Consider the following 57,671-nt stretch of genomic DNA (forward strand, 5'->3'; position numbering starts at 1 on the left):
AACATGTGTAAGGAAGGGGGTTGATGCATCTATACGTAATTTACCTGAAGGAATAGCTTGCCGTATTGATAGCATATCTTCAGCTTCTTGAGCTAGTTCAACTATTTTTCGCGATTTCTGCAAAAATGCAGCACCTTCATCACTGAGTTTAATCGAACGAGTTGTTCGGTAGATTAACGTCGTATTTATTTTTTCTTCAAGCCTGAGTAATAAACGACTTACTGTCGATATCGTCATGTTTAATTGTTCTGCAGCTGCGGTGATAGAACCACAATCTACAACGCTAATAAAGGCTTGAAGCTCTTCAAAAGTTATTTTCATTATTGCATATCCGGCAAAAGTTATTTTCACCTTAACGCCTTTTTCATTGAGTATCAATGTGAAAAAATTCTGCTCATTAATAAAAATGTTAATAAATTATTTCAATAAGGTTTTTATATGAGAATTAACACGGCATTACTAGCATTAGCAATAGGGGCTTTTGCTATTGGAGCAACAGAGTTTTCGCCAATGGGAATGCTTCCTTATATTGCTGATAATATACAAGAAAGTATTCCATCTGTGGGTGTGATAGTGGTTATTTATGCCCTTGGCGTTATGGTTGGCGCTCCTATTATGACACTATTATTGGTAAAAAAGCGGCCTAAAGTAGCACTAGTATTTTTGATGTCGATCTTCACTGTTGGGAATGTATTATCGGCAATGTCACCTGATTTAGTGACACTGTCACTTTCACGATTCGTGACGAGTTTGAATCATGGCGCATTTTTTGGATTAGGTGCAATTGTTGCGGCAAGTGTGGTTCCTCCGGGGAAACAAGCAAGTGCAATAGCGGCTATGTTTATGGGGCTAACAATAGCCAATATCGGAGGAGTACCTCTGATGACGAAATTAACACAAGTTGTGGGATGGAGGCAGGCATTTTATTTAATTTCAATTTTAGGCATTCTGACGATTATTAGTTTAATTTGGGCTTTACCAAGTAACCTAATGGGGACAAAAGTAAATGTAAAAAGTGAATTGCGTATTTTACGTCGCCCTCAAGTCCTGTTAGGCATGTTATCTACTGTCTTAGGTGCAAGTGCAATGTTTACGCTGTATACCTATATTACACCAATGTTAATGAGTTTTATTCAGGCTTCAGACCAAATGATCACGATGATGTTAGTGATTATTGGTGTAGGTTTTACTATTGGTAACTATATTGGTGGATTATTTGCAGATAAGTCGCTCTTTGGCACTTTAATAATATTTTTCATTATGTTGGCATTAAGTATGGCTATATTCCCATTTATTGCGATAAATGCTTTTGGTGCGGGTGTCGGCCTAATGATATGGAGTATTTTTAGTTTTGGTATTGTACCACCAATTCAAATGTTAGTTATGAATGCAGCTACAGGGGCTCAAGCCTTAGCTTCTTCCGTTAATATTGGGGCATTTAATTTAGGAAATGCTATAGGTGCAGCAATTGGAGGGGTAGTTTTATCCTACGGGTATAGCTATTCAATGATTAGTTTTATGGGAGCACTCGTTGCTGTTTTAGGTATTTTGGTTATTCTGGTTTCTTTTCGCAAAAAATCCGATATTAAAGTAGAAACTGAAATTGCATATGACTAATTTAATTACATTTATTCAACTGATGATTATCATAAAGTTACAGTTCAATAAATTAAAAGGATTATCGCACTGGATAAATACAATCTGAATTAAAAAGCAATGTTCGGAGTTTTTTGGTACTGAAATTTGCCATAATTAATGTAATTATCTAGCGGAGGGTGGCATGATGACAGCTAAAAATTTGTGGAAAACACCGGAACAGAGATGGCAAGCGGTAATTGAACGAAATAAAGCCGCAGATGGTCATTTTATTTACGGTGTAAAAACATCAGCTATTTATTGCCATCCTTCTGCGGCTGGGCGTTTACCAAATAGAAATAACGTTGAATTTTTCGATAGTGAACAGCAAGCGATTAAACAAGGCTATCGTGCTGGAAAACGTTTTCGAGCAGAAAATTCACGATTAGCCCAATTTTACCAAGAACAAATTGAAAAAGCTTGCCGTTATATTGAACTGCAGGAGCAAGCGGTGAGTCTGGCAAGTTTAGCTGATTATATTGGTATGAGCCGTTACCATTTACATCGTTTATTTAAAGCACAAACCGGGTTAACCCCAAAGGCATACGGGGATGCTTTTCGCCACAAAGCATTGCAACGACAGCTCCAAGAAAAAAAACGAATATCTGACGCTATTTATGATGCGGGTTATCAATCAAATAGTCGCTTTTATGAAGCTTCATCTAAACGATTAGGTATGACACCAAGTGAATGGAAATCAGGTGGCGGTGGTAATAAAATTTATTTTGCTCTTGCAGTTTGCTCATTGGGGACACTACTCGTTGCACAAAGTCCGATAGGTGTTTGTGCTATTTTATTAGGGGATGACCCTGAGCAGTTATTGAATAATTTACAGGATAAATTCCCAAAAGCAGAGCTGATTGGAGGAGATGACGGTTTTGAACAACTGGTAGCTCAGATAGTGGGTTTTATCGAGGCACCTGAAATTGGTTTAAATTTACCATTAGACATTCAAGGTACTGCATTTCAACAGCGCGTCTGGCAAGCTTTACGAAATATTCCATTAGGAGAAACGGTAAGCTACAGAGATATTGCAGAGAAAATTGGCAAGCCTAGTGCAGTCAGAGCGGTAGCTAATGCCTGTGGTGCAAATATGTTAGCTGTCGCTATTCCGTGTCATCGAGTGGTTAGAAGTAATGGTGATCTTTCAGGCTATCGTTGGGGCATTGATCGAAAACAAGCGCTATTGCTAAAAGAAGCCCAGTATAAGGCAGATAATAGTTAATGATAGCTAAGAAAATCATGGGTGGCCATAGTTTTCATATCATTATGTCTAATAAATTACTTTAGCTAGAATATTTAAGATTAACAGCACCTATATTAATATATAATGGGTGCTGTATTAGTAAATACAATATGATATCTAAAACTAAAATATTATTTTTAGAAGTAGCTATTTTCATTTATTGATATGTGAAAAACCCATTACAAACCCATTAAAAACTATCCAGGTAATATGTTTTTTTATACGGTTGATAATAATGCTATATTTTTTGTCCTTTATATTTTTCACGTCTTTTTTCTCGAATAAAAGTATTTGCTTTCTTAAATATCCAAACAATAGGTTGTAATAAGATGAATTTAGGGTATGGCTTTCCTCTTGTGTTTTTTTCATATTCCATAAATATTCCTAATAAAGTACGAATTTATATTTAGAATTGCATGGCGAACATTTTTAAAAAAGTGACAGATTTGTTTTTTTGCAAAATACAGATCAAATTCAGTCATTTTTGTATTACATTATCCTTATGGGAAAATGAGAAGGGTTTATAATGTGTTACTGTACAAACAAATAGCACAAGAACTACAGGAAAAAATTAAACAAGGTGAGTTTCTTAGCGGTGAAAAGATGCCGTCAGTGAGGGATATTGGGCGCACTCATCAAGTCAGCATCACTACTGCACAACTCGCGTACCGTGAGCTGGAACGTTTACAACTGATTTATGCAGTACCTAAATCAGGGTATTTTGTGATACCAGAAAAAACAGAAGCTCTTTTGCCTAAAGTGGCAAATTATATTCAAAAACCTGTCCAAGTTGCTCAATGGAATCCAACAATGGATTTTCTGCGTGTATCTGAGCGGCATGGTGTGACATCATTATCTTGTGCCGTCCCTAATATAGAAGATAAAAGTTTAGAGCCACTATGGCAAGAAATGACCATGGTTGCACGTCGTAAACTTTCCCTAACTCTGGAATATGATAGCTTGCAAGGGCTAGCGTCCTTAAGAGAACAAATTCATTTAATTTCCGATGATAGTCATCTGTTTACGCCTGATGATATTGTGACCACGACGAGTGGTCATCAATCATTATCAATCGCTTTGCAAGCGTGTACACAAGGTAATGATGTTATTGCAGTTGAATCGCCAACATTTCCAGGATTGTTACAAACGTTGTATGGCTTAGGTCGGAAAATTATTGAAATTCCTATTGACCCTGAAACTGGAATAGACCTCGATAGGCTAGAGGAAGCATTCGAACGCTGGGAAGTAAAAGCAGTTGTTGTGACGCCGAGTTGCAATAACCCAATGGGCTGTATCATGCCTGATAATAACAAACAACGTTTATTGAATATTGTTGAAAAATATCATGGAACAGTAATTGAAAATGATTGCCTCGCAGGGTTGGCGTATCAGTATCCAAGGCCTTCGACAATACAATCGCTAGATAACAATGGACATGTAATTTTATGTAGTTCTTTTTCAAAAACGGTTGCACCAGGTACTCGTACGGGGTGGATAATCCCCGGGAGATATAAAGAGAAAGTTCTGCATTTAAAATATTTATCTCACTGCTCTGGTGAGATTTTTATGCAGCAAGTTATGGCGAACTTCTTAAAGGAAGGGCATTATTTTTTGCATTTGCGCCGAATGAGACAGCATTATAGTGAACTACAATGCCAATATAAAGAGTTAGTTGAAACCCATTTTCCTGTTAATACTCGTATTTCGCGGCCACAAGGAGGATTTTCATTGTGGGTTGAACATCTACCGGTTGATAATCGTAAATTACTCGATATTCTACATCGTAATAAAGTCACTGTTCTAACCGGGGAACATTTCTCGACTGGTGGATGTTTCCTTAATCATTTACGAATAAATTATGCGCTTCCATTAATCGCAAGGCGACGCAATGCAATTAAAATATTAGGGGAAGCATTAAAAGTCACAAGTTTAAAATAATATAAAGCCCCTTATTCTGTAAATATGTCTAATGAATAAGGGGGCTATCAGTTGTTAAATAGTCGTTTTTGGTTGGCTATTTTTAGAATAAAACAAGTAAACCAAATAAATAAGAGTGAAGCTAGCCGTGTACCCCGTAAAAATCATCCAGAAAGTTTTCCAATCCACCACGCCATTGACCGTATTTAATTCGATAACCCAACCACATAATACAGCACCTAAAAAAGTACCAAAACCGTTAACTAATGTGGTGAATACTCCTTGAGCTGTTGATCTAAATTCGGGAGCAATTTCTTTTTCCAAAAATAGCGAGCCAGCGATATTAAAGAAATCAAATGCGCAGCCGTATACAACCATGGACAAAAATAAAGCGATGGTACCAATTACAGTGAAATCACCATAGGCAAATAAACCTAATCGTAAAATCCACGCAATCATACTCATGAATAAGATGGTTTCAATTTTGAACTTTTTGAGTAGCAGAGGTAAAAGCAAAATGAAGATGATTTCAGAAAATTGCGATATTGATAAAAAGATAGTGGGATATTCAGAAAAAATAGAGCCTCTAGCTTCGGGCATTAATGCCATATCTTGTAAGAAGGGGACGCCAAAGGTATTGGTAATTTGTAAGACAGATCCCAATAGCATGGCAAAAAATAAGAATACCGCTACTCTTCCTTTTTTAAATAGTAAAATAATATTTTGGCAACTAAAGCTGGATTTTTCTCCTTTTTTCTCAATTTTACAGCTCTGCGTTGAAATAAAGAATACAGAAAAAATACTGAGCACAACCGATGCAATTGCGCCGACATATAATTGATAAAAACTCATTTCCAATTTTAATAAGCTAATTGTCCACATAGCGACAATAAAGCCTACAGTACCGTAAACTCGTATTTTGGGGAAATAGACATCAGAATCGAGTTTCTTGGCACTCAACATTTCAAAAACAATGCTATTACAAACAGAAATAGTTGGCATATAAAACATTAGATGAACTAATGTCATAATAAATAGCAGGGTTATTGAATGACTATGAGCCATAGCGATTAAAAATACAGCAGAAATAATATGTGATGCAACGTAAACAAGCTTTCGGTTATTAATTTTATCTGCAATAAATCCGATGATAATTGGCGAACATAAAGCTGAAATGCCTAATGTACTAAAAATCAGACCAATTTCACCGCCTTTGAAGTGCAATGTATTGAAGAGATAAGACGCGAAAGTAACTAGCCATGATCCCCAGATAAAAAATTGTAGAAATGAAACAAATTTTAACCGAGTCGTGATATTCATGTTTATACACCTTCCGTTAGCTTAAACATGCTTTAATTTAATTATTAAATAAACTGTTCTTTTCAATTCATTTAATAACCAAGTATGGAAGCATCTATCTTGTTATTGTTTGTGCATTATAAAATAGCTAGTGAGAGTTTTTTTTGATATGGAGGCGGATAATCATCGATTAATAGCTGGAGTTAGCCTATTTATATAGGAGATATTACGTATTCAAACACATAGAAATAATAAAATTAGCTATTAATTCTTGTTTCTGTATTCAAAATATCTGAACAATAGATAATATTTATTTAACTTTTTCATAAGTTAGTTGAATTTAATTAACGTTTAAGGTTTAATGGCTGTCTCTTCACGTTTGTCTTCCAGTTTACTGTCTCAACTAATTATCTCAATATTTCCAGTCGTTAAACATCACTTGCTCCCTAGCAACTCATTACCAAAAAACTCTCTCATTTTCTTAAAAAAACGCTATAACCTCAATCATAGCGATGATTGGGAAATTTAATGTATGTCAAAACGAGAATATTATGACCTCCACTCATTACTTACTGCTTTTATCTGCAGTAGCGGTATACCTTGTTGGCACCGCAGAATTCATGTTGTCGGCTATTATATCGCCGTTAGCAATTGTGTTTCATGTTCAGCCCGAACAGATTACTTGGCTGATATCGGCTTATGCTTTGGCCTATACCTTGGCTGCTCCTATTATTGGTTTCTTATCAGATAGAATTGACAGGCGTAAAATTGTGCTCATGGCACTCTTGTTATTATCGCTCGACAGTTTAGCTATCATTTTTGCGCCTAATTTATTGATTGCTCTAGTTTTAAGGGGGCTCGGTGGATTGGCTTCTGCCGCACTTGTTCCCGTTATCTTTGCCCTTGTTGCTGATGTAATTAGTGAAAGTCAACAGGCTATAGCAATGGGGAGTATTATGATGGGAATGACAGTCGGTATTATTACAGGGCCTATCATTGCAGGGGTATTAGTTCAATATTTTGCTTGGTATGCTCCATTTGTATATACCGCAATAGGATGCTTATTGGTATTTATCATAGCGTTATTTACGCTACCGCACTCTCAAAAAACGATCGGAAGAAAATTATCTTTTAAAGCGATTAAGCACGTAGGTATTGTCAGATTCATATTAGCTAAAAGCATATGGAATGGCGTGTCGGTCTGTATGTTTTTGCTTGCAGGTGAAATATTAAGGCAACGATCCTACTTAGAAAGTGTGGAGGTCGGTAGCTTAATGGGATTATTTGGAATTGGGCTATTATGTGGTAATGGCTTAGTTACAAAAATTGAAAAAATTAAAGCATCAAATAATGCAAAACTCGTGGTTATTATTTTAATAATTATGGTTACGATTACCTTATTTCTCAGTGGGTGGCTTTCGTTAATTGGTTATGGATTATGCTTAACTGTTTTAGGGGGGATGTTGGGTCTAGCATCACCGATAAGTACAGCAATGTTAGCAAGAAAAAGCGCAGAGAATAAAGGTTTTATTTTGTCTATATCCGAAAGTGTTAACAACTTGATTTTATTATCTGCATTACCAATCTTTTCTTTACTCTTTGCAAAAAATTATCTTAACGTTTCTATAATCTTGACTATTGTATTATTGAGCGCGGCTATTGTTTTAGTTTTTCCTTCTGGAGAAAGGGCAAAGAAACTATAGATAGGGTATTTTCTCCACTGACAATAGTTTTTCGGTGGAGAAAATGCGAGGGGTCAGACAACTAATAATTGTTTTTTTCTTAGACGCATTCCATTTAACATGGATAGCCAGGCTAAAAATGTAATAAACATAAGAATAATGAAAATAAAATAGGGTGGAAGTTCAGTTAGTACAACTCCTGTTAACATCGGATTAAATGCACCACCAAGTAGCCCTAGAGATTGAGCCGAAAAATAACTGGCCTTCATTCCGTCAGGGGCAATACTATCAATTAACATATATTCTCCAGGGGCATAGATTAACTCACCTAGAGTGAAAATAAAGGCGCCAAGAGCCCAAAGGTATAAATTTTCATGAGAATACATAAAGGTTGCCAATCCTAAAATGAAAAATAGGCTACCTAATGTCATTAATTTTCTTAAATTATCTGGAGTGATCCGTTTGCCGACCGTATATTGCAAAGTTACAACGACAATTGCATTCACAGGTAAAATAACGCCAATAACCACTTGGGCAAAGTCGCTGTTAGCAACGGTAATGGCATACTGCGATATCCAAGTCGTAAAAGTACCGAAAACTAATGAGCCTAAGAAGGTGGATAAAATAAACCATGCTAGGACTTGATCTCTTAGCATAGCGACAGGGTTCCATTTACGGATCTGGCCTTCTTCTAAAGGTATTGGTTTTATGCTTTGCACAAACCTCTGTATAAAGAATATAGGGAAAGCGGCAGAAATTGCAGCTAAATAGAATGGTAAGTTAATGCTATACATTAATAACCAAGTACCAATAGGTGGCCCAACGGTCCAACCTATATTAATGAATGTATAATTTAAGGAAAATATTTTTGCTTTTAATGCAACGGTAAGAGTATCTGCAAAATAGGCTTTTAGTACCGTTGAGAACACGGAATAAGAGCAATTTATTAGCGAAAAGAAAATAATGACGAGAATTGCATTATTAACGATAGGTATTGCAACAAACCCACAAATAAAGGCGATAACTGCAGATAACATGCAGCGTTTTTTGTCAACGCGGTCAGCTAGCATACCAAAGCCCATGCTAAATAAAACACCGACCACCATAGCCATTGACATTGCGACACCGACAATATCAATAGCCATTTTATATTCGCGGGTTAAGTAAATAGCCATAAAGGGCAATGTTGCACCACGCCCAATAGTTAAGAGCAGTGACGATGCAAGTAATGCACTGTTTGATATATTAAATTTAGATAACATGGCTCACAACCTAACTTATTAATTGTTGTTATATATTTGTTTCAAACTATCTGTAAGCTATAAAATACCTAAATTTACAGTGGTGAGATATGGTGATTAATGCTCAAAATTGAAAACGATATTTTGCTGATGCTAATGTACCATTTTCAATTAAATATCTGGAAATATGAAACACCGACAACCTAATTGAATGTTATATGCTAGTGAGTAATTCTACACAATAAAGGAAAAACTTTATTACTCAATTAGGTCAAAAAAGACTCTATCCTTAAAAAATAGCTTTAAAGTTTTTGCTTTTTGGGCATATAAACTAGAAGCCGATTTCCTTTGTCTATATCAAAAGTCAACGAAGTATAGTCATAGTGCTGAGTGCAGTTTTGGTAACTTATTTCACGAATTCCCGTACAAGGTTGATAAATTTCATGTTTATTCCATAAGGTATTAAAGTAATCTGATTTTGAGCTTAAGGTATTAACCAGTTTTTGAATGTGAGGGTTGTTTTTCGTCCGAGCATAGTCGCGTCGGAAACTGGCTAACAATTGTTGTGTGACAAGAGGCCAATTAGGAAAACGAGTTTGGTAGCGTTCATCCATAAACAGCAAATAGAGAAAATTACAATAGTAGGGCTCTGCGCTTGAAAAATGGAAGTATTTATCAGCCAATGCGTTAAAAGCAAGTACATCCCAGTGTAAGTTGAGAACATAACAAAGATAGTCTGAAGGAAAGTCATTTATCATTCGAGTTATTGCGGCAGGAACATGATGTTCAGTCTGGCCAGTCGCTGTGGGTTCTCTATTTTGTGTAAGTAAATAAAGGTGCTGTCGTTCAGCGCTATTTAATAGTAGAGCCTTCGAAAGGTTATCCAAAAATTGGTTAGAAACGCCAATATCTCTACCTTGTTCTAGCCATGTATACCAAGTTAGGCCAACTCCAGCAAGAGCGGCGACTTCTTCACGCCGTAACCCCGAGGTTCTACGCCGAGTGCTTCTAGGTAAGCCGAGTTGTTCAGGTGAAACACTTTCACGTTTATTTTTAAGAAAATCAGCAAGTTCTGGACGAGTTCTTTGTCTATCTTTCATAGTCTATTGCTTTTAGTAATAGTATAAATGGTTAAATTGTATCAGGATAATTAAGCAATTATAGTCCTCGTTTCCTATATTGTCGAAATGAGAAACAGATGAACAAGCATCAAATTATTGCATTGGTGGTCTTATTACTAGCTGGTTTTGTGACAATTTTTGACTTATTTGTTGTTAATGTTGCAATTGTCAGTATTGAAAAATCATTAAATGCAAACTTAACGGAATTAACACTAATTATTGTTGGTTATGAACTAGCATTTGGTTTGTTATTGATAACAGGAGGGAGATTAGGAGACATATATGGCAAAAGAACATTGTATCGACTAGGTATGGTATTTTTTGTTATTTCATCTGCATTATGTGCGGTCGCTCCTACTGCGGGAATTCTAGTGCTCGCGCGTTGTATTCAAGGGTTATCTGCTGCTTTATTATTTCCACAAGTTTATTCCAGTATTCATGTGAATTTTGAAGGAGCACAAGCTAAAAAAGCGTTTGGTTATCTAGGTATGACATTAGGTCTTGCTGCCATCGCTGGGCAGGCTTTAGGGGGCTGGCTGATTACTATGAATGTTCTAGAATTGGGCTGGCGAATGATATTTTTAATTAATATCCCGATTGGTGCTGTAGCTATAGGGCTGTCCCATTACTTATATGAGGGGAAAAAACTGAGTGTTAATTTAGATTGGTATGGCGTTGTACTATCCAGTATAGGAATTGCTATTGTTCTGTTTCCTTTACTGATGTTGCCAATTTGGGGATGGACATGGCTCTGTAGTGGTTTATTACTCATGGGCAGTTTAATTCTGTTACTGTTTATTGTTTGGGAACGAAAGCTGGAACGCGCAAATAAAGTGCCATTATTGAGTATCCAGCTACTTTTTAATAAAGCTTATGTGATTGGTCTATTTACCGTGTTATGTGTTTATGCGACATCATCTGCCTTTCCTTTATTAACATCCATACTATTACAACGTGGGTTTGGCTTAACGCCGTTAGACTCTGGATTGATCTTTGTGCCCGCAAGTATCGGCTTTGTACTATCTTCATTATTAACGCCCAAATGGACTAATTGTTTAGGGGATAAGGTTATTGTGGGCGGGGCAATTGGCTATGGTTTGAGCTATTTGCTATTCATTGGATTACTGTTCATTGTTACTCCAACAACCAATCTAAATATTATTACGCCGGCATTATTTCTTATTGGGTTTACCCAAGGAATGATTATGACCCCTATGTTGAACTTAATTTTATCACGGGTTAATTCAACATTTTCAGGAATGGCATCAGGCGTTATGGCGACATTACAACAAGTCGGGGCTGCTTTAGGGGCAACAGTGGCTTCTGTTATTATGCAATATAGCTTATTGGCTTCTTCATACGAAAATGCTTTTCTGCAGTTAAAAGCATCGGTGATTAATAGTCTGTATTTCAATATGGTTATGGCATCATGTGCAGGATTATTATTATGGTGCTTAGTTAACAATAACAAAAAATTAAAAGTGTAGGGGAAAGGAGCAGTATCAATTGCTCCTTTAATATCAGATTACAGTGTAGCCGTATATACACGACGGCTAACCTCTAAGTCAATATCTTGGTGCTCGCCTAATTTCACCATATCATGTGCAGCCAAGCTATTGATTAATGGTTCAATAACATCTTGAGTCAGCTGGTAGTCACTAAAACGTGTGCCTACTTGCATTTTTTCAAAGAATGCTCGAGTTAACTCGATAGATTTTAATGCTTTCTCTTGCTCTGAACCAGATGTAATTCCCCAAACTCGTTCAGCATATTGTGCTAACTTAGCTTGTTTCTGTGGTAATCTTTCGGCCAACATAGATGGCAGAACAATAGCGAGTGTTTGTGCATGATCCAAACCATACAGCACAGTGATTTCATGGCCTAACATATGTGTAGACCAGTCTTGTGGAACACCAACACCGATTAAACCATTTAAAGCCAACGTAGCCGTCCACATTAAATTGGCACGAATATCATAATCTTTTGGTGTCTCAAGAGCTTTAGGGCCAATTTCTATTAATGTTTTTAATAAACCTTCTGCAAATGCATCTTGAACGTAGGCATTCACTGGATAAGTTAAATATTGTTCAATAACATGAACGAAAGCGTCAACAACGCCATTACTGATTTGGCGAGTCGGTAAAGTATAGGTTTTTACTGGGTCAAGAATAGAGAATTGAGGAAATACATGGTCGCTCATAAAAGCAAGTTTAGAATGCAGTTCTTCACGAGTGATCACAGAACCTTTGTTCATTTCAGAACCTGTAGCAGGTAATGTTAATACTGTACCAAAAGGCAGCGCAGTTTTTATGGTCGCACCTCTGTTTGTGACTACTTCCCATTTATCGCCTGGATAATTTACCGCAGCAGCGACAAATTTAACGCCATCAATGACGGAACCGCCACCCACAGCTAGTAAAAAATCAAAGCCTTCTTTTTCAATTTTATCGACAGCTTTGATCAAGGTTTCATAGCGAGGATTAGCCTCAATCCCACCAAAATGGTCGAATGTTCGAGACCCTAAAGCTTGCTCAACTTCGCTTAAGGTTCCTGTTTTTCTTGCACTTTCACCGCCAAATAAAATAAGAACCTTAGCATTTTTAGGGACAACTCGGTCAAGTTCGCTGATTTTACCTTCACCAAAAATGATACGAGTGGGGTTATAAAATTCGAAATTGTTCATATATGGCCCTCGTAGAAAGTAGAAGTGAATCTAAATAATTACATGCATATAATTACAAGTAAACATAATACAACCTAAATGATTGCACATCATATCGATTTAATGGTTTATATTTCAATAGAGAAATTATCTTGATCATTGTTAATTGTAGTTAATCTTAATTGTTTTTTTTTATATTTTACTGATGTGGCAATCTTGTTAAGTTGAAGGTGGGCTTTAATTTGACATGGACAGAAAATTCAGATGATAAATATAAATGATAAGAAAATTAATTATAAAATAATTAATAAAGATTTGATATTTTTAACGGAACATATAGATGGTAGGCCATTAGTAGGGGAACAATCTTCTGAACTTAACAATATATCTAATTGGTTTAATCCTATAGATGAATTTACAAGGCTTAAAATTGCTCATCATTCAATGAGTAAGCCAACAAATGACTCTACACATGATTATCACGTTTTGATTCAAATAGGAGGTGATGACACTGCGGCTAAATCAACGGGTCGATTATTAGCGAAATTTCCTAATAATTCACTTGTAATACAGTTTGATATTGCAAATGAACAATGGAAGGTACTACATGGTGACTTAGAAACTAAAATTAAAGGGAAAATACGTTGGGCGGTTATTGGCCATGGGCAGTATAAAGGACGTAACCAGCAAAGTTATTTTGAAGGGTACCAAGCATACCAACTTATTGCAGGGCTGAAGTATCTTAAAAGTCATGTGTTAAAAGCATACCCACCGAGTAAGATTGTTTTAGCCGGCTGCCAATTAGGCCGTGGGGGCGTAAATGAAAATTTTGTTTTTAGGGCAAGTGTTGAATTAGCTAAACAGGGAATATACCTTCCAGTCGTGGGGTATAATAGGCCTATCGGTGTCACGAGTGGCAGTAAAAAAATAACGTGGCCATATGATTTAACTGGAGAAAAGCAATCTACTAAAAATTGGCGGTTAGAAATTAATTTTAACCAAACTGACCAACAAGCCTATATTAATGGCAAGCATGCTAGTTTATATTTTATCGATGAGTTAAGAAGTGGTGAGCTAGACGTTTGGCAGTTAATAAAAGATTACCACTCTACTGCAATGGATATTTTTAGGGATCCAAACAATGAGTATAAAATCGACATTGATTTGATTAAGAAAGTGGCTTTTAACCATGATGCATACGCTATTTTTAAAAATAAATTAAACACGAAAGGCATTCTATTTAATAGTGATTTTAGACGTGAAATACTTCGTGAATATGAGAATGTTGGAATATTAGAAGCACCATTATGGTTAATGATCAATAAAGACAATGTGAATGTTAACTCGCAAAAAAATAACGATAATATCAAAATCATTATTCGAACAGGAAGGGGGATTGTAGGGAAAAAATATACGGAAGATCTACTGAAGGATTTCCCGAATAGCACACTGTTGTTTCAGTTAAATCCGAATACAATGGAGTTTTTCTTAGAGCATGGTGACATAGAGCAGTTACTCAAGGCACCCAAACAACAGTGGATATTAATAGATAATCTTCATCCTGAACCTGGTTATGTACAAAACTATGCTAACTCGTTAAATGTATTAAGATTAAGATATGGTTTTAAAATGCCAGAAAGCATTTCACTGTATTTAACCGATAAAAAATCATTATTAACTAAAGATGAGAAAATAAGTTTTTTTGATGATTTAAAAAGTAAACTAAAAACAAATGGAATATATTCAAAAGTCTTTTTAGAGAATAATTTTGAAACAAGACATAAAATAAGAGCATTACTTGAGGATATTAGCATAGGTAATTTGCTAATAGAAAACATTGATATAAGTAAAAACCTTTATTTAAAAGGACACTTTACATTCCAAGATGGGAGTATTGATAAAGATAAATTAAAAGTTGCAGCATATGACCCGATCATCAGCAAAAGAATTAACAAAATATGTGATGCTGAGAATGAAAACTATTTTTCCCAGATGTGGGATTCAATTTTTTCTGATGATGGCACTACTGGGATTAAGCAACAGGTTATTGAAGTAAAGGAAATTTTGGCATTTTTAAGTCACCAGCCTGAAAAAATAAATTACCTAAGTAAGCAGTCTGTAAGCCGTTTGTCTGAGTTATTCCCAAGTGGACAAGGTTATAATCATGCAGAAGTTTTGAAATTAGTTCAAGACCCAATAAAGTTAAAAGAATATAATCAACATATTGAAGACTTTTTAATTATCTATATAGATATTGAAATGCCATTTGCAGATAAAAAATCATTAAGAAAAGAGTTTGAATTAATTATTGATTTAAATGAAAAAATAAAATCCAATTATGCAGCACTCTCTCAGTTATCATTTAAAGACGGGTTCGACATTACACTCAACAAATTACCAGTTGAGATACATTATTTTGAAGGACTCTATTTTTTACATCTTTTAAAATATAGTAATTTAACTAATGAACAACGTTTACAATTTAATGATAAATTAGAGGTTTTAACGAAACTAACACGTAAAAAAGAATTGGATAATATTACCAGTAATGAGCTGAAATTACTCAATCGGTTTGATGAGATATATCAATTTAATTCTGATTTATTAGGCGCTGTTTCTAATGAAATAAACGAGCAATCTCACATAGTCTTATTTGAAAATATAGGGAACAATCAAATCATCACGTTTCAAAGTGATGAAGAAATATATACAATTACAAGCTACTCGTGCGATGATAAGTACTTTCTGACTTTATCCGATACGACAGGTGTCGAGCTGATTATTAGTCATTCAGAATTTAGCCAAGCAAAGCAACACTTATTTAATATTTTCAATGAATATATTAACCAAGAAATAATCAAAGAGGATGGTACAGCGTCCACAAGAGGAAGTATTGCAGGATTTAAACATGAAGTAGGCGAAGCCCTGTTTGGCGAAGTGAAATCTATAAATACAAAGAGTGAAGCATACCAAAGTATGCAGAAAAATATAATGAGTGAGCTAGATGTCGTTTTCAGGTTATCAGAAATATCAGTGACTGATAACTCGGAAATTATTTTTGGCGAGCAGGTCACCTCATTGAAAACGCTTAGAGATATTGGGGCTACGATAGATAACGAGCCATTAGATTTTAAACATACTAAGCTCGCAAACTGGGAGGATAATGTTAAATTTAATCCTGATAAATTAGTATTTCAGTTAGCCTTTTTAACTGGCAATGAAAAGGATATTAATTTAATTAAAATGCTAAATAAGAGCTTACAAGATGATCAAATAGCAAGACGAATTGATGGTAATTCAATGCTCCAACCAAGGGCCGTACTACAAGAACAATTCCAGATTATTCAGAAATTACAATTTGATGATTGGGCGAATATGGAGACAGCCATGGAAGATTTACGGCGTGTCGGTGCTAAATTACCAGTCTATGCCAGAATGGCTAATCATTTCGGACAAGGAGTTGGTTCTACAGGAATATTTTTGACGATCAATTCTGTCTATCAGTTGATAGATGAATTAGATAATCCTAATTTATCAGAGAAAGAAAAGCGAGAAATACAGAGAAATCTTGATCTAGCCTGTGCAAATGCATTTTTTAATTATGGAGATATGGTCTTACAACCTATTTTACTTAAGCTAGCTTATAAACAAGCTGGCTCATTTAATGTGTCATCGAAAATTACGGCTCGTATTACAATTATATTTAACTTAATTGGAATGGGTCTAGATGTATATCAAGCTTGTGAAGCATTCGAACAGCTAGATAAAGTTACAAATGATAAAGATCGGCAAGATTTAATTGTGAATGGTTCATTGTCAATTGCCAACATCGCTGTGGGTGGTGTAACTATGATTGGTATAATCATTGGTTCATCTGCAATACCCGTTGTTGGTTTAATTGTTGCGGGTTCCTTATTAATTGGAGGGATGGTATATACAGGTATTCGCGCAGTAGAAAAAATTGAAGAGGAACTCGGTGAGTCTCTAGACTGGGATGAAAAAGCTAGAGAAGGTATTCGTGCCGCACTTGGTTTTCCCCCTTCAGACAATATATTAAATCGATTTAGTTATAAACAGCATTTAACTTACTTTAAAAATATAAATTGGCAACAAGATTTAGATACTTTCAAGTCATCATTTTTATATCAGGGTTTTGATGAACACTTGCAATTGGTTGGTAAACCGATCCTTGAGGAACACATAAAGCATTATATTTATTATAGAGATAATTCAAGAATAATTAATAGTATAGAATTTTCTGATTCGGATCACAGTGTATTTCTTCGTCATATATATAGTGATGAAATTGGGCCTTACTATACTATCGAGCAAATTAATTTTATTCGGGAAAATTATCATTATGATCCTCAAGATAATCGCTGGATAAAAAGCACTCAACCTCAAAGCATTAATGAACTGAATTTTAATTATCGTTTTAGGCTTGTGAATAAAAAGGCTCCTATCGATTATAAAGACATTGGTGAGGAGGTTGCCAACGATATTATTGTGCTTAACCCTGAATATGATAGTTCATTATTAAAAGAGTTCTTACATAAAAATAACTTGGGTACGTCTTATAGGCTAAAAAAAAGGCAGTCAGTTGCTACACAATTAAGTTCTTTATCGGCATCAGAATTACGATTATTTCAAGCCAGAAATAATTACACCAATATTACTCATCCAGATATTAATAGCAATATTGCAGTACATAGGCTAGGGAGTGAATTTTTAAATCAACCTATTGATATTGCAAGGGAGTTGTTGAGTGAGAGCCCTAGGGTTATTTATGAAGGTATGCAAAATATTGGTTATCGATATGAAAAAGAAGCAAAGCAAAAAAACATTAGTTTTAACCCAGGAAATGGGACAGATATTATCGTTGGGAAAAAAAATTCAAGGAATTTGTTTAACATCAATACAGGGCATAAATTTCTAGTCGGAGGAGAAATGGATGACATTACAAACTTGTCCTTGTTATTTAAGTATGATGTTCAAGAAAACAAAGATATTTATTTTGATGGTAACGGCGGCAGTAATGGCATAATTATTAAAGATATTCCATCTAAGTGTAAAATTGATATCAATTTGAGCAATGAGACATCAGAAGTAGCGTTAATAAATCATGGCGTTAAGCGGATACATCTACGTAATGTTCATGATGTGATGCTAATTGGGGATAGAACTACGAAAGCAGAACTATTAGGCAATAAAGAACCCAACACATTGGATGCTGGGGCAACAATTGCCTTTATTCAAGGTCTGGAGGGAGATGACCAGTTAATATTTGAATCTGGAATAGTTAATGGTGGCGAAGGGGATGATAGTTATTTTCTACGTCGTGTTGATTGGTACAATGAGCAAGATGAATTAAATAATAACTTATTAGAGCTATCTGCTGTAATTATTGAAAATACTCAAAGCCAAAGCAGAGTAAACTTAGGGTATACATTAAACGAAATCAAGGGGGTGTGTATCTCTGGTAATGACCTCATCTTAGCTATTGAAATGAAATTAGCGGAGTCAGAAACCAAAAAATTAATATTGAATGTTACTTTAAAAAACATGTATAAACGCCATAGTAATGGTAGAGAGATTGTTCATCGCTATCAATTACATACACGGGACGGGTTTGTATTAAATACTAAATTAAATGATTTAGACTCAAGTGCTTCACATATTATCAGTGAAAATATTTTCAACATTACTTATCAAAAGGGCGTTGCTACTACAATGAGTATTGATGAGAGTGAAAAAACGATTTCAGTTGATAATAAAATACACCATCAACCCCTATGGGGAGATTTTAAATTTCATGGGTTAGTAAGTAAGCTAGAATATGAGGGAAGCAGTAGTGGTGACTATCTATTAATGGTAAGTAGAAACAGCCATGTTATGATTACTAAAGGGAAAGATATTTATCAGGTTAGCCCAGATCAAATTTTTAAAGGTAAAATAACGTTTGATTTTTTAAATATTAAACCAGAAATGAAAGATGATTTTGATGTGCTAATTTTGTTACCTTATGAGAATGGGTTTAATATTAAGGCATTAGGGACATCAATATTTTTATATGATAAGTTCAGTAATGAAAAACTTGAAATTAATCTTATTAATTTATCATTTCCAATGAGTAAAGACATTTACATTAAAGATGGTCATGGAAGTCTATTTAAAATAAAAGTGGGGCAAGAGTTTCATGATGTAGAGGCCGTTGAATGTTTGGAGTTACCCACGGAAAGGGATGATTATATGAAAATCCCTAAGGGATATAATTCCCGCTATCCTATTTTAGATACAAACAATGGTGATGACCTCATTGAAGATAATAGCATGACAGGAAATATCATAAATTCAGGTGATGGTAATGATATTGTAATTGCCAATGGAGGGGCGAATGTTTTGTATGGGGGAAACGGTAATGATTATGTATATGGTGGTGAAAAGAGCGATCTGATTCTATCTGATTTAGGTAATGATAAACTTGATGGACAAGGAGGTGGGGATCATTATTTAATCGATGGAAGTAAAGGCCTCGGTAATACAGAGATAGTAGACCAAGTTGGATTTAATCGTATTCATTTATTTAACTTTAGAACAGAGTATAAGGTCATAAATCAACGAGAAGAGACTTACCATCTTTATACATCGGAATCTAATTTGCGGACAGTCAAAGTAAAAATCCCCCAAGATAATAAAAATAACAATAATCAAGTTTATCACCACCAGCGATTACCCTCACATATGCCAATCCATATTCATAATGATGGTATGGCTCATTTAGTTCGCTACCTTGCTGAACAGCGCCAATATAAAACAGAATTAGCGCCCGAGCAGATTTGGCACCCTATGGATGAATTTAAACATTTTTCTAACGAGCTAAGTTTTTCATCAATTATTGATACAGAGGCAAAGAATATACATATTAGTGAGAATGCACCATTTAGGCGTTTGTTTATTCGGACAAGTGGTTCAGAGCAAAAAATTTGGGATAGAAGTGGAGTTGGACGAGTATTTAAAGGGCAAGCAGTCACAGGAGCTATTTCAATACCAGATGGTATTGAGGGGAATAATGTTCTTTATGCGTCAACAAGTGATACCAATTTATATGGTGGTGAAGGAAATGATGTTTTCATCTCCAATGGTTCAAATGGGTTGTTAACAGATGCCAGTGGGAAAAATAGCTTTATTATTAATGGTGAAATTGTCGGTTGGAATTCGCTGTATAGCCTTGGCGGTGAAAACACGATTTACCTCATTAATTTTAATAAGGACGTCACTCGAGAAGAACCTGATCACCGGAGTAATGCAACTCGATATATTTATACTTCAGAGCAGGGACGCAGCGTGAAAATATTTCAGTATCCGAATACGATAGCGCCTACTGTTGTTCATGTGCAATCTTTAGAGGGGTTAGATGCGCATTCAACCCAACAAAAATTGGATCATCTAGTGGAGTCGTTAGCTGCATTGCGTTTACAAGATGAAGAAAACGGTATTGGTATGCAGGATATTGAACATTTACAGGTGGATTGGGCCCCTGTTAACCTTGTGGATAATTACATGAAAAAAGTAAGTTAGAGAGGCGAGGTAAACCACAAAACTTAAAAATATAGGGAGTTTTGTGGTTTTTAAGTCATTATTTAGCCCAAATCATCTTTATCTACAAAGTGTTGTACTAAAATAGTTTTAAAATTGATGCTAGAATTTAACGATTAAATGTAGCAAGTTATTTAAAATATATTATTTTTTGTTGTAACGGGAGAGTATATAGCAATGAGACGTTTTATTAGTTTAGAGCTGCCTCCTGAACCCATAATTAATGGTCAGTGCGTAAGGAAACGCCTGAAAAATAGCATCTGTGATAATTGTGCCACCAGTTGTCCCGTCGGTGCGGTATCGTTTAGCCATATGAATGCAGAAATTAATAATGAACTGTGTTTCCAATGCGGTAATTGTTTATTTGCTTGCCCTGTAGATGCTATTGAAAATATCAACCCTCATGAACGTAGTTATCAAGGGGAGTTTCTGATAGTAAACCATGACGAGCCTATTGCGAATGCGGATGAACTGATTGTTTGGCACCGGCAATATGGTATTCGTGGGATGCAAATTGCTGAACCGTGGGTTGATAAATGGTTGCCAACGATAGCGGCATTAAACTTAAAACTCAAAGCGTTACAAGAACCTATTTGGCAATTGCGTATTGTTCAGCCGGAACAAGTTGATAGTGGCCGCCGTATGATGCTATTTCGTCAAAAATTAGATTCGAAACCTTTGGATAAGGGGCAGGTAAAAACTGGGCTTAATGCGAGAAAGCAATTTTACCCTGAAGATAGCTGGTTTAAAGTCGAGCTAGACACGGAAAAATGCATTCTTTGTGGTGCTTGTGCCAAAATGTGTGATGAACATGCGATAGAAATTGAAAATAACCAATTTTTAATAGATGAAAAACGCTGTACGGGTTGCATGAGCTGCCAAGTCGTTTGTTTTCCTAAATCTATTCATGTACAAACCTATACAGCTAAAAATAACGTGCCAAAAATTTTCCATTATTATGATGCGCAGTGCCATACTTGCCACTTACCCTTTTCTTCTTGGGAAGAAAATACCCATATTTGCCCAATTTGTGCACAGCATAAGAAACAAGGGTGGCTATAATGGTGACTAAGGCTCATTTTTAGAGCCTTATCATGCTAACCTATTAATTTAAATGATTAATTACCAGTTTTGCGATTAGTGGATTAATCATTGGTGGCGTTTCGTGGCCCATACCTTCAATAACTTCCAATTTTGCGTTAGGAATATTGTCAGCAATATCTTGCCCTGCGGCTAAAGGGAAGAGCGGGTCGATTGAACCATGAATAACCAACGTTGGTACGTTAATTTGCTGAATATAAGGACGCAGATCTCCGGTAACGGCAACCGCAACAATTTGGCGTTTAGTGCCTTCGGGTGAATGATTACGTGCGAGCGATTGCAGTATATATTCACGGTAATAACTTTCATCAAATGGGCCGAATGTTGAGCTGATCCGGCAATAAAATGCGAGTTGTCCTGATAAATATCCTTCTAAATCCTCTTTTGGGTTAGCACTTGGGCTCATCAACATTTGCATTACATCGGGAGCACTTTGTGGCAGCGCTGGGTTCCCTGTTGATGACATGATTGTGCAAAGAGAGAGTGTACGTTCAGGGAATTTCGCTGCTACTATTTGCGCTATCATTCCGCCCATAGAACGTCCAATAAAGTGAGCTTTATCAATAGATAATGTATCCAATAGATGGATAATATCCTCAGCCATCTCGAATAAAGTATAAGGAATAGTGAAAGGCTCACCTTTTTGCATTTTTTCAACCAATTCCCCTAAATTAATAGATGGAAACTCATTGATATGATGAGATAAACCCGCATCACGGTTATCTATACGTAAGAGATAAAAACCGGCATCTGCAATCTCCTGACAAAAATCGGAGGTCCAGCTAATGTTATGGCCACCTAAACCAGGAATAAGGACAATTGCAGGGTTATCTGGTGTTCCAAATGAGTCATAAAAAAGTGGAGCTGAATTAGTTTTGGTCATTTTTCTTCCGGGATCGTTATTAATGAATAGTGCTATTTATATGCCGTAGTTTCGTTGTAATTGCGAGCCATAAAAATTGGCAATGATTACCTTTGATATAATTGAAATATACCATGGCAACGCAATATAAGTCTGTTTTTCAGCCAATTCCGTAAAGCAATTAAAAATCATTGAGATATGATAAGTAGTAAGCAAATCGTTTGCTTGAGTAGAATAATTATTAATATATTTTTAGGTTTTATATGATTTACTTTATTTCAGATACCCATTTTTGTCATTCGAACATTATTAACCTATGTGATCGCCCATTTAAAAGCACCAGTCACATGAATGATACATTAATTCATAACTGGAATGCGTATGTTACTGATCATGATGAGATTTACATACTCGGTGATTTTTTATACAAGGGCAATGGTGCGGATGCCAATAAAATATTACGCCGTTTAGCAGGGAAAAAATATTTGATCCGCGGCAACCATGATAAATTTTTAGACGACCCCGAATTTGACCAATCGTTATTTGAATGGGTTAAAAGCTATCATGAGTTGGAATATCAAAAACAAAAATTAGTGTTATTCCATTACCCAATACTAGAATGGCAAGGTTTCTTCCGTGACGCGATTCACTTATATGGACATGTTCATAATTCAGGTAAAGACCCCGAGCAGTTTAAGCGTTTAGCGGTATTAGGGCCCCGGGCTATTAATGTTGGTGTGGATGTGAATAATTTTTTCCCTATTAGTATTAAACAGATATTAAAAAAGGCAAATAGTTAACTTTCTTTTTTTGCATACAAATAAACTGAAGCTCTTGATACGCCTAAGTGTTGTGCCACTGTTTCCATAGATTTTTTGATATCTAACAGGCCTTCATTGCGCAGCACTTCAATTAAGTTTTTTCTTTCGTCTGCTTTCAATGTCCGAGGTGTCGCTGCTAAGGTTGCTGCATATTGGTCGATACGCATGCGAATGGCTTCCGCACCATTAGGCTCAATATGCTCTTTTATTGGGCTATTTCCCACATCTATAAACTGCGACAGCATACTTTGCATGCCTCTAAACAACGTCATATCCAGATTTAAACACAATGCTGCGATATATTGCCCTGACTCATCTTTAATGCCAATCGACGTACTTTTTACAGGGCGCCCATCAGAAAATTGGTTGGTATAATTGGCGATGATGTTCGGAAAATCTGCAGATTCAATTCTTGCATGACCGAGTTCAGTAGTCGGTTCACCAACTTGGCGACCAGATAAGTTATTATGAATCGAAAGGATTGAGTGTTCTGGGTTTTTAAGGTCGTGTACAACGACTTCACAAAAAGGCGCAAATGTTTCACTAAGGCCTTTTGCAATAATTTCAACTTGAGCCAGTAATGAATTATCTTTTTGATCTGACATGTCATTTCCCTTCATCTATCAAGCGATAATAGTTAATTTTAACCTATTTTCAGTGTTGCTAATAGATGAAGGGCGGTGAACATTATGAAACCCATTCTCTATGATACTAATTGTGCAAAGTGCTGAATATCGACATTGCCTCCACTGACAATGATCCCCACACGCTTACCTTGAAACAACTCTTTGTGGGCAAGGGCGGCAGCATAGGACAAGCAACCTGTTGGCTCCACGATAATTTTCATTCGTTCAGCATAAAACTTCATGCGGTCAATAAGTTGTTCATCAGTTACAGTGAAAATATCATCAACCTTATTTTTGATAACTGCAAAGGTGTAGTTACCTAGATGTTGGGTTTGCGCACCGTCTGCGATGGTTTTCGGCGTATCAATGTGCACAATTTCCCCTCGACGAAATGATTGTTGTGCATCATTGCCCGCTAAAGGTTCTACCCCATAAATTTGGCAATTAGGGGATAACTCTCTGGTTGCAATGGCACACCCAGAAAGTAAGCCTCCGCCACCTAAGCATACAAACAGGGCATCTAATTCACCCACTTCTTCAATCAGCTCTTTTGCTGCTGTCCCTTGGCCAGCGATGATATCAGGGTGGTCATAAGGAGGAATAATCGTTAACCCTTGTTCCGTTGCGAGTTGTTGGCAAAGTACTTCTCTGTCTTCTTTGTAGCGATCAAAACGGATAACGGTAGCACCGTAACCTTGCGTAGCGGCAACTTTCACGGCAGGTGCATCATTAGGCATTAGAATGGTGGCTGGAATGTGCAGAAGTTGTGCTGCTAAAGCGATGCCTTGCGCATGGTTACCAGAAGAAAATGCAATAACACCGGCTTTTTTCTGCTCAGGGCTTAATAAACTTAACGCATTAAAGGCCCCACGAAATTTAAAAGCCCCCATGCGTTGGAAGTTTTCGCATTTAAAAAACAGCTCACCACCAAATTCTTTATTTGCGGTTGTTGAAGTAAGAACAGGGGTTTTATGCGCAAAACCCGCAATACGTTGTGCTGCTGCTTTCACATCTTGATAAGTCGGTAGTATTAATTCTGACATGATATAACCCCAATGAATAATAAGTCGTTAAACAGAAACTGCAATCGCTTCAATTTCTAAGGCTGCGCCAAAATGAAGTTCAGAAACGCCTGCAACAGCACGGGCTGGGCGGTGCTCTCCTATCCACTTAGCATATATCTGGTTGAATAACGGCCAGTTTTCCATATTTGCTATATAAACTCGGACTTGAACCAAATGCGTTTTATCGCAATTAACGGAACTTAAGCATGCTTGTAAATTAGCAAGTACAAGGGAGGCTTGTTCTTGGAATGACACGTTCGTAATGGCATTACCGAGTTTATCAACGGGCAATTGCCCTGAGATAAAAACCAGTCCATTTGCAGTAACGCAGTGTGAATAATGCCCTTTTGGGGCAATGAGTGTTGGTGCATTGACACATTCAATATTCACACTCTCAATAAGTTGACTCATATCGACCTCTCGATAAAAAACCATTAACTGGATTTTTAGTCTAATCCTAGACTATCTGTTTAGTCAATGCTTTTTTAGAGAATAAATTTGGTGTAAATAGCAACAAATTGTTATTGGAGTGTCCATCAACATGGCAAAAAGAAAAATATAAATATAAGCGAGTTAATCAAATGATTTATTGGGGAAAAGGTAATTATTAAGCGTAAATTCATCACTATATTCCTATAGGCAGAATTTAAAGTGGCAAGGCGGACTAGGTGATATATCCTAATTGAAAATGATTAAGAATAATCAAATTGTGACGATATCATTAAAATGATAAGAAGTTGTTATATAAATACTTTTAGGGATATCAGATGGCAAAGTTCACATTTAATCTTCTTTCAATTTTTGGGAAAAAAGAATTACCCGTTGCAGAACAATATTTACAAGAAGCGCTTTTGCCTTTGTCAGTACTAGATGAAGCATTGCCTAAAACTGTTTTAGAGTATGTGTTAGATGGAAAATCGCCAGAAGTATTGGTTCAATTAAGCCAATTGGATAACGAAAAAGCCGTTATTTTACTCGATAAACCCGGTACCGTAGATTGGTGGTGGGGAGGAAATAGCTTTAACTCGAGTCAATATAATAAATTAATTCGCCAAGGGGCAAATGCAAGACATAAGTTATATTCAAAAGTGGGTGATGGGATTACTTCGTCGCAAATCGCTCGTTTTGCAAAAGTTTTAGCTGCAGCATGTCAAGATATTAATATCAAAGTATTAACGCCTGAATTACCGTCATGGGTGAGTTATTTAATGGGCGATGCCTTTGCAAAAACCTATGATAATTCGCGGGATACCAAGTTAGAACATCGAAAACATTGGCATTTTGACTTACTAACGGAAATTATCGAACAAGAGACAGATAAACCGGCTAACACCATTTTATATGTCATTTTCGATCGGCACCATTTATCCGATTACCATTATGATAACTTAAGTCGGCTCTTTGCTATCCCTGGTTTCAAAGCGTATTTAACTGCAGAGCAAGCGTTTATTAAGCAGACATTAGTGAATCATTTATCTGCTGCTGGGCAAATTCAATTAGTCAATACGTTGAAGAAAGATGTTGACCTTTATACGCTTTTTGCTGACGTATTAGTTTCTTTTGCCACCAGCTCGTTAAAGACTGTGCGTGCAGCTGCGGAACCTACAATGGCAATTTTACCTGCACAATCGGTCACGCAACATTTAACCCAAATTTTAACAGAAGGGACGCCCAAACAGCGTACTCAAGCCGCAGATTTATTTGCTCGAATAGGTGAACATCGAGAGATATTAGAAGCTGCATTAACAACAGAAACGAATAAAACCGTCCTGAAAAGTATTGAAAGTGCGATTTCGAGATTTTCAGTGATGGATACAGCTAGCCAGGTTGAAGAAGCCGAGTTACCTGAATTCGTTGAATTAGAAGATACACCGCTGCCTGAAAGTGCAAAAGATATTTTAGTTAATAATTTCAATGAAATGCTGCAAAAAGCAAAAGAAAATGCAGAAAATGAAATTGAAGAAAATAAACAACAGAAGCACAGCTACAATTGGGCACAACGCCATTACAAAGAATTCCAAAAGCTTAATGCACAAGCTTGTTGCAAAGTGATTGATAAACTAAATTCAGGTAAGGAAATTATTACTGACCATGAATATAGCGTGGTGAAATTTAAAGAACGTATTACTAACTTGCCTGAATTTACGTTATTCCATGCATTACGTCTGATCAGCCATAACCGCACAAATGAAGAGCATCTATCCCATTACCATCTTACTCGAGAAGTTCCACCAAGAATTCTTGGGCAAATTGAATTGCGCCAATTAGAAAAAACGTTAACACAATGCCATTTTAATAATGCAACACGGTTAATTGCAGACCTTTGCTTACGCTCATATGCCAATGGGTTAGCCATTTTTAACCAGCCAGCACAAGTTTGGCCGTTTTTTATTCAACACCCAGATTTTATTGCAGAAGCATTGGGTTTAATTCCTCAACAAGAAAAGCAACGTCATTACCAAGAATATGATGCGGCGAGTGGAATTGATGTACTTGCCATGCTGCCGACCATTCCCGCGCGATTCATTCCGCGTATTATGGAGTTGGCTCTTGGGGAAAATAAAACTCATCGTCTGAGTGCGCAGAAACTACTAGAGACATTACCGAATATTCACCTTAATGCGGCTGAGGGGTTAGATTCAGGTAAGCAAGAAATTCGTGTTACCGCAATTGAATGGTTGGCACGATTAAAAAGCCCTGATTCATTGAAACCACTTTATGCATTGTTAAAGAAAGAAAAACGCGAAGTGGTGCGGGCTGCCTTATTAACCGCTCTGGAACAATTTGGGGAAGATATTTCCGGTTACCTTGCGCCTAAAGTGTTATTAACAGAAGCGCAAAAAGGGCTAAAAGCGAAAGCGCCTGCCAGTATGGCGTGGTTTAACTTAGATACGTTGCCTGCATTAACTTGGCAAAATAATAAACCCGTAGAAGCCGATATTATTCGCTGGTGGGTGATCTTGGCCGTTAAATTAAAAATGCCAGCAGGTAATGGGTTATTGCAACGTTATATTGGCTTACTTTCAGTCGATAGCCAAAAGAAACTCGGCAGTTTTATTTTAAATAGTTTTATCGGGCAGGACATTGCTGGGCCGTCATTAGAAATGGCAATGGCGGAAGCAGAACGCGATGCGCCAAAGCGCTTAGCTAATTATCAAGATTGGGTGAAACGTTGGCCTGAATATTATAGCCAATATGAAAACTACACGTTAGAGCAGACGTTTAATGAGATAAAAAATGAAGTACTGCGCCGTTATTTAGGTTCCGCTATTAGTGATAAAGGGATGTTAGCACTGATTTGTGGTATTGAAGGGCACCTTGCCGTGACTACATTGCGTAATTATATGCGTGACCACTACCAACGGCGTGCACAAATTGAAGCTATGATTGATGCGGTGGCGACAAGCAATGACCCACTCATCATTCAATTATTATTGTCACTTTCTCGCCGTTATCGTACCGCGTCAGTTCAAGAAAAAGCGCGCGGATTGGTTGCTCAGATTGCCGAGCGTAATGGTTGGAGCGCAGATGAACTTGCGGATAGAACAATACCAACAGCGGGAATGGGTGAAACCGGTATTTTGGCACTTGAATACGGTGACCGCACGTTTACTGCGAAACTGGATGCACAGCAAAAATTAGTTTTGTTTAATCCAGAAGGTAAAGAAATCAAAGCATTACCTGCTGCACGCAAAACAGACAATGAAGAGTTGGCTAAAGAGTCTAAAAAGTTATTCACTGCGAGTAAAAAAGAGCTCAAACAAGTGATTGAACTACAAACCGCACGTTTGTATGAAGCGATGTGTGCAGAGCGCCTTTGGACAACCGCAGACTGGCAGGAATATATTCAAGCACACCCGGTGATGCGTGGCCTTATTGAAAAACTAGTTTGGATAGAAACCAAAGACAACAATATTCTGAATGTATTTCGTCCATCGGACGATGGCAGTTTATTAAATTTAGATGATGATGAAGTCACTCTATCTACTGATTCTTATATCAAATTAGCCCATGCAGCATTGGTCAGTGAAGATGAACGGAAAGCCTGGATAGCACACTTTAAAGATTACAAAGTGAAATTTTTATTTTCGCAAATGGAGCATAAAATCCCTGATTTGGATCTGAAATTAACCGAAATTGAAGACCGCAAAGGGTGGCTAACCGATACCTACACCTTGCGTGGCGTCTTGACAAAAATGGGTTACCAGCGCGGGCAGGCGGAAGATGGTGGGAGCTTTACCCACTATGCAAAACATTTCGCCAGTTTAGGTTTTTATGTCTATATCGAATTTAGTGGCAGTTATGTGCCAGAGGAAAATATCCCAGCCGTTTTGTATTCATTAAGCTTTGAGAAATCACAACAAAGCTCATGGAACCGCAGCTATATCGAGTTAAAAGATATCCCGCCTATTTTGTTAGCTGAAAGCTATGCGGATTATTTAAAAGTTGCGGATGCGTGTGCAGGTTTTGATCCTGAGTGGGAAAAGAAAACACCTTGGTAAGCGGGTTTAACGTAGGATTTTGGAATGACTAAAAATAAAACAACACAAGGGAATGTTCTGCGTGAAAGCGCAGAAGTTCGTTTTGCCGATGAATTGGCACGTTTAACCGAAGCAGATAAACAGAACCCGAAACCACAAGGGTGGTTGCGATCGCCTCGTGCCGTTAGGCAATTTATCTTAGGTGATGGATCACTCAATATTTCTGCAAAATTTTTCGGTGATGATGCTTTAGTTGACCGCGCAATTGTGACGTTATTAGGAAAACAAGGACTAATGTTAGTGGGGGAACCCGGAACAGCGAAATCCATGTTATCGGAGTTATTAGCTGCTGCAATTAGTGGTGACTCAGGTTTAACCATTCAAGGAACCGCAGGTACAACTGAAGATCATATTAAATATTCGTGGAACTATGCTTTGCTACTAGCAGAAGGCCCGACGGAAAAGGCTCTGGTGAGTTCACCGTTATACCAAGGCATGCAAGAAGGTAAAATCGTTCGTTTTGAAGAGATAACCCGCTGCCCACCTGAAATTCAAGATGTGCTGGTCAGTTTAATGTCAGAAAAGCAAATGATGATCCCGGAAATGAAAGACAATGCACGGATCAGCGCGAAGCAAGGTTTTAATTTGATTGGTACAGCGAACTTGCGTGATCGCGGTGTTCATGAAATGTCATCAGCACTAAAACGCCGATTTAATTTTGAAACTGTGCGGCCAATCCAAGACCCCGCCTTTGAAATTGAACTGATTAATAAGCAATTAACCACAGAGTTAGCCGACCTCAACGGCCTAGTGACTATCCCTAGCAACGTTATTGAACTGTTAGTCACCACCTTTCAAGAGTTGCGTTCAGGGAATACCAAAGATGGGGGCAATATTAAAACCCCAGATGCGGTGATGTCGACAGCTGAGGCCGTGAATATTGCTTATGCATGTGCGCTTGAAGCCCATTACTTAGGCGATGGTACGCTCAATGCAGGGGCCGTTGCACGGCAGCTTATTGGTGTGGTGTTAAAAGATAACCCTGATGATATCAAACGGATGCGTTATTACATTGATAATGTCGCGAGAGAAAGGGCAAAACACAGCCAAGAGTGGAAAGCCTTTTTTGATGCATCAAGGGCATTTTGGCAATAAATTTTTTATCACAATGGCAGAGCCGTGAGGGCTCTGCTAATTCGTCTTCATGATAACTAAATCAGCAAAAGGCCATTTAAGGCGAATAACCCTTAGGGAAACAGCGGTGAGCTTGCTATCGATACCTTTACCAGAACGCATTGAAAAAGCATTACAAGATAGGCGACAACTTGAGTCAGTGGGTATTTATTTTGCGCCAATTCGTCATCATAGCCCTGCGTGTGCATACAGCACACTGTCTTTGATTGAGCACATAAAACCCGATTACGTTTTAATTGAAGGGCCTGATAGTTTTAATGGGCTACTGACCAGTTTGCTACATCATGATACTCAGCCACCTGTCGCTATTATGGCGCAAACAGAGTTAAAAACCACACAGGAGGATGATAAAAGTGACGCCGTCACTCGCTCTGCCTATTTTCCTTTTTGTGAATATTCCCCGGAATGGCAAGCTTTGCACATAGGCCAGCAATACCAAGCCCAATTACGTTTTATTGATTTACCATGGTCAGCACAAGTTAATGAAGATGAAGCCAATGATCTGCAATCTCAAAGTTTGCAGAAAGAGCGCTACTTAGCACATAGCTTGTTTATTAGCCAGCTTGCGAAAAAAAGTGGTTGCCGTGACCATGATGAATTATGGGAACAGATTTTTGAATTACGAGCAATTGAACAGCTCGCAGATTGGCCAGCCTTTTTTATGGATAGCTTTATTTGGTGTGCTCTGGCACGACTTGATTATGAACCCCAAGTCCTTGAGTCAGAAGGTTCCATACAGCGTGAGCAATATATGCAGTCGCATATCCAAACCATTAAAGCCCAACATCCGGAAGCTAAAATTGTCGTGGTAACGGGGGGATTCCATACCCTTGCGCTACTTGAAGGGTTGGAAGAAGTGCGCAAACAGCAGTTTAAGCTTTCTGCGGCACAACAAAAAGCGTTTATCCAACAGCAAAAACTGGGCGAACAAGACAAGGCTTGGTTTATTCGCTATAGCTATGACAAACTCGATGCATTGAATGGCTATGCATCAGGGATGCCTTCCCCCGCATTTTACCAGCAGTCGTGGTTGTCATTATTAGAGCAACGCCAAGCCCAGATGGCAGGCGACAATCAACCTACACAAGCTTATCGAAATCGTTTAGGTGTTGCCTATCTGTCTAAAGTTGCGCATGTCTTACGTGAAAAGCAATTTGAAGCCGCTCCTGGCTTTCTATCGGTTAAATTGGCCGCAGAGCAAAGCATTCGTCTTGCCGCCTTTCGTGGGCATGCAGGCCCTGGGCGCTATGATCTGTTAGATGGGTTACAAAGTGTTTTTATCAAAGGTAGCTTAGATGAAAGCCAAATTGAGCTTTGGCAGGAAATAAAAACCTGTTTCTCTGGCTTTTTACTCGGGAAAATCCCCAAAGGGACAGCAACGCCTCCGCTGGTCACTGAAACTTATGAAATCGCAAAAAGTTTTCGTTTCAAACTTGATGACACCTTAAGTAAGGTGAGTCGCTTAGATGTCTATCGTAATCAACAACATCGTGCGCGTAGCCGATTCCTGCATTTATTAGCATTTCTCGATATCCATTTTGCTAAGCATCTATCTGGGCCAAACTTTTTTTCTGGTAACCAAATGGATTTATTGTTTGAAGAATGGCAATACGCGTGGACGCCCAATGTTGAAGGGGAATTAATTGCCTTATCAGAACAAGGAACGCAATTAAAAGCTATTGCCCTAAACCGTTTGTTTGAAATGGAGAAAAACCTAGAACAGCAAGGTGTTAGTCGTTCAAGCCAAAGTGCGGTCGGGTTACTCATGCAAGCAGCATTGATTGGGTTGCATCAACGGATGCCGGCATTATTTTCCTTGTTAGATGGTTATATTCAACAGGATACAAAGTTTGCGTCATTGATTGCGTGTGGTCATAAACTTGTTCATCTGTGGCGGGGTCGCCAATTCTTTGATATTGACGATGGTTTTGCTATCGAAGCACGTTTAGATGCCTTGTTGCAACAAGCGTTTTATTGCTTTGCACAAATTACGCAGGGGGATGAACAGCAGCAAGAATCCCATTTTTCAGCCTTGCTTTCTTGTCGTGAATTAATCACTTTCATGCCTGAAATCAATAAAAATCATGATTATGCCATTGATTTTTATCAGGAATTAGATCGCTGTCAAGGTCAATTAAACCATACGCCACTTTTAAAAGGTGCGGTGGATGCTTTGCGCTATCTCGGGGCAAAAATAGATGAATCCGTTCTAACAGAAGAGATTAAGCGTGCGTTCAGCTCCGGTAGTGATCCTGAAATGGCCATTGGCTATTTTATTGGTGTGATGCGAACCGCACCCGAGTTAGTCTTACGCATACCATTACTCATTGATATGTTAAATCAGTTACTTAGTGAATGGGATGAAGGGCGTTTTATTCAAGTATTACCCGATTTACGGTTTGCATTTAGCCAATTAACGCCTAAACAAAATGCACAAATGGCACAATATGTGGCACAAGACTTAGCGATTGAGGCAAAAGAACTCACACTGCACCAAACAGAGTTTAATGAGCAACAAATGATGCAAGTTATTCAACTCGAACAACAATTACAAAGCCAGCTCACTGAATTAGGGTTACAAAGTTGGTTTGCTCGCGCTCAGGAAGGTAAATAATGAGTCAAAAAAATGTCACATTAACCCCTGAACAACTTCTACTGGCTAAGCGCTGGCGTTTAATACTCGGGCAATATGCCGATAACGCACTTGGCCAAGCTACCTTCAGTGCTGAAGAGTTGAAAATAGAACGTTCTTTGGACTTTTTGTATCGAAGATAATACCAACGTCGAGGCTTAAAGCAAGAAACTGGACGTCATGGTTCTTTAGATGCTTCCCAATTGACCGCGGTTAATTGGTTAAACCAAGCCCGTAAATTGTTTCCTAATAGTACCTTTGAGCGGATGCAATCTCAGGCTTTAGAACGTTATGAGATCAGTAGTTTGTTAAAGGACCCACAAGCGCTAAATGCCATGGAGCCGACAAAGTCCCTCGCAAAAGCGTTGTTAAGCCTACGCGGGAAGATGAATGAAGAAACCCGTGATGCCGTTAAAAATATTATACGCAAAGTCGTGGATGATATTCTAAGTCAAATACGTAACCAATTTCGCCACGCACTAACAGGACGACGTAACCGCTTTCAACGTTCACTGGTCCCAAACAGCCGTAATTTTGATTGGCGAGGGACGATTGCCGCTAATTTGAAAAACTACGATAAACAAAATCAACGGTTAGTGATAAAAACACCTCATTTTAATTCTCGTCAACAACAACATTTACCGTGGGATGTGATCCTGTGTGTTGACCAAAGTGGCTCGATGGCGAGTTCTATTATGTATGCGGCCGTGTGCGCGAGTATCTTAGCGGCATTACCGACTGTACGCGTGTCTTTGGTCGTTTTTGATACTCAAGTTGTTGATTTAAGCCACCTTGCACAAGATCCTGTTGAAGTGTTAATGACCGTGCAATTGGGTGGCGGAACGGATATCGCTAAAGCGATGCAATATTGTGAAAGTTTGATACGTAACCCAAAACGCACTGTGATTAGCTTAATCAGCGATTTTGAAGAGGGTGGCGCGCTGAATCATTTGCTCAATTGCACACAACGTTTGCATAGCCAACAAGTGAAGTTGTTAGGTTTAGCCGCGTTGGATGATGAAGCACTTCCCGTTTATGATCCTGAAATTGCCCAAAAACTCGCTGATAGAGGGATGCATGTTGCTGCATTAACCCCGGAACATTTTGCTCAATGGTTAGCGGAGGTCATGCAATGAGTTGGAAAAACAGTTATTTACAGTATGACGACGATGCATTAGCCGTATTTGCGAATGTGGGGTTACTGAGACGTGCCCGCAAAGATGTTGAAAACCAAAAGGTTAACCCAACAGACTTAGACGCTGGCACATTCACGAGTGATGGCCAAAACGTTTCTTTAGATGCGCAAGGGATCCAAAAAGCCACTTGTGATTGCCCCGCAACAGAGTGTTGTAAACACATTTTGGCGGCAGTTTTGTGGGTACAGTCGAATGCAATCACAGAAATTGATCCAGCGGAGCCGATAGCCAGTGAAACGGTGTTAAGTGAATTATTAGCATTGTTACCAGAAAGCTTGATCAAACAAGCAACTAAGCCTGATATGCGTTTAGCGTTTAGATTTATACAGGAGTGGCAAGAAAAAGAATTGGTTTGTGAAGCGCAATCCAACCAGTTAAAAATTAGTCTGCCAGAATATGATGAGCCAATTATTTATATGCGTAATAGTGGCTTACAGGGCATGATTTCATCTCTACCCGAAAAACAAAAAAATGCGGTTCATCTCGCTATTATTGCAAAATTGAAGCTTCAGCATGGCCAAGATTGGCATTGGCCAGAAGAGCTAACCGCAGGTCAAGTGCATCAACAGGGACTTAGCCAAGACGATAAAGTGGTGATGGGTTCCATCGAACAATTTATTCAGGATATGTTACGGCAAGGACTGTCACATATTAGCCAAAGCAGTGCTAGCCAGTTGCAATTACTGAATATGTCAGCACGAGCAGAAGGGCTGCCTCGCTTAGCTAATGATATGAGACGCCTTAGCCAACAGGTTAAGCGCTTAGCTGACAAACATTTTACGATGGATGAAGGGCAAGTTTTGCGGTTAATTGCCGAGATATCAGCTTATTTGTACCAATTATCAGTAGCAAATGAACATCAGCTTATTGAACTCAAAGGGTTACAAAGACGGCAGTATAGCGATAAATCCATAGAATTTGATTTATTGCCTATTGATGCAAACTGGTGGAAAACCGAGAGTGGTGCGATTGGGGCTACATTGAGTTTCTGGGATCGGCAAAATAAAAAAATCATTCAATGCACGCAAGGTCGTAGTAATAGCCTTGACCCAACGTTTAATCGACAAAATGTTTGGCAAACACTGGCGTTATGGAAACATACAGCCGAAAGTTTGATGAAAACCCCCTTTAAATTGCATTCACCGCGGTTATCAGAGGAAGGTAAATTATCAGCCACTGGCGAAAGCTATGCGGTTAGCACTAAAGAAAAGGGGGTAACAACCAATGATTACCTTAACATTAAAGCTGAATTTGGTTATACCGATTGGCAGCTGGCGGCTAATGAATTGCCAACACTCACACAAGACAATCGGTTTTCCCCGGTTTTATTGCATATTGATGACTATGAGCCGCTCTATTGGGATGAAACAGAACAATGTGTCTTATGGGCGGTGACTGACGCACAACAAAATCGGGCATTTTTACGGTTAAACTGGCAAGGGAGTGATGACCATAAAATTGAAGAATTGCGGTTTATTACGAAACAGCAATGGCCAATTTGTGCTGTGGCGGTGCAGGTAAGTCATTCGCAAGAGGCGATCCAGTTGGTACCCAAAACGCTATGGTTAAAAAAGGAACACGGTATTGAGTTGTTCTACTTAGACTTTGAAAGTACACCACGTAAGAAACAACGTTCAGGCTTTTTTAATAAAATTATCGAATATATGGCGAAAAAACAGCAAAAAAGCCAAGTTTTTGTGCCTGAATTAACGTTGGCTAGCCAACTTGTTCGGCCAATACTTTCAGTACTGGAAACTCAAGCGTGTACAGGAAGGCAATGTTTATCCCAAACCCAACAAAATGAAATTGCGTATGTTATTAGAACGCTAGAGGATTTGGGGGCTCTTTGGTTGGCTAATCAATTCAAACCATTGATTGCCTCCAGTGACTTACAACCCCAAGTACTATTACAGTTAGTCTATTTATGTGACCGTTTTGAAAGGTTACAAATGCCATTGCCTTTTCAATTTAATCAATAACATAAGAGGGAGTAAGATCACTCCCTCATTATGCATCAACAGTGTGTTACTTCTCATTAGACTCAAATGACGCTAAGAATGTCCGCAGTAACTGATCTAATGCTTGTTGCTCTTTTTGCGATAATTTAGCAACGAGGCGGGCTTGGTTTTGTGTATGTGCTTCAATAAGTTGGTTGATTAGCGTTAAGCCTTCGGTTGTTAATGAAACCAAAAAACCGCGGCCGTCATCAGGGTTGGCATGGCGGCTAACTAAACCGATTTTTTCCAATTGGTCTATTCGGTTGGTCATCGTCCCCGATGTGACCATCAACGTCGATAGCATTTCCCCCGGGCTCAGCGTATAAGGGGCTCCTGCTCGGCGCAATGTCGCAAGCACATCGAAGCTTGAACGGTTAAGGCCAAATTGTGTGAAGACCTTTTCCATTTCACGAGTTAAGTGAAACGCGACGTTACCCAACCGGCCAATTAACCCCATTGGGCTAATATCGAGGTCAGGGCGTTCTCTTTCCCACTGTTGAGTGATTTTATCTATTCTATCCATAGGCAAATAATGGCGGTTATTTATCTTGACGTCAAGGTAAAATGCACATATCTTGACGTCAAGATAAACTGAAAGAGCAGAAATATGAATCGACTAACGGTTTTAGGGTTGACGGCATTAGCACCGATTGTGTGGGGAAGTACATACTTAGTGACAACAGAAATGTTACCCGCAGGGATACCATTAACATTGGCGGTATTGCGCGCTTTACCTGCAGGGTTGCTATTGATACTCGTGCTACGAAAACTACCCGAGGGTATTTGGTGGTTACGTGTGGTGGTATTAGGTGTTTTAAATTTTTCTCTATTTTGGTGGTTATTGTTTATTGCTGCGTATCGCTTACCTGGTGGTGTGGCTGCAACGGTTGGCGCTGTACAGCCATTAATTGTTTTATTTTTAAGTCGTTGGTTGTTAAATAACCGTTTATCACCAGTTTCTATTATGGCATCAATTGCAGGGGTATTCGGGGTGGCGATATTGCTTTTAACACCGAATGCCGCTTTAGATCCGCTAGGCATTATTGCAGGGTTAGCCGGCGCATTTTCAATGGCGGCGGGAACGGTATTAAGCCGCCGCTGGCAGCCACCCGTCAGTGCTTTAACCTTTACTTCATGGCAATTAACTGCGGGAGGGCTAGTTTTATTACCCTTTGCCATTGTGTTTGAGCCAGCTTTACCAGCGTTGAGCTCATTAAATTTAATTGGATTGGGGTATCTAACGCTTATTGGTGGAGCATTAACTTATGCCTTATGGTTCCGTGGGCTTGCAATACTAGGCCCAAGTTCAGTTGCGTCTCTTGGGTTTTTAAGCCCTGTGAGTGCAGTAGTTTTGGGGTGGTTTTATCTCAACCAACAACTTAGCACCTTGCAATTTATTGGTATGATTGTCATTTTACTCAGCGTGTGGGCGAGCCAACGAGCGGAAACAAGAAAAGTGATTTTAACTTATCAACGTTAAAGTAAGCTCTGTAGGTTCCTCATTGCCTATAAGTTGTTCATTGCCTGTAAGTTGTTCATTGAATGTAAGTTGTTAATGAATGCAATGAGCAACTTTTCCCTGTGTTAATATTCATTAGAGTATTCATGCGGTCTATAAATAAGTGGCTAATATGTTATTTCCTGATGAAGATAATACGGTGCAAATTGCACCCGAAGCTTTTTTACTCAAAGGGTTTTTACTGGGGCAAAGTGATACACTATTGCAGTCATTAAACAACGTTATTGCTGCTAACCCATTAAGGCACATGGCAACCCCAAATGGCTATCAAATGTCTGCAGCAATGACTAACTGTGGTGAGTGGGGCTGGGTAAGCGATGAGAAGGGATACCGCTATCGTAGGCGTGACCCTGTCACTAATGAACTATGGCAACCTATGCCTATTCCATTTGTTCAATTGGCAATTTCTGCAGCGAGCACCGCTGGCTTCGATCATTTTATCCCTGATGCCTGCTTAATTAACCGATATGCAGTTAGCGCTGCAATGTCATTGCACCAAGACAAAGACGAAGCCGATTTTACTCATCCAATTGTTTCTTTTTCTTTAGGGCTACCCACAATATTTGATTTTGGTGGGGCAACCCGAGATGCGCCTAAAATCGCTGTTTATTTAGAACATGGGGATGTCTTGGTATGGGGCGGTCGGTCACGGTTAAATTATCATGGAGTACGTCGTATTAAATCAGGTGTACACCCGTTGTTAGGGCCTTACCGCTATAACTTGACGTTTAGGCGTTCTCAACCTTAAATTCGCCTTTTACAATATTCCGATTTATCAATTAAATAGACCATGAATGACTTAATATTTCATCTCAGTAGATTAAATAATACTAATCGTTAAATTTAGTATTTATATAGAAAAAATATCATTGAATAATAAATTGGATACACCTATAAATGATGATTATAAATTAATATAACTAGGTATTGGTAGGTAAGTGAATGTATAGCTTTTTAAATGATTATAATGAGATAGCTCACCCTGCAGTTATGCAGACTTTAAATGATTTATCAGGGAAACGTTTCAAAGGTTATGGCACTGATGAGGTTTGTAGCAGGGTCACGGCTCAAATTAGATTAAGAATTGGCCAACCTAGTGCAGATGTTCATTTCTTTAATGGCGGTACAATTACTAACCTGACAACGATTTCCCATGTATTACGACCTCACCAAGCGGTGATCACCGTGGAGAGTGGCCATATCGCAGTCCACGAAACGGGGGCAATTGAAGCGACAGGCCATAAAGTCATTACCATTGACTCACCATCAGGTAAATTAACCCCCGCACATATTACTAAAGTGTTATCTGAGCATGGTGATGAACATACTGTCCAGCCTAAGCTTGTTTATATCAGTAATTCAACCGAAATTGGCACTGTTTACCGTAAACAAGAGCTAGTTGCGCTACGCGAGATTTGTGACGCTCATAACTTACTGTTATTTATGGATGGTGCTCGCTTGTCTTCTGGTTTAATGTCGAAATATAGTGATTTAACCATTGAAGATGTCGCGAAATTGACCGACATTTTTTATATCGGTGGAACGAAAATAGGCGCATTAACTGGGGAGATCTTAGTGATTGTAAACCCCGCATTGCAATCAGATTTCCGTTTTAGTATTAAGCAAAAAGGTGGGTTACAAGCAAAAGGTTGGCTACTCGCTGCCCAGTTCGAGCCACTGTTTAATGATGATTTGTATTTTAAGTTGGGAAGCCACCTTAATGAGATGGCATCACAATTAGCTTCATTTTTTACCAAAAAGGGCTTCCAGTTTCTTGCGCCTGTAGAATCAAACCAAGTTTTTGTTATTTTTCCCAATGCATTGGCGAATAAATTATTAACGCACTACCAGTTAAGCTTAATTTGTAAGCCGACACCGGAAACCACCTGTATTCGCTTTTGTACCTCATGGTCAACAACTCAGCAAGATGTAGACAAATTAAAGCAGACTTTCCAAGCTTTACTTTAGGTAATTATCATCCCAATAAATATTTCCGATATTTCGCCTATATTTATTGGGTTTTATTTATCATGATGGCGGCATATTGATGACGTTAATGAGCAATTTGCCATGCCTTGGACTTTTTCCCATCCTGCGGTTGTTTTTCCGATTAAACAAAGTCGATTTGGGCGCTTTTTAAGCTTGCCTGCTTTAATTTTAGGCAGCTTAAGCCCAGATCTATTTTATTCAATGATGTGGTACTCGGCAGCGACTACGGCTCATGACTTGATAGGCTGGTTATATACTGGCTTACCATTATGTTTACTCATCACTATTTTTGTACAAAAAAGTGCTTTTTTTCTCCACTATGCTGTGCCATTTCCCCTAAAAAGCAGAAGTGTAAGCTCACTTCGACAATTTTGTATTGTCGTGCTTTCTTTTTATATTGGTGCCGCAAGCCATATTATCTGGGATGCTTTTACTCATCAGTCGGGGGCTTTTGTTCGGCACGCTGAGTTTTTGCAGCTTGTCGTATTTAACATGACGGATAGCCAAGAAATTGCTATTTATAAATTACTACAACACCTTGGCTCTTTATTGGGGGCGTTGTACTTGTTGATAAAATACAAGCAGTTCTACCGTCGGCAATCTGCAGTTCAGCAGCTACGGTATGCGAAAAAGTTAATGGTATTGCTCAAGATTGCCATTATTTCAGCGTGTGTTTCCTTACCATTTGCTTATAATTTAGCCATGAAAGGGGATGTGCTTAGTTTTAATCGCTTTGTATATTTAGAACTGACACTGCTAGTGCCTGTTTTTTTTACAGCAAGTATATTGTTTGCACTGATAAAATATCAGCGCCAGCGAAAGGCAATGCAGAGTTAGCCTTTCGTGAGTAATAGCCCTGATAACATGATATCGATGGCAGCGATACTTTTCTTTAATCGCTGTTGGCTATCACCTTGTGAAATCCAATAGGCCGCTTCAGCGAGACCTCCATTAATCAAAAAAGCCAATGCGTGGGTATCAATATCTTTAATAATGTCTTTTTTGGCGAGCTCATAGAGTAAACGTTCAATCTGTTCGGTACATTGCAAGTTTGATTTAGCTAAGAAATCGCCTAATACGGCTTTCGCGTCACGCAAAATAATTTGTTGATATTCGGGCTCTAATGCCATTTCTAAGTAAGCATGACAGCGCTGACAAAAACTGTTCCATAGGTCTTCAGTATGGTGAGTAATTGCTTGTAAACGTGCATTCATTTGTGAGTCGATTTGCTCAACAACGGCAGTAAATAAGCCTTGTTTGTCGCCAAAGTGGTGGTAAAGGGCACCACGTGTGAGATTGACACTTGCTGCAACTTCATCCATTGAAGTTTCTGCATAACCAAGCCGGCTAAAGTGCTCTCGCGCTGTAGTTAGCAAATTCGCACGTGTTTCTGCCATTTGCGCTTGTGTTCTTCTTGCCATAAAAACTCTCTTACATACAGGGCGTATAATTATTTACATTCAATGTGTATGATTATATCATAATTATACATACACAAGGTATGTATAATTAAATTTCATATTGGAGCTCATATGATAGGTCGCTATCAGCAGTTATTTCAGGCAAAAGAAAACCAACGCTTTGTGATAGCAGGGTTACTGGCGCGTTTATCGTTACCGATGATGGGGATCGGGATCATTACCTTGTTAGCACAGCTAAAAGGGAGTTACACCTTGGCAGGGCTTGTTTCTGCAACTTTTGTATTAACGTATGCGCTGCTATCTCCACAAATTTCCCGTTTAGTGGATAAATATGGCCAATTTCGCGTCTTGCCAGTGGTGACTGTTATCAGTGTGCTCGGTGTGTTTATTATCATCATAACCACGTGGTTATCGTTACCTGATATCGGTTTATTTATCGGTGCATTGCTAACGGGTGCAATGCCTAGTATGTCGGCGATGGTCAGGGCAAGGTGGACTGCGCTGTACAAAAATCAGCCTATATTACAAACGGCATATTCATTAGAAACTGTATTTGATGATGCCACTTTTATTGTTGGCCCTCCGTTGTCTGTCGGGATCACTGTCGCTTTATTTCCCCAAGCAGGCTTGCTGGTGGCAGCAGTTTTATTAGCCGTGGGAATGGCTTTGTTTATTTCACAACGCAGCACTGAACCTAAAGTCGTAGCATCTGATCATCTTGTAATACCGAATAAATCAATCATTTCAATGGTTGGGTTGCAGTTATTGATTGCATTGATGATTGCTTTAGGTGTGATTGTCGGCAGTGTGGATATTTTGAGTGTTACTTTGGCTCAATTACAACAGCAACCGGCGATGGCCAGTTTAGTGTTATCGGCCTATGCAGTCGGTTCATGTGCAATGGGGATTGTTTTTGGGGGGGTAACCTTTAACACGCCTTTGCCTCGCTTACTATTCCTCAGCGGCTTAATGACGTTTCTTTCTATTGTGCCGATGTGGTGGGTCGTCGGGGTTTATTCTCTATCTGTGGTGGTGTTCATTTCCGGGTTGTTCTTTGCCCCGACGATGATCATTGCAATGACATTAGTTGAGAAAATTGTTCCTCAAAATAAATTGACAGAAGGAATGACCTGGTTACTCGCTGGGTTAAATATTGGCGTTGCTATTGGGGCGATGTTAACGGGTAAAATGGTGGATACTTATGGCCCTTATGCCGGTTATGCTGTTGCGATATCTGGTGGTATTTTCGTTTTAATTTCAACATGGTTGAGTTACTTACGCGATAAAACCCAACAAAAAATAGCAGTTGAATGCGAAAATGGCCATTAAAAACAACGAAAAAATAAACCATGTAGTGATAAAATCATAAAAAATAATTTAATGAGGTAACCTAATGCATTCTCCTGTCTTTCGTGCCGCTACACTTGATGATGTCGACCGTTGTTATGCGATTGAAGTCGGATCCTATGAAGGGGATGAAGCCGCAACAAAAGAAAAGATAGCAACGCGGATCCAACAATATCCAGATGGTTTTTTATGTATGGAATTAGCAGGGGAAGTGATTGGCTTTATTAATTCAGGTTGTGCATGGGACGTTGTGATGTCCGATGAAGAATTTAAAGAGCTTATTGGACATGACCCACAAGCTCCAAATGTCGTCATTATGTCAGTGGTAGTACATCCCAAATACCAAGGTAAAGGGTATTCATCTTTACTGATGAAAGTGTTTATCAATTCTATGAGAGAAATGAATAAAGAAACAATTCATCTAATGTGCAAAGAACGTCATATCGATCTGTATAAGCATTTTGGCTACCAATATGTTAAACCGTCAGAATCTGACCATGGCGGAATGACGTGGCATGAAATGGTGATGAAACTGTAAAATCTATTTTCTTAAGCCTGTGATTTTGTTATCTGGTATCATATTTCATTATATATAATCACTATTTGGGAAGTCATAATGATAATTTGGGTTGATGCGGATGCATGTCCAAAAGTAATTAAAGAAGTTTTATACCGTGCGGCAGATAGAGAAAAAGTGCAAATAACATTTGTTGCAAACCAGCGTTTAACGGTACCACCATCACCTTTTTTAAAAACTTTGCAGGTGCCCGCGGGCTTTGATGTCGCGGATAATGAAATTGTATTGCGAGCTCAAAAAGATGACTTAGTGATCACAGCCGATATCCCTTTAGCCGCAGAGGTTATGGAAAAGGGCGCGAATGCATTAAATCCTCGAGGGGAACGTTATAGCGAAGCGACTATTCGTGAGCGTCTTAATATTCGTGACTTTATGGATACGATGAGAGCCAGTGGCATCCAAACGGGAGGGCCCGCAAGTTTAAACCAGAAAGACAGGCAGCAATTTGCCAATGAGTTAGATAAGTGGCTGTTACAACGTAAAAAAGCATTAGCGTCATCATAGGTCGGCACATTTTCTGATTGAAGCTCAGAAAATGTGCATAGCAAAACAGAATTACACTCTATACCGTGTCTATAATGGGTAACCTTAAATTTTTTGAAGAAAAATGATGGACCCATTACACAGCATTATCATCACACTTTTCTTATTTATACTGACCTTTTTTAATCCTGGGGCAAATTTGTTTATTGTGGTACAAACCACATTGAGCTCAGGTAAAAAAGCGGGGTTAACTTGTGGTTATGGCGTGGTGTTAGGCAATGCCATTTATTCAGGGCTCGGCTTATTTGGTCTGGTCACATTAATGGCGGAATTCGGCTCATTATTTTCAATCATTAAGATCCTTGGTGGCTTATATTTACTTTATTACGCAGTAAGTGTGTTCACTAATAAAACGCAACTCAATCTGTCCACCGAAAATACCATGGAACGTTTTCCTTCAGGTGTCTATTTTAGGCGGGGCTTGATTTCTGATTTATCAAACCCACAAACGGTTTTATTTTTTATGAGTATTTTCTCGACGACTATTTCGCCTTCAACACCACTATGGGCCAAGTTAGTCATTTGGATGGGTATTGTTATTGCGTCATTAATTTGGCGAATTATTTTATGCCAAACATTTTCTTTAACTTCTGTGCGTAGAACTTATTCACGGGTTCATAAAGTTGTCGGTAAAGGCGTTGGGGTAATTTTAGGGGCATTGGCAACAAGGCTGATTTACCAAGGTGTCAGCGAACTGGTTATAAAAAAATCACCGTTCTAAATTGATTAATGATAGATCCATTAATCAATAAAATAGCCTCAAACCCAATAAAATGAAGCTATTCACAGTAGAAAAATGACTGATTATTGATGGGTTAACCAATGTTCAACTTCTTGATAATTACCGCGAAAGACGATGCGCTGCTGTTTTTTACTCAACTGATAGCGATACATTGGGTCGTAATACTCATTCAACAATGGGACTAACCACGAAAAATGTGTTCGGGTATCGCCAGTTATTTTCTGGTCCGCTAGAGCAAGCTCAAGTAAATGAGTCAATTCGATTGTACGTTGTGATCCTAAACGTTTACGAATGGCAGACAAACCATGGTGCAGGTAGTCGCTATATTCCTGCCAACCGCGTTCAAAACCAAAAGCTGCTAAAAAATCTTGAGTCATACGGTCAAAGTATTCATATTTTAAACGCTCAAGACGTAGTTCAAAAGGGTCGTCAATAATAGCGATGGGCGCTTTTTCCATTTGTGTACGTAGTTCAAGAGGTAGGCTATTTGCCCCAATGGCACGCCCTTCATCCTCCAGTACCCAGCGTTGGCAATGTTGAGCTTTTTTCAATAAGCTGACCGCTAAATAATTTTCAAAAGTGGCCTGTGAATACTGCTGTTGTAACGTACGGCCAAACGAAGAACCCCGATGATGCGCAAGACCTTCTAAATCAATTCCGTTTGCTAAGTGATGAACTAGGGTGGTTTTACCATTACCTGTACAGCCGCCCACTAAAATGATAGGGCGTTGCACCAATTCATTGACAGCATCAATTGCTGTTTGTCGTAATGTCTTATAACCACCGTTGATGAGAGGATATTCAATATCCACCTCTTTTAACCACGATTGCACGATATGTGACCGCATTCCTCCACGCGCACAGCAAATATAGCCATGGGTATTTTTTTTACAGGCCTCTTTCCACGCAGTGACCCGAGCCATTTTAATGTCTCCACCGACAAGCTGGTGGCCTAGTTCAACGGCTTTCGCTGAACCTTGTTGTTTATAGCATGTACCGACTGCAGCGCGCTCATCATCATTCATCAAAGGCAGGTTAATGGCATTAGGCATTGACCCTTGCTGAAATTCGATAGGCGCTCTGACATCGATGAGTGGTGTGTCATTAATTAAAATTTGGCGAATATTTTGCGAAGAAGTGGTTAATTCCATAATAACAGCGAGATTCTTTAAAGTTGCAATAGGATTACTATACTCTTAATCCCATTGCTTAGCATTAATGTTAGGTTTAAAAGGATGGTTAGTATTTTACTACTTAATGATGATATATTGTTGGTAGGTATTTTAATGTGAGTAAGGGGTAATACTATGAAGATGCTAACGATTCAAGAGATGACCGAAACTCAAAAAATCCAAGTACGTACTAGGCTCGCACAAGAAAGGAAAAAACTTGGCCGTGAATTAACAAATTCTGAGCAGAGCAAGGTAAGAAAACAAATTATTACCGAAATATCTCAAGAAGTCGAAAAACAAGCGAAAAAATTACGCGCAGAAAAGAAAAAAGATAAATTAGTTCCTAGTGATGCAAGTTACAGTTGGTCTTCTCAAAATCACAAAAGAGGGTATCGCTAATTTTTAATCAGAGTGTTCCGCTAGTGATTTGTATTAAGGAATTGTAATTTTATGCCATTCAAATCATTTAAAGACCTCAAAAATGAAAAAGATTGCGTTATTATTATTGTTATTCAGTAGCTTAACTGTCGCAAAATCCAATTATCATGGGAAACCATCCCGTAATGATTCTGTTGTTGTGCATGTTTGCGCTTTATCTCCTTTTTCTAATTTCTATGCAGAAGCTGCAATGTCTGAACAAACTGCGCGACACAAAACCTCTCGGCGTTGTGAATTAGGACAAGGGCAAGGCAGTATTTTCTGTAAAGCTCAAGATGCAAAATGCAGTACCAGCAAATTATCGTTTGGTGATCAATATATTGAAGAAAGTCTGATTGTCTACGCTAAATCGTGGCAAAAGGGCGATTATATTGAAGTATTTGATGATATTCCGTATCTTTCCCGCCACCATTTCGCAGATAAAATAGCTTCTTATACTATCCCTGATGGCTGGATGGTACGTTTTTACGAAGGCGATAATTATACTGGCAAATACCATACCGAAATGGGTGGTTCGCACAATACATTGGGCTATAGCCAAAAAACCCGCTCAATTAAAATTATTAAACGGCAATAACGTCAAAGGCCAGTGTGTCTGGCCTTATTGCTCTCTTTTTTTATCGACGGCCTGATTGAAATTAACTTTTTTATTTTGATTGCGGATATGCTCTTTAATTTCTTTTTCTAAAAGTGGTAAATCACCAGTACAAATTTTATCCAGCAACACATGGTGTTCTTGGGTAATTTCTTCCATTGGCTTAGTGAATGTTGATATGCCAATAATAATAGTGAGCTGTTTTGCTACATTTTCCCATAACGACGTTAATGTTTTATTGCCGCTTAGTTCACACAATGTACGGTGAAAATGGACATCACTGAGGGAGAAAAGATAGTTATCCTCGAGTGTCGCAGCTTTGGTCATTTGGTTAATACATTCGGTTAGTTCGTCAATGCATTGCTTATCTAAATGCTTTTTCTGAGAAATAAACCTTCTAATAGCATGTAATTCTAATAAGACCCGTACTTCGATAAGCTCATCAAGGCGTTCTTCCGAAACTGGAGCCATACGAATACCTTTAAAAGGCTCATTGATAACAATACCTTGGCTTTCGAGAACTCGAAGGGCTTCCCTAACAGGAACTCGACTTACGTTCATTTTTTCCGCAATTTCTTTCTCGACAATACGATCACCAGGCAAAATATAGCCACGTGTGGCGGCTTCAACTAACCTGTCAACCACATCGTCAGTCAGTGTTCTTGCTTTAATAGGCTGCCAGTAATCATTTTTTGCCGTCCCACCTAAAAAAAGGTTTTTTTTACTATCAGTCATCGTAAATGCCTATAAAATTTTTATTAATCAAATAGTAATGATTTTAGATATTCAAATTTTGTTCTAATAAAATTATCACATCATCAAATCATAGACCACAAAAAACATAGAAATAACAGTCATACGTTATTTAGACCAAACTCGATGTAGATCACAATTAGAACGATTGAATATTGTATACAATATTACAATCTAGTTTAATGCACCCAATTGATAAGCCGTTATTGAAAGAAAAGTGAAGGAAAAAATGATGGATAAACGATTGGAAGACATAAAAATTACTGAGATTGTTGCAGTTCCACTATTTGGAGAAAGCCCTAAGGGGGGCTGGTCAAATGAAATAAAACCAGAAGATCCTATTCATGCCATCATTGCGGTTCATACTGACGCAGGTATTACAGGCTATGGCAGTGTATTTACTGATGGTCGCTTGGTTGAGGCGGCTATCCCAGTGCTAGCTTCTTTATGTATTGGTGAAAGCGCGTTACAACCAGAGCGAGTATCTGAAAAGTTAAGACAGAATACTTTTTGGATGGGTCGTGGAGGAACTCTTACACACACAATTAGCGGGATCGACATTGCACTGTGGGATATTTTAGGTAAAGCAACAGGGCTGCCGGTGAGTACGCTATTAGGTGGTAACTATAGGTCAAAAGTCCAACCTTACTGTTCGTTGCTGATGGAAAAACCAGATGTTATGCACAAGGTGATCCTAGAATATAAATCATTAGGATTTAAAGCATTTAAAATAGGTTGGGGACCTTTTGGCCGCTGTAATGATCAACAATTAGACCGTGCAATTGTCGAAGCTGCAAGGGATGCTGCAGGGCAAGATTCCCAACTATTTGTTGATGCAGGAGCGAGCGATGCATATTGGCCGAATGGCTTAAAATGGGCAATCCAAACCTCACATATGTTAGCTGAATATCAGGTGGGTTGGTTTGAAGAAGCTTTGCGGCCTGATGATATTGAAGATTTCAAAGTACTGCGTAAAGAGAGCCCTGTAGCGATTGCTGGTGGTGAAGTATTGACTCGCCGTCAGGCTTTTTTGCCATGGTTATCGCAAGGAGCGTTTGATATTGTTCAGCCGGATGTGACGAAGGTAGGCGGAATTTCTGAACAACGCCGAATCGCGTGGCTAGCGGATGAGTTTGGCGTGAAATATGTTGGCCATGGCTGGAATACCGCAATGGGGCTTGCTGCTGATTTACAAATGGCGGCCGCTTTCCCACAAGTGGATTATGTCGAATTTATTGGTGGTAGCCAATATATTGATGGCATCGTTAAAACGCCTTTCAAAGTTGATGAACAAGGGTACCTCACAATACCTAATACACCAGGTCTGGGTATTGAGTTGGATATCGAGAAACTCGCTAAATTCACGATAAATCCTGAACGTTTATTTAAGTAACTAAAGTTATTAGCCAGAAAGAAACCTCTTTCTGGCCTCCATTTATATAAAGGTCTGGTTACTATGAAATATAAAAATAAAGGTACAAAAGTCAGATTTTCGATAGCAATTTTAATGACACTCGCAATTGTTATTAATTATCTTGATAGAACGGTGATGTCAGCAGCAGCACCAACGATCTCTGCAGAGTTACAAATATCCCCAGAAATGATGGGGTGGATTATGTCTGCCTTTTTTCTTAGTTATGCTCTTTGCCAAATTCCGGCTGGCTTTATTGCAGATAAATATGGACAAAGAAGAACATTGGCAGGGTCTGTATTATGGTGGTCACTAGCTACCGCAGCAACAGCATTAGCTAAAACACCGTTGAGTTTTATTTCAACGCGTATTTTAATGGGAATGGGAGAGGCAGGGGCTTATCCGTGTAATAGTGGTATTGCAGCAAAATGGTTCCCGGATAGAGAACGCGGTAGGATCACGGCATTATTTGATAGCGGCTCAAAATTTGGTACTGCTTTTGCTATGCCATTAGTGGTGTGGATTATTGCTAAATGGGGTTGGGAAGCGGCATTTATTATTTGTGGAGCCCTCGGTATTATTTGGGTATTTGCTTGGCTTAAGGTTTATCACGATCCTGAACAACACCCTAAAATTAGTGCTGAAGAACTTGCTTATATTAGAGAAGGACAAGTTAAAAAAGAGGGTATCGATAATATCCAACCAATGAAATGGTACCAATTAATTCGCTATCGTAATGTTCAAGCAATGTGTATTGGTTTTTTCATGTTGGATTATGCTATCTATTTCTTTATTACTTGGTTTCCCGCTTATTTAATGATGGAGCGGGGGATGAGCCTTGAAGAAATGGGTTTTGCAGCAATGCTTCCACCATTATGTGGTATTGCAGGGCAATGGTTGGGCGGTTGGGTTACTGACTATTTATTTATCAAATATAATAATGTCAGTCTTGCACGTAAAATTCCGATTGTAGGGGGAATGTTAATTGCCACGAGTATTGCATTTTCAGGTTTAGTTGAATCAGTTACGCTAATGATGACATTATTATGTTTATCTTACGCAGCTCTTGCATTTGCCGCATCTGCCATTTGGTCTTTACCAGGAGATGTTGCCCCACGCAATATGACTTCAGTATTAGGTGGCATGCAAAGTGCCGTATCTAATTGCGGTGGAATATTAGGCCCAATAGTGACAGGGTATATTATTGCAGCTACGGGATCATTTATATGGGCCTTAATTGTTTCTGGGATTGCTTGTGCTATCGGAGCTTTGGTTTATTTAATTATGTTAAGAGATATTAAGCCTATTGTTCCCATCGAAAGCAATGAAGAAAAGTGCATTAATATAAAATAAATAACCGCAGAACAAAAACGTTGGAATTCAAGTAATGTTTATTTTCGATAAGACTATAAATGCCAAGAATATTTCGCCTGGAACATCACGGAAAATATTTCTTGGTAGTGAAAACATGATGATAGCAAAGGTATTGCTAACAACAGGAACAGTTGGTGAACTACATGAACATCCTCACGAACAGATGAGTTATATCGTATCTGGCTCATTTAATTACCGTGTTGGTTTAATAGAAAATAGAGTCAATAGTGGTGATGTTATTTATATTTCATCTAATGAAAAACACCAATGTGAATGTTTAGAGAGCGGGGAAATATTAGATATATTTGTCCCGATGAGAAAGGACTTTCTTATAGAGAATTAAAATTTTTTGCTGTATTATCAAGCGGCAACGTTCTGTTAGCCGCTTTTCTTCATTTATTGATTATGGTATTTCAACAGATAAAAGGAATATTCCTGAATATTCATTTGGTGGAATATCTTTTGTTTTAATTAATTGGCTAGAAACCTGAAACTGTTTTTGGCTAAATGCATCAACATGTAGCGTTGTTTCAGGAGAACCATCAATATTAATTTCTGATTCCAGGCCATCGGCAATAAATATAACATTATCGCCATCAAGCCCAGCTATCGCTGTAATTTTTACATCTGTTGTTTCTGTACAGCTCACTCGAAAATCAGTAGATACCTTATTACCATTTAGTGAGCTATTAGATAATGTGCCATGATCTAAATAATCAGGCCCTTCAATGTTACAGTTAATATTAGTTGGAGTTAATGGAGAGCACAAGATAATTGGATTGTTCGCTGTTTGTGCTATTTGCATCTTTTGTCGATATAAGATCCCTAAATTAAAACAGAAGCCTACTCCTGGCTTTCTTGGGTAAAACTGCCAACGGCCTTGTATTTTTCTATTCAATAAATTGCCTTTTTCTAGCGCTCTGGCAACCTCGCTAAAGGTGACGGGTTTTTCATCCCAGGAATTTCTTTCAGTCAATCTAACGGAATGGGTATCAAAACTGACAATGTGCGAGTTTCCTGCACCATAGCTACCATCAGCATAGGTTCCCCATGAACCGAGTTCAATGTCACAAGGGCAGGAACCAGAAGCCTGCATGGCCATTGGACGATTATCATGTTCTAGATCACCACGTAGAATATACCTAGCTTCGATCCATGCACCATAATCAGCAACGAACTCACCTTGAGCAGCAAATTCGGCATGAGCACCTTTTAAAGGTGAAACAAGCAGTAAAATAGCAAAAATAAATTTTTTCATAATATTCTTATAAAATGTGTTATTCATAATAAATATTAAAAGTTGTTGTAGCTGTGAAGTCACCAAGCTGAATACTTTTATTATTAATAGCGTCCTCTTCAGCTAAAATATAGGCTTTAAAGGCAATGATGGTGGGAAAACCATTTTTAGTATCTATTTGTAATGGATAATGTTCATTTAATTGTACTTCACCATGCTCATTCATTAATTTGATGCCATAGCCTGCACTTCCGTTATCGCTATCAATTGCTACAGCACCTTTGATATTAGAGTTTTCGATTCCAGTGAAAGCCATCGAGTAGGAGAAGTCAGGTAAATATTCACAATCAGAGAGAGTGATATCAAATGGTTGCATGACATCTTTTTTTTTGTAGAGATCTTTATCACTGATTTCATTAAAAGGTACAATTAAATCGGAGTCACTATTAATATTGCAGGGTATGGCATTCCTCAGTACACCTGAAAAATTAACTTGGTCGGCTGATACGATATTTGCCGTTAAAAAACACAGTAGGGTAAACACTTGTTTTTTCATTGGTATGCTACCGTTAGTGTGGCATTTGCAGTAAATGCTCCTACGTGTACACGTGCTGAGCTTGAACTGCTCTTCACTAAGCTGGCTTTTAGGTCTGGCGTATCGTGATCTGAATGATAAGTATATGAAAAATCTGAATTTATCTTTAATGAATTAGAACCTTGATAAAGTTGTAATGCGATATCATCTTGCTCATTAATTGCCAATAGGTCTTTGTCAAAATCAGAGGGAGCCCCATCAAAGCTAAAAATGACATCAGTTCCAGACGAAATTCCATTGCATTCCCATTCAAAATCAATGTCTTGAATGTAGGTTTTCCCATCTTTTGTGGGCACGAGAGCTACAACTAAGTCATCCCCAAAATCAATATCAATAGGGCGGTTATTGTTAATAACACAAGGCACGCCCTCAATTAAACGCCCACTAAAATTAACGGGTACTGCCGATGCCGTATTTATTGCGATGATAAATAACGGTAATAAAAAGTGTCTTGTTCTCATAATAAATATCCTAGTGGTATCCCACAGTAAGAGTCGCGGCCGTAGAAAACTCGCCACCAACAGGCCGAATTCCATTTGCTAATGCTAATTCAGCAGTTAAGGCAGGTAAGTTTGAGTCGTTATCTATGTAATAACGACTTCCTATCACCATAGGTTTATTATCAATAAATAATTTGATGTTAAGCCCAGGTGTGTCTGCGACATCAAGGCTGTTTGCTGTTTCACCTTGAACACCATCAAAAATGAGATATAGTTCATCAAAATTAGAATCGCAATATAAGTCATAATCAATGACTTCTATGTACTTCCCAGAATCTATTTGAGATATGACAATATCATCACCAAAATCCACAAAAATTGCTTCATTATCGTTTAAAACACAACCACCGGATAACACATTCACTTTTACTGTTACAAATTTGCCATCAGCCCATGCATAGAGCGATATAAATAACAATAAACTGAAGCATAGAAACTTTGATATTTTAAACATTATGTTACCCATCTTTTGTAAAGAATATTACTTTATTTGTTGTGTTTGGCATTGGGTTGCTGAACAGTTATAGGGTAAATAGACTTGGCCACCATAGTCGTTGATATAATTAATAATAGGGGCTGTTCCGAGTTGTTCGGCACTAATTGATAATTTTTTCTCTGCAAAAGGTTCGACATCGGTTACTGTAAAACCCGCTAATTTTTCTGCCGATTGGCTCTTTTTAATGCTATTTAAAATAATAAAGTAGGGTGTTGGGTTTTTTGCATAAACACCATCACTTTTTTTAATCAAGATAAGCTTGTTTTGCCATGGAGAATTTCTCATTTCGGTTGAATCCATGACTAGTGAAGCAGGGCGATAAAATAATTTGACTCGTGTTTGAAGTGCAATTTGTAATACATTACTTTTTTTACTTGTTGGTGGAATTTCTCGTAAATTAAAGAAAAATAAACTTTCTCTATCCTGAGGTAATTTGCCTATATCAGGTAAAGATTCAATACGTAGTTGACTTGTTTGTCCTGCGTTTATACGTTGGATGGGTGGTAATATAGTGAAGTAAGATGTGAGTTTGTCACCTTTAGCATCCTGTAGCCACCCTTGGGCTAAATAAGGTAACTGAGGGTTTTTGTTACTTACAGTTAATGACACTGAGTTATTATTTCCATCAAAAATAATTCTGGTTCTGTCCATTGAAATAGCTGAATACGCCTGAGCTGCCATTAAACTACTTAATAAAAAAACGGATATTTTTTTCATCATGATTGATTACCTTCAATGAGTTTTTATTAATTACAGGATAATAATAATTTGTCATAAACATTGTGTTCTTCAATATTTTCTGGAAATTGAATTACACACTCAGAACCTTGCCATGAAACATTCATTGTCTCTCCAGCACGGATCCCTCCAATATATGCCTCACCTTGGTCACCAATAATACCAGTAACCTTTCCATCTTTATTCTTAATATCTGAGGCAAAAGGTGGATAGCTACCATCTTTTAGTCGTACTACCGTCATTAATTTTAAACCATATATGACATCAAAGTTGCGGTAACCAATTGCACCCTCTGTTAACGTCGATTGTGTTACTGATTCAGCAACTTCAACATTCTTAGGGAGTTGGTTAATATCGATAACTAAGTTACTTTTATAGTAGCTATTTAAATCAGGCACAATTGCTGTGCCAAAATAATTGGAACGTATATGGCTACCATTATATTTAATAGGAACGTCTTTAACACCGTTTGTATCAACAATAATACGGGTTCCGCCTAATGCAGTGATAGGGTGGAAACCAGATCCATAACTTGTTAATGTCATTCCACCTTGCAATGTCGATGAAACATTTATTGAACTATTACTAATATAGTTAAAACTTGAATTAAAATCAGTATTGTTCCCTTTATGGGAATAATATCCACTAAGTAAAGCACTATGCCTGTTGTTACCGACACTGAGAGAAGCGTTGTTTTTTGTATCAATTCGGGTATTTGCGGTCAGCTTATTTGTATTGTCATTCTTTCCGTTATACGTTGAGTAGTTAATGTTTGTTCCACTGGAGAAAGGAACTGAAATACTCATGTATGCACCGTTATCACGGTAACTCTGCATTTTACTGCTAAAAATATTAATGGATAGGCCGACATTACTAAACATATCGGTATCTGAGTACTTTGAAAATGTTAGGTTATATCGATGACTATTTGGCCTATTCCAATAAGTCTGGTGGTTATAGCTTAAATTCATCGATGAACGCCAATCAGTAAAATTTTTACTCATTGAAGCGGTGTACAAGTTTTTATTAAAGCCAGTGTAAATAAATTCGTGGTCATTATCATAATTAATGAAGTCTGCCATGGTCATAAATTCACGGTCAATGACTCTCTGTGTCGATAACATCAACTGGCTATTTTGTTCTTGAATGCTTTTATAATAATCGATTTTAATCGATTTCCCTTTATGTGTTGAGTCAGAATTTATTGATGAAATAGATTGAGTTAAAGAGGTTGATACTGCACCAAATTGAGATAAGTCACGACCAATACCAATAGAAAAAGCATTGTAGTCATGACTATTTATTGCTCCCCCAAAAAGAGACCAACCATTATTTACCCCCAAAGATATTTCACTCTGCGCAAATAGGTCGCCATCAACATGGTGCCTTAAATCTGTTGGTCTACCTGTACTTATTTTATAACGAATCGTTCCGGGGCGAGACAAAAAGGGGACATTTGTCGCTTCAACTTCGAATTCCGAGATGCGCCCATCACTTTCTTCAACTACTACTTGTAAGGTTCCTGAAATACCACTATTCAGGCTTTGAATTCTAAATGGCCCTGCGGGTACTAGACTCTCATAAATAATGCGCCCATCTTGGCTGATTTTAACAATCGCATTTGTTTCTGCAAAGCCAGTGACTTCTGGAGCATAAGAGCGTAGATTGGGTGGAAGCATATTGTCATCAGATCGCAGAGCTATACCTGTATATTTAAAACTATCAAACAAATCGGACTGTAAATAATCTTCACCAACAATTAGTTTTGCTTTTAAGCCTCTTACTGCACGGTATGCATAAATATTATTCCACTTTAGCTCTTTTAAATCATCAGCTTTATTGGTTTGAATATGGTTATAGGTTCCTTGCCAGTGCCCACGAATTCGCCAACTATTTAAATTAGCGCCAATAACACCTAACCCTGAAAGATATATTGCATCGTTTGTATAGTTGTTGCCAAGGCTATGATTATATTGCGATGTCAAGCTGTAATCCGAAATAACGCCAGTGATACCATCTTCCCAGCGTGAGGCAGGCTCCCAATCAAATGTTGAATACTCTTGGTACATTTTGGGAATATTGATTGTTAATGAGTTATTTGATAGCTCAGGTTTTGCAGTCATTCCCGATAAGCTCGCTATGGATAAGCAGGTTAGCTCATCGACTTTTTGCCATTCCAATGAACTTAATGCTGATTTATTGAGGTTGAATTTTTCAACAATATCAGGGGTTAAGCAAGCTTCTGATTTTTCACCATCTAAGCTTACAATATGGATTTTTTCTTCGGGCAAGTGTGTGTTATTGATATAAATTTTTAACGGATAAACGCCAGGAACAATATATAAATCACGAGAGAATACCGCTAAGTTGATGTTTTCTCTATCTTCGGCATTCAAAATATTAATGTTGAATTGAATATCATCTTCATCTGCAAATGAGATGAAACTGTGTAATATGATAAATGACAAAATTACTTTTTTCATAATAGCAGCGTAATTTTTTTCAAAAAGCACAGAAAATATCATGTTATTTTTCTTCATTCTAATGCCTTTATCTTATTAAGCTGAGGCAACGAGTTGTCATTACCTCAGCTTATTGCTATCGATAATTAAATTAATTATATGAAAGCACGAAATCTGTTACTGCTTGGAACTCGCCAGGTACAATTTCCACTGGACCTTGTTGACCCGTTGGAGTACCTAAACCTTTAACGTATGCCGCAAACTGCAATGTGTTCGTTTGCTCTTGTAATTTATGACTAGAGTTAGTGGTTTCATTTAAAACGATAGGTGAGTTATTGCTATCTACTATTTGAATTCCTGCACCTGAAGCCGTTCCAGTAATTGCTAATAATGACTTTGGATCATTTGTTGCAGCGGCACCGCTAAAAGTGACATTAACGGATTGCTCAGTTTCTAACGTACAATCAATTAATTTAATATCAAACATTACTGGTGAAGATTGACCATCTGATTTGCCATTATTACTTAATACAGAATCAGCAACCTGGCCTAAATCTACTGTTTGGTCTAATGATGCTGGATCAATAGAGCAGGGGGCACTAATAATACTTCCGGTGAATGTAACTTTACCACTACCATGATTAATAGGAGCAGAAAAAGCACTAAAGCTTATTAAACTTGTCAATGCTATACTTATAACTGACTTTGTAAGTTTCATAGGTAATTCCTCTAGTAAATATAAAAAATGGATTTTAATAAAATATAGAATCATCTCTTTAATCAGGGAAAGAATAGAATTAATAACTATCATTTGGCTAATCGGTATGTATAAATAGTATACATACACCAATGCTAAGTAAAGGCAGTGTCTCCTATTAAAATTGTATTTTTTGATAGGTTATTATTCATTTCTTCTAAAAAACATCCAGCATGAATTAAAATTATCTTTTAAATCAAATTGTTAATTATTTTTATAAATGTTTTAAAATTTAAATTTTTTAATAGTGGAAAGTACTTACTTTCATTTTGTTACAGTTTTAATATGAAATTTATATTTATTACTGCAATTTTGAGTAATGCAATTGCTGGAAATGAAATCGATAAAGGTAATTGTGTTGAGTAGTAGGAATGATTAATACGCGAAGAATAGGTATTAAGTGTAGGTGATTTTTTTGAAGGGAATTAATTCATATTTCCGGTACAGCTTTCATTCCTAAATATAAGACATTTCTTAATGATAGAGAAATCGAAGCCTATGGTTATAACTTAATTTTCAATTAATTTGAAATTATAATAAGTATTATTACCTAATTGCATGTGAGCATCATCATAAATAACCAAAAAAATTTATTAGTGAAGATCACCTTGATGAGGCGAGGTCACTAATAT

Annotated in this window: 46 protein-coding genes and 1 pseudogene (1 of these 47 cut by a window edge); 26 read left to right on the forward strand and 21 right to left on the reverse strand. The window is 38.0% G+C overall.

What is annotated here, in order from left to right; genetic code table 11:
* Nucleotides 1-321: the 5' portion of a LysR family transcriptional regulator gene (locus PR800_RS11415; RefSeq protein WP_181489781.1), read on the reverse strand. The gene continues 579 nt to the left of window position 1, outside the view; the window shows 321 of its 900 coding nt (coding positions 1-321); it begins with the start codon at nt 319-321; the stop codon falls past the left edge of the window.
* A gap of 117 nt (nt 322-438) precedes the next feature.
* On the opposite strand from PR800_RS11415, the gene PR800_RS11420 reads away from it, so the two are divergent.
* Both PR800_RS11420 and ada read left to right on the forward strand, forming a co-directional pair.
* Nucleotides 439-1,617: an MFS transporter gene (locus tag PR800_RS11420; RefSeq protein WP_272530845.1), complete on the forward strand. Its 1,179-nt coding sequence runs from the start codon at nt 439-441 to the stop codon at nt 1,615-1,617.
* Nucleotides 1,618-1,780: 163 nt separating this feature from the next.
* Nucleotides 1,781-2,860, forward strand: a complete 1,080-nt coding sequence (gene ada / locus PR800_RS11425) for a bifunctional DNA-binding transcriptional regulator/O6-methylguanine-DNA methyltransferase Ada (RefSeq protein WP_407072556.1) — start codon at nt 1,781-1,783, stop codon at nt 2,858-2,860.
* 259 nt (nt 2,861-3,119) lie between these two features.
* Here the strand turns inward: ada and PR800_RS11430 are convergent, their stop codons facing one another.
* Nucleotides 3,120-3,257, reverse strand: a complete 138-nt coding sequence (locus PR800_RS11430; protein WP_166267429.1) for a hypothetical protein — start codon at nt 3,255-3,257, stop codon at nt 3,120-3,122.
* A 152-nt stretch (nt 3,258-3,409) separates the two neighbouring features.
* Here PR800_RS11430 and PR800_RS11435 point away from each other — a divergent pair, with 152 nt between their 5' ends.
* On the forward strand, nt 3,410-4,819 hold the full coding sequence (locus PR800_RS11435) for an aminotransferase-like domain-containing protein (protein ID WP_231068302.1): 1,410 nt from the start codon (nt 3,410-3,412) through the stop codon (nt 4,817-4,819).
* Nucleotides 4,820-4,873: 54 nt separating this feature from the next.
* On the opposite strand, the gene PR800_RS11440 is transcribed toward PR800_RS11435, so the two are convergent.
* The gene (locus PR800_RS11440; RefSeq protein WP_102138535.1) at nt 4,874-6,118 is read right to left on the reverse strand and encodes an MFS transporter; all 1,245 of its coding nucleotides are present in this window, start codon (nt 6,116-6,118) and stop codon (nt 4,874-4,876) included.
* A 530-nt stretch (nt 6,119-6,648) separates the two neighbouring features.
* On the opposite strand from PR800_RS11440, the gene PR800_RS11445 reads away from it, so the two are divergent.
* A complete protein-coding gene (locus tag PR800_RS11445) occupies nt 6,649-7,800 on the forward strand; it encodes an MFS transporter (RefSeq protein ID WP_272530846.1) in 1,152 nt (383 codons plus the stop codon).
* A 53-nt stretch (nt 7,801-7,853) separates the two neighbouring features.
* Here PR800_RS11445 and ydeE read toward each other — a convergent pair whose 3' ends face one another.
* Together ydeE and PR800_RS11455 are read right to left on the reverse strand one after the other, a co-directional pair.
* A complete protein-coding gene (gene ydeE, locus PR800_RS11450; RefSeq protein WP_166267421.1) occupies nt 7,854-9,041 on the reverse strand; it encodes an efflux MFS transporter YdeE in 1,188 nt (395 codons plus the stop codon).
* Between the two features lie 281 nt (nt 9,042-9,322).
* Nucleotides 9,323-10,120, reverse strand: coding sequence for a helix-turn-helix transcriptional regulator (locus PR800_RS11455; RefSeq protein WP_102138538.1), 798 nt, complete (start codon nt 10,118-10,120; stop codon nt 9,323-9,325).
* Nucleotides 10,121-10,218: 98 nt separating this feature from the next.
* Between PR800_RS11455 and PR800_RS11460 the strand changes: the two genes are divergently transcribed.
* Nucleotides 10,219-11,628, forward strand: coding sequence for an MFS transporter (locus PR800_RS11460; RefSeq protein WP_272530847.1), 1,410 nt, complete (start codon nt 10,219-10,221; stop codon nt 11,626-11,628).
* Nucleotides 11,629-11,666: 38 nt separating this feature from the next.
* On the opposite strand, the gene PR800_RS11465 is transcribed toward PR800_RS11460, so the two are convergent.
* Nucleotides 11,667-12,824: an iron-containing alcohol dehydrogenase gene (locus tag PR800_RS11465; protein WP_272530848.1), complete on the reverse strand. Its 1,158-nt coding sequence runs from the start codon at nt 12,822-12,824 to the stop codon at nt 11,667-11,669.
* Nucleotides 12,825-13,067: 243 nt separating this feature from the next.
* Here PR800_RS11465 and PR800_RS11470 point away from each other — a divergent pair, with 243 nt between their 5' ends.
* Nucleotides 13,068-20,381: a C80 family cysteine peptidase gene (locus PR800_RS11470; RefSeq protein WP_272530850.1), complete on the forward strand. Its 7,314-nt coding sequence runs from the start codon at nt 13,068-13,070 to the stop codon at nt 20,379-20,381.
* A gap of 195 nt (nt 20,382-20,576) precedes the next feature.
* On the forward strand, nt 20,577-21,461 hold the full coding sequence (locus tag PR800_RS11475) for a DUF362 domain-containing protein (RefSeq protein WP_102138542.1): 885 nt from the start codon (nt 20,577-20,579) through the stop codon (nt 21,459-21,461).
* Nucleotides 21,462-21,504: 43 nt separating this feature from the next.
* Here the strand turns inward: PR800_RS11475 and PR800_RS11480 are convergent, their stop codons facing one another.
* Complete coding sequence (locus PR800_RS11480; RefSeq protein ID WP_166267413.1) at nt 21,505-22,383, reverse strand: alpha/beta fold hydrolase; 879 nt, start codon at nt 22,381-22,383, stop codon at nt 21,505-21,507.
* Nucleotides 22,384-22,625: 242 nt separating this feature from the next.
* Here PR800_RS11480 and PR800_RS11485 point away from each other — a divergent pair, with 242 nt between their 5' ends.
* Complete coding sequence (locus tag PR800_RS11485) at nt 22,626-23,162, forward strand: metallophosphoesterase family protein (RefSeq protein WP_102138544.1); 537 nt, start codon at nt 22,626-22,628, stop codon at nt 23,160-23,162.
* Here the strand turns inward: PR800_RS11485 and PR800_RS11490 are convergent.
* The 3 genes from PR800_RS11490 to PR800_RS11500 all read right to left on the reverse strand — a co-directional run bounded on the left by PR800_RS11490 (nt 23,159) and on the right by PR800_RS11500 (nt 25,284).
* The gene (locus tag PR800_RS11490; RefSeq protein WP_102138545.1) at nt 23,159-23,788 is read right to left on the reverse strand and encodes a helix-turn-helix transcriptional regulator; all 630 of its coding nucleotides are present in this window, start codon (nt 23,786-23,788) and stop codon (nt 23,159-23,161) included. The genes PR800_RS11485 and PR800_RS11490 overlap by 4 nt on opposite strands.
* Before the next feature lie 98 nt (nt 23,789-23,886).
* Nucleotides 23,887-24,852 carry a threo-3-hydroxy-L-aspartate ammonia-lyase gene (locus PR800_RS11495; RefSeq protein ID WP_125894729.1) on the reverse strand — a complete coding sequence of 322 codons (966 nt, stop codon included), beginning with the start codon at nt 24,850-24,852 and terminating at the stop codon, nt 23,887-23,889.
* A gap of 27 nt (nt 24,853-24,879) precedes the next feature.
* The gene (locus PR800_RS11500) at nt 24,880-25,284 is read right to left on the reverse strand and encodes a RidA family protein (protein ID WP_210848071.1); all 405 of its coding nucleotides are present in this window, start codon (nt 25,282-25,284) and stop codon (nt 24,880-24,882) included.
* Between the two features lie 356 nt (nt 25,285-25,640).
* On the opposite strand from PR800_RS11500, the gene PR800_RS11505 reads away from it, so the two are divergent.
* From PR800_RS11505 to PR800_RS11525, 5 genes and pseudogenes are all read left to right on the forward strand, one after another.
* Nucleotides 25,641-29,375: a DUF4132 domain-containing protein gene (locus tag PR800_RS11505; RefSeq protein WP_272530852.1), complete on the forward strand. Its 3,735-nt coding sequence runs from the start codon at nt 25,641-25,643 to the stop codon at nt 29,373-29,375.
* A gap of 24 nt (nt 29,376-29,399) precedes the next feature.
* A complete protein-coding gene (locus PR800_RS11510) occupies nt 29,400-30,509 on the forward strand; it encodes an ATP-binding protein (protein ID WP_102138548.1) in 1,110 nt (369 codons plus the stop codon).
* Nucleotides 30,510-30,615: 106 nt separating this feature from the next.
* Nucleotides 30,616-33,162, forward strand: coding sequence for a DUF5682 family protein (locus PR800_RS11515; RefSeq protein WP_272530854.1), 2,547 nt, complete (start codon nt 30,616-30,618; stop codon nt 33,160-33,162).
* A pseudogene (locus PR800_RS11520) lies at nt 33,162-34,316 on the forward strand (VWA domain-containing protein). The gene PR800_RS11515 and the pseudogene PR800_RS11520 overlap by 1 nt, the downstream one beginning before the upstream one ends.
* Nucleotides 34,313-36,355 carry an SWIM zinc finger family protein gene (locus PR800_RS11525; RefSeq protein ID WP_239978958.1) on the forward strand — a complete coding sequence of 681 codons (2,043 nt, stop codon included), beginning with the start codon at nt 34,313-34,315 and terminating at the stop codon, nt 36,353-36,355. The pseudogene PR800_RS11520 and the gene PR800_RS11525 overlap by 4 nt, the downstream one beginning before the upstream one ends.
* 46 nt (nt 36,356-36,401) lie before the next feature.
* On the opposite strand, the gene PR800_RS11530 is transcribed toward PR800_RS11525, so the two are convergent.
* Nucleotides 36,402-36,896 (reverse strand): MarR family winged helix-turn-helix transcriptional regulator, encoded by a 495-nt coding sequence (locus PR800_RS11530; protein ID WP_239978959.1) that lies wholly within the window; start codon nt 36,894-36,896, stop codon nt 36,402-36,404.
* 84 nt (nt 36,897-36,980) lie between these two features.
* On the opposite strand from PR800_RS11530, the gene PR800_RS11535 reads away from it, so the two are divergent.
* The 4 genes from PR800_RS11535 (at nt 36,981) to PR800_RS11550 (ending at nt 40,718) form a co-directional block, all read left to right on the forward strand.
* Nucleotides 36,981-37,853, forward strand: a complete 873-nt coding sequence (locus tag PR800_RS11535) for an EamA family transporter (protein ID WP_239978960.1) — start codon at nt 36,981-36,983, stop codon at nt 37,851-37,853.
* 151 nt (nt 37,854-38,004) lie between these two features.
* Entirely contained in the window at nt 38,005-38,640 is a 636-nt protein-coding gene (alkB, locus tag PR800_RS11540) for a DNA oxidative demethylase AlkB (protein ID WP_272530858.1), read from the forward strand.
* A gap of 194 nt (nt 38,641-38,834) precedes the next feature.
* Complete coding sequence (locus PR800_RS11545; RefSeq protein WP_272530860.1) at nt 38,835-39,860, forward strand: threonine aldolase family protein; 1,026 nt, start codon at nt 38,835-38,837, stop codon at nt 39,858-39,860.
* A gap of 102 nt (nt 39,861-39,962) precedes the next feature.
* Nucleotides 39,963-40,718, forward strand: a complete 756-nt coding sequence (locus tag PR800_RS11550) for a DUF4184 family protein (RefSeq protein WP_239978963.1) — start codon at nt 39,963-39,965, stop codon at nt 40,716-40,718.
* On the opposite strand, the gene PR800_RS11555 is transcribed toward PR800_RS11550, so the two are convergent.
* The gene (locus PR800_RS11555) at nt 40,715-41,302 is read right to left on the reverse strand and encodes a TetR/AcrR family transcriptional regulator (RefSeq protein WP_195698711.1); all 588 of its coding nucleotides are present in this window, start codon (nt 41,300-41,302) and stop codon (nt 40,715-40,717) included. The genes PR800_RS11550 and PR800_RS11555 overlap by 4 nt on opposite strands.
* Before the next feature lie 111 nt (nt 41,303-41,413).
* On the opposite strand from PR800_RS11555, the gene PR800_RS11560 reads away from it, so the two are divergent.
* From PR800_RS11560 to PR800_RS11575, 4 genes are all read left to right on the forward strand, one after another.
* Nucleotides 41,414-42,631 (forward strand): MFS transporter, encoded by a 1,218-nt coding sequence (locus PR800_RS11560; RefSeq protein WP_239978964.1) that lies wholly within the window; start codon nt 41,414-41,416, stop codon nt 42,629-42,631.
* 64 nt (nt 42,632-42,695) lie between these two features.
* Nucleotides 42,696-43,187, forward strand: a complete 492-nt coding sequence (locus PR800_RS11565) for a GNAT family N-acetyltransferase (RefSeq protein ID WP_206276301.1) — start codon at nt 42,696-42,698, stop codon at nt 43,185-43,187.
* Between the two features lie 78 nt (nt 43,188-43,265).
* On the forward strand, nt 43,266-43,730 hold the full coding sequence (locus tag PR800_RS11570) for a YaiI/YqxD family protein (RefSeq protein WP_102138560.1): 465 nt from the start codon (nt 43,266-43,268) through the stop codon (nt 43,728-43,730).
* A 106-nt stretch (nt 43,731-43,836) separates the two neighbouring features.
* On the forward strand, nt 43,837-44,490 hold the full coding sequence (locus PR800_RS11575; protein ID WP_102138561.1) for a LysE family transporter: 654 nt from the start codon (nt 43,837-43,839) through the stop codon (nt 44,488-44,490).
* Between the two features lie 83 nt (nt 44,491-44,573).
* On the opposite strand, the gene mnmH is transcribed toward PR800_RS11575, so the two are convergent.
* Complete coding sequence (gene mnmH, locus PR800_RS11580; protein WP_272530862.1) at nt 44,574-45,662, reverse strand: tRNA 2-selenouridine(34) synthase MnmH; 1,089 nt, start codon at nt 45,660-45,662, stop codon at nt 44,574-44,576.
* A 156-nt stretch (nt 45,663-45,818) separates the two neighbouring features.
* Between mnmH and PR800_RS11585 the strand changes: the two genes are divergently transcribed.
* Both PR800_RS11585 and PR800_RS11590 read left to right on the forward strand, forming a co-directional pair.
* Nucleotides 45,819-46,082 carry a DUF3811 domain-containing protein gene (locus tag PR800_RS11585; protein ID WP_102138563.1) on the forward strand — a complete coding sequence of 88 codons (264 nt, stop codon included), beginning with the start codon at nt 45,819-45,821 and terminating at the stop codon, nt 46,080-46,082.
* Nucleotides 46,083-46,164: 82 nt separating this feature from the next.
* Complete coding sequence (locus PR800_RS11590) at nt 46,165-46,698, forward strand: beta/gamma crystallin-related protein (RefSeq protein ID WP_102138564.1); 534 nt, start codon at nt 46,165-46,167, stop codon at nt 46,696-46,698.
* 24 nt (nt 46,699-46,722) lie between these two features.
* Here the strand turns inward: PR800_RS11590 and PR800_RS11595 are convergent, their stop codons facing one another.
* Nucleotides 46,723-47,451 (reverse strand): GntR family transcriptional regulator, encoded by a 729-nt coding sequence (locus PR800_RS11595; protein ID WP_102138565.1) that lies wholly within the window; start codon nt 47,449-47,451, stop codon nt 46,723-46,725.
* 250 nt (nt 47,452-47,701) lie between these two features.
* Between PR800_RS11595 and PR800_RS11600 the strand changes: the two genes are divergently transcribed.
* From PR800_RS11600 to PR800_RS11610, 3 genes are all read left to right on the forward strand, one after another.
* Entirely contained in the window at nt 47,702-48,862 is a 1,161-nt protein-coding gene (locus PR800_RS11600; protein ID WP_102138566.1) for a mandelate racemase/muconate lactonizing enzyme family protein, read from the forward strand.
* A 63-nt stretch (nt 48,863-48,925) separates the two neighbouring features.
* Nucleotides 48,926-50,233 carry an MFS transporter gene (locus PR800_RS11605; protein WP_102138567.1) on the forward strand — a complete coding sequence of 436 codons (1,308 nt, stop codon included), beginning with the start codon at nt 48,926-48,928 and terminating at the stop codon, nt 50,231-50,233.
* A 34-nt stretch (nt 50,234-50,267) separates the two neighbouring features.
* Nucleotides 50,268-50,597, forward strand: a complete 330-nt coding sequence (locus PR800_RS11610; RefSeq protein WP_272530863.1) for a cupin domain-containing protein — start codon at nt 50,268-50,270, stop codon at nt 50,595-50,597.
* A gap of 60 nt (nt 50,598-50,657) precedes the next feature.
* Here the strand turns inward: PR800_RS11610 and PR800_RS11615 are convergent, their stop codons facing one another.
* From PR800_RS11615 to PR800_RS11645, 7 genes are all read right to left on the reverse strand, one after another.
* Nucleotides 50,658-51,512 carry an MrpH family fimbial adhesin gene (locus PR800_RS11615; protein WP_102138722.1) on the reverse strand — a complete coding sequence of 285 codons (855 nt, stop codon included), beginning with the start codon at nt 51,510-51,512 and terminating at the stop codon, nt 50,658-50,660.
* 19 nt (nt 51,513-51,531) lie between these two features.
* Nucleotides 51,532-52,047, reverse strand: coding sequence for a fimbrial protein (locus tag PR800_RS11620; RefSeq protein WP_166267390.1), 516 nt, complete (start codon nt 52,045-52,047; stop codon nt 51,532-51,534).
* The gene (locus tag PR800_RS11625; RefSeq protein ID WP_272530864.1) at nt 52,044-52,547 is read right to left on the reverse strand and encodes a fimbrial protein; all 504 of its coding nucleotides are present in this window, start codon (nt 52,545-52,547) and stop codon (nt 52,044-52,046) included. Before PR800_RS11625 ends, PR800_RS11620 begins: the two co-directional genes overlap by 4 nt.
* 10 nt (nt 52,548-52,557) lie before the next feature.
* A complete protein-coding gene (locus PR800_RS11630; protein WP_102138571.1) occupies nt 52,558-53,040 on the reverse strand; it encodes a fimbrial protein in 483 nt (160 codons plus the stop codon).
* A gap of 27 nt (nt 53,041-53,067) precedes the next feature.
* Nucleotides 53,068-53,802, reverse strand: coding sequence for a fimbria/pilus periplasmic chaperone (locus tag PR800_RS11635; RefSeq protein ID WP_311136308.1), 735 nt, complete (start codon nt 53,800-53,802; stop codon nt 53,068-53,070).
* A gap of 26 nt (nt 53,803-53,828) precedes the next feature.
* Nucleotides 53,829-56,303 carry a fimbria/pilus outer membrane usher protein gene (locus PR800_RS11640; protein WP_231068316.1) on the reverse strand — a complete coding sequence of 825 codons (2,475 nt, stop codon included), beginning with the start codon at nt 56,301-56,303 and terminating at the stop codon, nt 53,829-53,831.
* 130 nt (nt 56,304-56,433) lie between these two features.
* A complete protein-coding gene (locus tag PR800_RS11645; protein ID WP_102138572.1) occupies nt 56,434-57,000 on the reverse strand; it encodes a fimbrial protein in 567 nt (188 codons plus the stop codon).
* Nucleotides 57,001-57,671: the final 671 nt, after the last annotated feature.

The organism is Providencia sp. PROV205, assembly GCF_028479505.1.
GTDB lineage: Bacteria > Pseudomonadota > Gammaproteobacteria > Enterobacterales > Enterobacteriaceae > Providencia > Providencia huaxiensis.

Bases quoted from the DNA above. Each gene is read 5' to 3' on its own strand.
- PR800_RS11550 (WP_239978963.1), top strand. From the start codon at position 39,963: ATGCCTTGGACTTTTTCCCATCCTGCGGTTGTTTTTCCGATTAAACAA.
- PR800_RS11510 (WP_102138548.1), top strand. From the start codon at position 29,400: ATGACTAAAAATAAAACAACACAAGGGAATGTTCTGCGTGAAAGCGCA.
- PR800_RS11610 (WP_272530863.1), top strand. From the start codon at position 50,268: ATGTTTATTTTCGATAAGACTATAAATGCCAAGAATATTTCGCCTGGA.
- PR800_RS11620 (WP_166267390.1), bottom strand. From the start codon at position 52,047: ATGAAAAAACAAGTGTTTACCCTACTGTGTTTTTTAACGGCAAATATC.
- PR800_RS11535 (WP_239978960.1), top strand. From the start codon at position 36,981: ATGAATCGACTAACGGTTTTAGGGTTGACGGCATTAGCACCGATTGTG.
- PR800_RS11455 (WP_102138538.1), bottom strand. From the start codon at position 10,120: ATGAAAGATAGACAAAGAACTCGTCCAGAACTTGCTGATTTTCTTAAA.
- PR800_RS11640 (WP_231068316.1), bottom strand. From the start codon at position 56,303: ATGAAAAAAGTAATTTTGTCATTTATCATATTACACAGTTTCATCTCA.
- PR800_RS11525 (WP_239978958.1), top strand. From the start codon at position 34,313: ATGAGTTGGAAAAACAGTTATTTACAGTATGACGACGATGCATTAGCC.
- PR800_RS11585 (WP_102138563.1), top strand. From the start codon at position 45,819: ATGAAGATGCTAACGATTCAAGAGATGACCGAAACTCAAAAAATCCAA.
- ydeE (WP_166267421.1), bottom strand. From the start codon at position 9,041: ATGTTATCTAAATTTAATATATCAAACAGTGCATTACTTGCATCGTCA.
- PR800_RS11460 (WP_272530847.1), top strand. From the start codon at position 10,219: ATGAACAAGCATCAAATTATTGCATTGGTGGTCTTATTACTAGCTGGT.
- PR800_RS11485 (WP_102138544.1), top strand. From the start codon at position 22,626: ATGATTTACTTTATTTCAGATACCCATTTTTGTCATTCGAACATTATT.
- PR800_RS11615 (WP_102138722.1), bottom strand. From the start codon at position 51,512: ATGAAAAAATTTATTTTTGCTATTTTACTGCTTGTTTCACCTTTAAAA.
- PR800_RS11500 (WP_210848071.1), bottom strand. From the start codon at position 25,284: ATGAGTCAACTTATTGAGAGTGTGAATATTGAATGTGTCAATGCACCA.
- PR800_RS11490 (WP_102138545.1), bottom strand. From the start codon at position 23,788: ATGTCAGATCAAAAAGATAATTCATTACTGGCTCAAGTTGAAATTATT.
- PR800_RS11445 (WP_272530846.1), top strand. From the start codon at position 6,649: ATGACCTCCACTCATTACTTACTGCTTTTATCTGCAGTAGCGGTATAC.
- PR800_RS11495 (WP_125894729.1), bottom strand. From the start codon at position 24,852: ATGTCAGAATTAATACTACCGACTTATCAAGATGTGAAAGCAGCAGCA.
- PR800_RS11555 (WP_195698711.1), bottom strand. From the start codon at position 41,302: ATGGCAAGAAGAACACAAGCGCAAATGGCAGAAACACGTGCGAATTTG.
- PR800_RS11570 (WP_102138560.1), top strand. From the start codon at position 43,266: ATGATAATTTGGGTTGATGCGGATGCATGTCCAAAAGTAATTAAAGAA.
- PR800_RS11420 (WP_272530845.1), top strand. From the start codon at position 439: ATGAGAATTAACACGGCATTACTAGCATTAGCAATAGGGGCTTTTGCT.
- mnmH (WP_272530862.1), bottom strand. From the start codon at position 45,662: ATGGAATTAACCACTTCTTCGCAAAATATTCGCCAAATTTTAATTAAT.
- PR800_RS11440 (WP_102138535.1), bottom strand. From the start codon at position 6,118: ATGAATATCACGACTCGGTTAAAATTTGTTTCATTTCTACAATTTTTT.
- PR800_RS11560 (WP_239978964.1), top strand. From the start codon at position 41,414: ATGATAGGTCGCTATCAGCAGTTATTTCAGGCAAAAGAAAACCAACGC.
- PR800_RS11475 (WP_102138542.1), top strand. From the start codon at position 20,577: ATGAGACGTTTTATTAGTTTAGAGCTGCCTCCTGAACCCATAATTAAT.
- PR800_RS11595 (WP_102138565.1), bottom strand. From the start codon at position 47,451: ATGACTGATAGTAAAAAAAACCTTTTTTTAGGTGGGACGGCAAAAAAT.
- PR800_RS11480 (WP_166267413.1), bottom strand. From the start codon at position 22,383: ATGACCAAAACTAATTCAGCTCCACTTTTTTATGACTCATTTGGAACA.
- PR800_RS11545 (WP_272530860.1), top strand. From the start codon at position 38,835: ATGTATAGCTTTTTAAATGATTATAATGAGATAGCTCACCCTGCAGTT.
- PR800_RS11465 (WP_272530848.1), bottom strand. From the start codon at position 12,824: ATGAACAATTTCGAATTTTATAACCCCACTCGTATCATTTTTGGTGAA.
- PR800_RS11605 (WP_102138567.1), top strand. From the start codon at position 48,926: ATGAAATATAAAAATAAAGGTACAAAAGTCAGATTTTCGATAGCAATT.
- PR800_RS11530 (WP_239978959.1), bottom strand. From the start codon at position 36,896: ATGGATAGAATAGATAAAATCACTCAACAGTGGGAAAGAGAACGCCCT.
- PR800_RS11470 (WP_272530850.1), top strand. From the start codon at position 13,068: ATGATAAATATAAATGATAAGAAAATTAATTATAAAATAATTAATAAA.
- PR800_RS11430 (WP_166267429.1), bottom strand. From the start codon at position 3,257: ATGGAATATGAAAAAAACACAAGAGGAAAGCCATACCCTAAATTCATC.
- PR800_RS11505 (WP_272530852.1), top strand. From the start codon at position 25,641: ATGGCAAAGTTCACATTTAATCTTCTTTCAATTTTTGGGAAAAAAGAA.
- PR800_RS11600 (WP_102138566.1), top strand. From the start codon at position 47,702: ATGGATAAACGATTGGAAGACATAAAAATTACTGAGATTGTTGCAGTT.
- PR800_RS11635 (WP_311136308.1), bottom strand. From the start codon at position 53,802: ATGATGAAAAAAATATCCGTTTTTTTATTAAGTAGTTTAATGGCAGCT.
- alkB (WP_272530858.1), top strand. From the start codon at position 38,005: ATGTTATTTCCTGATGAAGATAATACGGTGCAAATTGCACCCGAAGCT.
- PR800_RS11625 (WP_272530864.1), bottom strand. From the start codon at position 52,547: ATGAGAACAAGACACTTTTTATTACCGTTATTTATCATCGCAATAAAT.
- ada (WP_407072556.1), top strand. From the start codon at position 1,781: ATGATGACAGCTAAAAATTTGTGGAAAACACCGGAACAGAGATGGCAA.
- PR800_RS11590 (WP_102138564.1), top strand. From the start codon at position 46,165: ATGAAAAAGATTGCGTTATTATTATTGTTATTCAGTAGCTTAACTGTC.
- PR800_RS11645 (WP_102138572.1), bottom strand. From the start codon at position 57,000: ATGAAACTTACAAAGTCAGTTATAAGTATAGCATTGACAAGTTTAATA.
- PR800_RS11575 (WP_102138561.1), top strand. From the start codon at position 43,837: ATGGACCCATTACACAGCATTATCATCACACTTTTCTTATTTATACTG.
- PR800_RS11565 (WP_206276301.1), top strand. From the start codon at position 42,696: ATGCATTCTCCTGTCTTTCGTGCCGCTACACTTGATGATGTCGACCGT.
- PR800_RS11630 (WP_102138571.1), bottom strand. From the start codon at position 53,040: ATGTTTAAAATATCAAAGTTTCTATGCTTCAGTTTATTGTTATTTATA.